This is a genomic window from Flavobacterium sp. NKUCC04_CG (assembly GCF_019345525.1).
In the GTDB taxonomy this organism is placed as follows: Bacteria; Bacteroidota; Bacteroidia; order Flavobacteriales; family Flavobacteriaceae; genus Flavobacterium.
Genome location: NZ_JAHKRA010000006.1, coordinates 1 through 57,671 on the forward strand (window position 1 = coordinate 1; position 57,671 = coordinate 57,671).

The following is a 57,671-nucleotide window of genomic DNA, read 5'->3' on the forward strand; positions in this document are numbered from 1 at the left end:
ACTTACAAAGTATAAACCCTCAGGATTACAAAATTTATAATTTCTACTCATTTTGATTGTTTTATTCCTCTGAATAAAAATAGAGAAAAATCTTTCATAAACACAAAACGCTCAATATAATTGAGCGTTTTTGTATTTAATAGAAGACTCGCACCTAGCATTCTTGTGTATATTTATCCGTACCACACGAAAGGATTCGTGCGGTAGCGGGGGAGAGGACGCGTGGTAGCTGGGCTCAAACAAAATTTTGCTTTCAAAGTTTGATGCTGCGAACAATCTATTCTCTTCATTTTGTCTTGACACAAAACGAAGCAAAAAGTCAAGACACTATAAAAAATTCCTAAAATCACTTTACTCCGCCTAAAAGATTTTAACTCCCTTCGGTCAAACACAAAATCTTTTTTCGGCTGCGTTGCAGTGATTTCTTAACGGATTTTTTATAAGGTCGAAAAGATTGTGCAAAATTCAAAATTAAAGTACAAAGTAAAAACTAGGATTATACTATTGCTGTAATTATTTAAAATATTTGTGCGGTAGCGGGGTAACTTATTCGGAAATTTTTAATACTCGCGCACCAGAAGGGGTATTATATATTACAAAATCTATTTAATATCTATAACTCTTTTTATTTCATCTACTCCCAATCTATTTTTTCTATAAATTACAATTTGATTCGAATTTGCTTTCTTTGTTATTATGTCGCCTTTCTCAATTTCTGAGGGAGCATAAAAAGTATAACTATTCAACAATAATTTATTACCTTCTTTATTGTAATAAGAGCACCGTAGAGCAGGGCTCTCCTCCACCTTCTCTACAATAAAATATATTTCTTGGGAAAATTCTTTTTTCTTATATTGATTAGTCAAGATAAATGTCACTAAAAGTAGAATAACCAAAAAACTTATCAAATACACTATGCTACGTTTTCGAACATTACTCATAATTTTTCGCTTCTTCTTAGTTAAGAATTAAACATAGGGGTAAACATTTTGCGTGTATCTGTGGAAGATTTACAAAAACAATACTAATTATCTTTCTATTGTTCCTTAAAAATAAATAACTAAAAGATAACAAGCAACTATGCTGCACACAATCCCCCAGCTGCCGCACGAAATCGAAGATTCGACGGAGTCAATCCCTTCGTGTGGCAAATTGAATAAACTAATATTTGAATCTTAAAACTCAAGTTTTATACAAAAACCCGGATTCCATTTTGTCTTAGTCAAAAGACTTATTCCCATTTTAAATAAACACCTTTATGCAAGCAGAAAACCTCAGCATGATGGAGTGTTCTTGTATCTAATACAGACCACGCGAGAGGACTCGCACGGTAGCCTAGTCGAATGTTTTTAATATTCGCGCACCAGCGGGGGGATTTGTTCGACAAAAGCTCATCCGCTTTTACCTCCTAAGTCATTGAATTTATAGACATTTTCAAAGATGTTGTTGGTACTTTGCTGTACCATGACTTCTCCGAAAGGCAAATACTCTAGATACTAATATCCTCTCTTAAAACGCAAGTAATATACAAAGAAACCTCATTATATTTTAACAAAGTTGGAAGACTACCTTTTTATTGATAAACTGCCATTGTAAAAAAAACTCCCAATAGGATTGAGCGTTTTTGTTTTTAATAGAGTACTCGCCCCAGAATTCTTGTGTTTATTAATCGTACCACACGAAAGGATTCGTGCGGTAGCGGGGGTTTCCTATAATTTATCCAACTCAAACACAACATCTTCTAATGCTACAACTCTATCTAGTCCAAAATTATCATCTGTAAGTAACACATATTTAAATTCTGGTTCAGATGTATAAAAACCGTTTTTAAATCCTACAAGCTTTTCAAAAGTTATATTTCCCAAATATACTTGTTCATTATTCAATATATCAAGAACCCTATCACCATTTCTTGATTTAGTTACGACTTTGAAATTTGGCAATACATCAGGATCGATTATTCTACTACTTGAGCCGTTATAATCCGCACCCTCACCATATACTTCTAAGTACTCATTAACTCTAAGAATCTTTCGCTCAACAAGCAGCTCCCAGTTAGCTTGCAACCAATCATTAATTGAATCTTCATTTGAGGTATAATCTCTATTAAACAACAATTGAGATACTATTATCCAACTACTATTTAAAAAGTCTGAAAATACTCTTATAGCTTTATCTATATTCATAATTTTTCTATAAACCATTAAGGAAATCCAACTCGCTTTGGGTTGGTGTACGCTTATAACCTTTCGAACCTGGCAAAGAGTTCTTAAACTTTACTTTTTGCAATGTCCCTGCAGGTGCATTAGAATGTGTATTTGGCGTCCATTGCTTTACACGGGCTGCATTAATATCAATTTTACTACCATCTTTAAATATTACTTCAACAGCTTTACCATTTCTTCCCATACGGCTTGTAGTCGTTACTACTTCTTCTCCAAATAACTTAACTCCCCCCTTAGCGACTACTACTTCCCTTACACTAAAAAACTTTTAGTCTAATTTTTTTCTGTAAGACCAAGTTCTTTTAAAATCTCCCTAATTGCAGATTCATCTGTAATCTCAACTTTTTTCAAAATCTCTATGACTCTTTCAATATCCTCTTCTTTAGCTGCTTTGTCAAAAGCGTCCATAAGACCACTTACGTAAAGTCGTTCATTTACTGTCATACCTTTATATTTAAAATCCATCATTTATAAAATTTATGGTTTGAGTATTTTAAAATCAGTTATTCTAACATTCTTTGGGTCTATTATAAGTTCCGGTAACCCTCCTTTATTCCCATCTAATGGCAATGCTGAACGAGATTTAATAATATTATTACTGTTCACCCTACCTTTAATCATAAAGTCAGCGGTGTTCGTTGCTCCACTCGCCCCTCCTGAAGGCAATCCTGCTGCATTTCTAAAGTCTTTAATAGAAGTAGGGTTTTTTGTTGTCCAAGAAAACCCTTGAGCTCTTGCATCCCCACCAAACACCCGATATACTGTAACCTCCCCCTTAGCAGCTTTCTAATAAATTCATTACAAAATTTCTTTTTCTTTCACCATCATTTATAATCTTCGCAATGAAATCACCCCATTTAAAATCGTCCTCATCAATATATTCAAATGGCAAAACATTTAATTTAGGATCTGGTATTGGAAATAAAAAACTAACAAGTACATCATTTCGGTTCATAAGACTAAATTCGTTTTCAGTGTTACTTTTCTCTTTAAGTAATACTCGATGAAATTCCGTTATTAAAAACTTTCTCTCACCATATAAGAAATAAAGGTTATTGTCTATTACTAATAAAGCAGAAAATACTTCATAAATAAACTTATACCATCCATTTACTTGAGGATTTGAAGTCATTTTAAGTTCAGTCTTTGATTTATAATCAAAGTATTTTGTAGCGTAATCAAAGTTTCGTAATAACATAATTTTAATTATTTCAAATTCTAAAACCCTAAATCCTTACCACCTGTTCTTGTTGCACTATTGATTATATCATCCCAAGATTTACCTTGCTGCCTTAAATAGTCAATTGTAGGACCTAGCTTATCTCCATACTTTTGAAGATTTCTTTGATATATCTGTTGTAGTACATTGTTAGGAGTAAGTGATTTATAATTCACCCCAAGTTCTCTTCTTAACCCGTATAAAGTCCTTGCAATTTCTTCGGACGAACTCCCTCCCGACCGCATTTTAGAAGCAATTGATGATAGACCTTCAACTTCCTTAACATAAGCCGCCCTAAGTGCAGGCACCCCCTTAGCGGCAATTCAAACAATCCTTAGATAAAATCACTTACCAATTCTTCATTATAAAATTTTTCACCCTTTTCTGTATTCCCAATTTTGATACACATTTCATTTATAGCCGGAGCATTCCAATATTTTTCATCTTTAAGAAACAGTATTGCTTCATTAGAAGACAATCCCTCAAGTTCATCATTTCCCCATTTATTCATATAAAAAGTTACAAGATTTTGTTCTAAAAAATACTTTAATATCTTCCTAACACTTTCCAAATTTTCTTTATGACTTTTTTCGGGCAATAAAGAATTTAATTCCCATAAAATTTCCCAAAGACCAACAAAGTCTTCTATTGTACTCCAAAGAATTTTATAAATAATGTTTTTCATGCTTACTTATTTTAATGTTGGATTGCCTGATAATGGAATTCGTGTTACTTGACCATTTCTACTTACTTTCATATAAGGGCCAGCGTGTAATGGATCTTTTGCTCCTTGCCAACCTTTTTCTAATAGTATTTGCTCTCCTTTTTTTGCAGGGTTTACAAATTTTATCCCTTCTCCCTTTTTCATAGCCCCTTTAATCCAATCCTTCGGAATCATACTTTCAGCTTCTTTCCATGTGGCTCCTCTCAATGAAGAAAGGTCATCTAAAGAGCGAGTTACCCCCTTAGCGGCATCTTTGGATTTACTAAACGCATTACTAAAATACTTAAACAAACGAGCCCCCCCTTCGATTAATGCTGCATCTCCTAATAAACTTCCGATTGCATGAGTTTTATTCTCATAGGTTCTTAAGTCCATCTTCTTACCGTCCAAGTAAAATATAGAATTACCATTGTCATCAATCGCCCTGGACATACGTTTATTATTAAGCCCCTCCCAAGCATCTTCTCCTATCATCGAAGCGGTGTTTTCTGCTTGTTGATAATAAGCCTGCCAATCTGCTTTAGTTTTACAACTATCGCAATCATTTTCAACTCCCCCAGCTGCCGCACGAAATCGAAGATTCGACGGAGTCAATCCCTTCGTGTGGCAAATTGAATAAACTAATATTTGAATCTTAAAACTCAAGTTTTATACAAAAACCCGGATTCCATTTTGTCTTAGTCAAAAGACTTATTCCCATTTTAAATAAACACCTTTATGCAAGCAGAAAACCTCAGCATGATGGAGTGTTCTTGTATCTAATACAGACCACGCGAGAGGACTCGCACGGTAGCCTAGTCGAATGTTTTTAATATTCGCGCACCAGCGGGGGGATTATATCGGGCTTTTGATTTATTCTTCATCCCTAATTCTTTGTCTTGCTTTAGAAAGAATTTCTTGATAATTACCATCAAAAGTAATCGAAACAACTTTTTCTAACTCAGCTTCCATATCCCATAAAACTCTTTGTTCTGCTTGGTCTTGAAACAAAGTAGGATGTTCTTCTTCATTGAAGTTGTGTAACCATTCAAGAAATACAAGGGCTTCATATTCACTTAAAGTTATTGCAATATTCTTTTTTTCGTTATTTGCTTTCATATCTATAACCCTCCATGTTTTAGAACATTTTGTAATTGTGCAGGATTCAACTTCCAACCACTCATAAATTGACCCGTTGGACTTGATATTACATTCAACCCTGTATTTGGATTGACATAGTGTATTACAGATTGACCTCTGTATGTTCCTTGAATAGTCTGAACACCTGCGGAATTAATATGCTGATTTATAGCAGAACTGAATTTGCCAGCATTTGCTTTATTATAATTTCCAATTACTCCAAAGTCGCCTGCGTGTTTAAACTTAGCCTGCAGCTGTTTCGAAGTGTTTAACAAAACGCTACTTCCCCCCTTAGCGACATCTTTGGATTTACTAAACGCATTACTAAAATACTTAAACAAACGAGCCCCCCCTTCGATTAATGCTGCATCTCCTAATAAACTTCCGATTGCATGAGTTTTATTCTCATAGGTTCTTAAGTCCATCTTCTTACCGTCCAAGTAAAATATAGAATTACCATTGTCATCAATCGCCCTGGACATACGTTTATTATTAAGCCCCTCCCAAGCATCTTCTCCTATCATCGAAGCGGTGTTTTCTGCTTGTTGATAATAAGCCTGCCAATCTGCTTTAGTTTTACAACTATCGCAATCATTTTCAACTCCCTCCTTACTCATCCCTGTAGGGTCAGTAAAGTTAATCGGGTTGTTTCCAACGTACGAATACGGTTCCATGGTTTGCTCCGCCAACGGGTCTACGTTGAACCATCGACCTAAAGCAGCATCGTAATTACGTGCACCATAGTCGTAAAAGTTAAGCCCCAGCTCGTCTTGGAGCTCTTTTGCGTTATACTTATACTTCTCTGCCGCAGGATTCGCTTGAGCAACCGCAGGATTATCTCCCTGATGTTGCAGTCCAAACGGATAATAATTGTTTTCGCTTAAAACTTCATCAGCAGTAATCAGTCCGTCGCCGTTGGTGTCGGAATAACTCAATCGGACGTTTCCGAGATGGTCTTTATATTGGTAAACGTATTTATTGGTTTGCACATTATAATATCCCTCCACCGTTGGAAAAAACTGTAATTGATTGTTCTCATACTGAAAAGCGCCCAAATAATCGGTTGTTGTTACCGCACCGTTTGTTGGAACAACCTTTTTCTGCAACTTGACACCCGCCGCATTGTAAATATAATTAATTTTCCCAGCAGTCATGGTAATTTCTGTCGGCAAATTCAAGTGGTTGTATTTGATTTGAGTAATGCCCTTGTTTTTGTCAATAATCAGGTTACCAAAGCTGTCATACGCATAATCGTTACCAGTATGGGTTCCCTTTTTAAATCCTTCTGCATTATTTGTAGCATCGGTTACTTTTTGCAATTGATTGCCGTCGTAAGTGTAGTCCAAATCGTCGATTTCAATAACGTTATTCGCCGTTGTGTTTCCGTTGCGTTTAAGCGTGAGTATATTGCCGTTTTTATCATAGGTCAGACTTTCATCATATGCACGGGTAATCGGATTAATTGTCTTGGGAAGGCTGTAAAAAGCCGATTTCAAACGATTTAAACCATCATAATTGTAATTATAGCTTTTGAGAACACCGTCGTTGCTTCTCCATAGTTGTTCGGCAATATTTCCATTATACATCGCTTTTTGAGTGAGCGAAAGTACTGGTCCAGAGCCAGGGCTTGAATAAGTATCAAATCTATTATAATTGAGTTTTAACGAAAACAAAGGATTATTACTAGCCTGAACACCGTCTTCATGAACATCATTAATTTCCGTAAGCCAACCGCGAATGTTGTACTTAAAACTCACCTTTTGAAGTGGAGGAGTTATTGCAGTACCTCCTAGTCCTCCCACTTCTTTGGAGGTTAAGACCCTCAAATTATCATAATCATTTTTAGTCAAAACCACCGCTTCTCCATTACCTACTTGATGGGTATGGGAAACGAGTTGCTCAGCATGGTTGTAGGCGAAATTCTCCTTTATTACCGTTGGCTGGTCCGCACTCGCTTGAGTAGCCGTATGTGTGGTCGTGGTCGATATCGGTAGTCCTCGGAAATTTAGTTGTAAATCGGTTTGGGTAAAACCGCCCAAATGATTTTTAAGATATGTACGAACCGCTCTGTTTTTAAAATCATACAAGGTATAAGACAGTTCTCCCAAGCTTTCGTTGGCCGTGGTGATTACTCGATTCCAATTTCCTGTAGGCAAACCTTTCACATTGGTTTTAACTACAACCCCTTCCACCGCAGGCAACTGAGCTAAACTTGTATCAAAACTGTAATTGTCAAAATAATTAACGCTTAAAATCTGAACCGCTGTTTTTGGAAAACAACGGTTGGTATATTGCATTGCAATACCGGAGATAGGAAGCTCATCTCTCTCACCTCTAAATTCAAAATCAAAGGCTTGATTTTGCAACTCCGTTTCAAACTGCTTTCGCCCAACAGCAGTAGTAGGTAATCCGGTATAAAACCCCGAATAAACCACCCGATTAAAAACATCATATTTGGTAAAAAGCCAACCTGTACTCTGGTCGCCAAAAGGACTCAATACCGGCCCAGTTGCAATTAATCGATCTGCTTTATCGTACACCAAATACTCCCAGTCTTTACCGGGCAACTTCTTGGCAACCATACGATTTTTATAATCGTATTTGTATTGGTAGCACAGTTTATTTAAAGTTTCTGTATCGGTTTTACCCGCTGCTAAAGGAGGTAAAACATACCGTAGATTACCGAAGTCGTCGTAAACATAATAGGTATAAAAGAGTACGGTTCCCAAAAGAAAATGTTCCTCATCTACAGGGCCAAAATCAACACCTTTCGAGGCAAATGGACCGATATTAACAGGTTCCATATACCTCGTTCTTTGAAGCACAACTTGCCCCTGTGCGTCCTTAAATTCTTCGTAAAACCCCTTACTTTCATCTTTAACCGTATTCCAATACAGACTGTTTTTAGCGTGATAACCCGAGTTAACCAAGTTGGTTTCAATTAAACCTGTACTATTATCAACAAAAATACTTTCTGTTGCCGTAAATTTCTTTACTTGATTGGTTGTGTTTAAAGCGTTTTTATATTCGATATTGCGGTTGTCGGATGCGGCCGAAATTTTCCAATCATTTCCTGGAGCAGCTGATTTTATTACTTGCTTTAAGGGCGACGCCTCCAAAACCACTTCACTATATGGATTAGTTGTGTTTTGGTATTTGGGAGTGTTGTAAAAATTCAATGTTGCCTGTTCAGCATCGCTAACATAAACGGGATTACTCGATCCAAATGCCCCGCCTATCCCACCATTAGGAGGGGCTCGTTGTGTGGAAAATGGCAGAAAGGTTTTTGTTTGTCCTAAGTTGACTTCATAGCCGATATGGGTAACGATATTGCCTGCGGCGCTGCTACTGCCTGCAATCACCTCTTGTTTGGGGCGGCCCAACCCATCAAAATAAACTACTTTGACTTGGGTTGGACCAAATCTCGGATTCAGGCTGATCCCTCCAGAAGCCAAGGAGACACGCATACTGTCTACCACTAAAGGCAAACTCGTCGGGTAGAGATATGTTGTGGTTTTGATGTAGTTTTGATTGATGCTTTGTGCCCAACAACTGGAGATAACTCCTAATAATAATATTAAAAAGTATATTTTTCTCATGTTTTTTCTTTTAGTTAACGGTAAAATAGAAAGTAACTTTTATATTATTTTCTGATGATTTTCACCGAGGCATCACCCTCATCGGTTCGTACTTTTATAAAGTACACCCCTTGTGGATAGGGAGCCAAATCAACCGCAATCGTCTGATACTCGATACCAGTTTGATAAAGGATCCGCCCTTTGACATCAATCAATTGTAAATCTCCTTTTTTATAGTCGAAACCGATAATGACGTTGGTATAACCAGCAGTAGGATTTGGAACAGCCTCAATTTTTAAACGTTCTTCTTCTTTTGATTCTTTTTTTACTTTAACAATCCAAAAATCATTTCGTCCCTTTTGCGCCGCTTTGTTTGCATTGGGCTTTCCGTCCGATGTACCGGCAAATACAAATCCGCCATCACGAGTTTGTACGGTTTTACGCAAAATGTCAATCCCCGTGCTTGATATGGACTTCTGCCACAGTTGTTCTCCGTCCGGATTGATTTGAATACCCATATACTGGTATTTTATTTTTCCTTTAACCTTACTGATGCCATATCCTCCTAATAGATAATTGCCTTTTTTATCGATTAAGACGCTCGTTAATAAATTCGTTTGGGCCTCGCCATAACTTTTTTGCCACAACACCGTCGCATTTTGATCTATTTTTAGCAACCAAAAGTCACTGGCCGTATTCGCTGAAACGGTTTTATTTCCAGAAATATCCGAATTCGAACTACCTCCTATCAAAATATTTCCGTCCTCCAATTCTTGGATTTGGGTAAGTGCATCGTCTTGACTACCTCCGAAAACGCGTTGCCATTTTTCCGCTCCCTTTCCGTCGAGTTTGATTAACCAAAAGTCACGCATACCAAAACCTGCTGCTCCTTTGTCTGTACTCATAGGGGAATTGGAATTGGCTCCGATTAAGAAACCTTTGTCTTGGGTTTCGATGATACTAACCATTTCTTCTTCGTAGCTGCCTCCATAACTTTTTTGCCACAAAAGGTGACCGTGTATATCTAAACGCAAAATCCAAAGATCTTTTCCGCCTTGAGTACTGCTTTTTTTATCTCCCGATGCACTAGATTGTGTCGTAGCGCCTATAATATATCCGCCGTCTTGAAGTTGTTTAACCAAAACCAAATCGTCGTTACCACTACCACCAAAACTGGACTGCCACTCTATCGCTCTAGCCGCATTGAGCTTTACAATCCACAGGTCTTGACCGCCGTTGGACTCGCTGCTCTTGTCTCCAGATTTTCCAGATGTAGAGGTCATTCCCAAAATAAATCCACCGTCATTGGTGCCGTCTATACTTTTAAGCAAATCGGTACCGTCTCCACCGAGTCGTAATTGCCATTCTGGGTCGGAATTTTCTTTCATTTTCCACAGCCATGCGTCCATATTACTGATTTTCTCAGCATTTAAATCTCCCGTTTTACCAGACAAACTCGATCCAGCCAACAGAAAACCATAGTCGGCTGTCGGTATCATATCAAATAAATATTCCGACTGTTTGCCACCCCATGTTTTTTCCCAAAGAATTTTTTGTGTAAAGCCGGTATTGCTCCAAAATAAAATCCCTAGTAGCAAGATTTTAACACTGCAATCACTAATTTTGTTTATAGTTGTACTCATACTTTATCGTCGTATTGTTATTAGCATCTTCCACTTGTTTTAAACGTCCACTTTCATCGTATTTGTAATATTCTATCAAGCCGCTGGCCGTTTTTTTATATATTAAACCGAGCATAGGGTCATATAAAAACTTACTTATAAAAGCGCGTTTTAAAAGCGCGTTTTGGTTCATCTTATTTTCTAATAATGACATTCTAATGGCATTCGGTTTACTTGAATTTGAGAATCCATTGATATCAGTTGCTCCTAAAGCATTGGAAATGGTTTGATAGGATACGTTTTCAATTTGCCAAATCGGCAAGGTTTTGTTATACCCGTAGATATAATTAGTGACTAATCCGGTTTTATTCCTAACACTCAATAGGTTACCCTTATCGTCGTATTCTAAAAATTCCATTTGCTTTTCCCAAGGACCATTGCGGTGCTGAATCTCTATTGAAGCGGGTTTCCACAATTGGAAATCTGGGGAAATTTGACGAAAATTGGTTTTTATCGTTGATGTTCGTACATTATTAAGATACTCTCGTTGTTCAATTACAGGGGCTACCAAATTTCTACTCGTCATATCTGCATAAACACCGCTAAAATCGTATGGATATTTGTAGGTGGTTCTATAGGTTTTATCAGCTGTTTTTACCGTTTTTCTAGTAATATTTTTATATTTATCATGGTATTGATAGGTAGTTTCTGAGTTAATTAAACCTAGGCTATTTCCATTTGGATAGTCTATGATGGTTTCTTTTTTTAGATAAGGAGTATAGGTATATATTTTACTAGCAATATAAGTATAAGCATGAACAAGCCCTCTCTGCTGAGAAAGCAGGTGGTTATCATATAGATTGATTGTTCTAATATACTCTTCAAATCGTGAACTAGAATCGTTATACTCGTATGTATATGCTTTGAGCAAATCCCCTTTTGACTGGTTTGAAGAAGCTTTAGCCTTAAAAAGTGTTTTACTCAAAAGCTGTCCCCTTTCCAAATCCATACTAATAAGATCATGCACATTCCAAATTTCCTTATTTCCCAAATACCTTATATCGTTTTCATGATGGGTTGCGTAATCTATATTTATTGAATCATGGAAACCGTTGTCAAAATTTTTGTATTTGTAAGTAGTAAAACTATGATCAACATCGTCAATTTCTGTTACTTCACTATAGGTTATATGATTTCCTCTTAACCGGCCTGCTGGATAAATATCGTTAGTACTCCAAGCAAAATACTCAATCCCGCGAAAATTTATTACGTTTGTGTTTCCACTAATAAAATCAAAATAGGTAGGAACATGCGCTAAGACTCCACTCGATTTTGTATTACCATTTTGATAATTATGTACATAAGCATAACTTTTTGAACTTAGTAATTTGTTGTCAGAATCAAAATTCCGAACTCTTTTGATTCTAACCCCACCAGCAATATTATCTGTGCCCTCATAAGGTTCTACTACAAATGCTGCGTTACGACTGTGTACTGTGTTATGACTGGCATTATAGTTCTTAGCAATACCACCATACCTGTTTGGCTCGTATTCGAATTTGGTATATCCCCCAGTGGGATAAACAATGTCGGTTAATATTTCCCAAGTATTGAAACGAGATACTTCCGGTTTTCTACTAGCCGTGTAAGCATTTCTCGCAGTTGCATTATTTTTAAACTCTTGTAGAATTTGGTCAAAACGTTCCTCTGGTATATTTTGGATATCGTCCCAATAGCCCAAATAACCACTTTTAGAATTATAGAAACCGTAATCATCTTTATTGTACGTGTGGTAATCTGGAGATTCCGATACCGGCATATCATATTTAAAAAAATAGTTCTGTGTTTGTCCAGCTACATCACCGGTATATCCTGTAATTCCCAAACTACTAAGCTTAGCGCGTTCGAAAGAGCTAGCTTTGTAATTCAAATCAATTGCTTTAAATAATTTTTTCTCTGAATTTAAGATTCTGATACGTTCTATTTTTTTTATAGGTCTTGTCAGTTCATAAAAAGAAGTTTTCTTAGGATTAACATCCGTCATAACAAATAAGATGTTTTTATCGGCCCTTTCTGCGAGATCGTAATCTGAGCTCCTATCATGTTGCATATTATCATAAACCATCCCTGAATATCTATGGTGATTTTCCGATATTTTATAGTCAAACTCTATAGTTTCTTTAGGAGTTACTATAGACGAAAGCAGAGCTGGAAGTATCATCGTTGCTTGTTCATCATTAATATATCTGGTTTTTTTTTCAAAAAGTTGCAAATCCGGTACATTATTGTCGCCAAGATCAATTTCACCAGTTTTCAGATGACTATATACACGACTGGAATATATAGGTTGTTGACGGATATAATCGAAAGTAATTCGCTCCCCATTTAAGAAATTAATACTCGTCAAATGCCAAGTCGTTGGAATTGTTTTTACAGCATTTTTCCAATCTTCATAGGCTGAAGGAACATTCCTTATTGCCGGAGTTAAACTTGGTAAATCATAATTATGCCCCAGAGTACTCAATTCAATGGCGGTATCATTAGTTCCAAAAACATACACAATGCCATTGCTATCTATTAAAATAAAACTATACACCTCATGGCGATATTCAATTCTTGCAGTTTCATTATCAAAAAGAGGCACCGTGATAAGTTTATTTGCAAAGTTTATTTTTACATCGAAATAGACTCCTTCTTTACTTCTAAATTTAGGTTTATTTTGATGATCGAAATATATTTCTCCAGAAAAGCCATTAAAATTGACCGAATACACCGCTCCTAGTAACGATTTCTCTTTTTTATTATTACTAGAAGTCATGTCATTTCCTGAGGTACCTCCCAATATCTGGGTTAAGTAACTTTTAGTATTCCAATAGTCATTATTAATCACGTGCTCTTGGTTCACTATGATTGGACCTGAAGACGGCACATCAATTCTCTTTTTACTTTCCAATAAAGTAATAGTTCCTCCACTGGTCAAATGCCATCCCAAGCCTGTTACTCCGGGTTGTGCTTCTACCTTATTTCCCATACCGTTATGATATTTTAGAGTTAGCGGAAACTCGAAATCTCGATGTGAAATCGTATATAGAGGAATCCCTACATCAGCAACACCTATAAAATTACTTGGAGGAAAGTCTCCAAAAACCCGAAAACTGGAAGCTGTTGGTGAATTTGGCAGCGTAACAGTTCCATGATTTTGACTCCCATTTATAGTTGCATGCAATTGCCCATATAAATGGTTCGTCGTTACCCAAGCTAAAAGCAAAAAATACAGATTTTTCATTAACAAAATTTTAAGCCAACGATTTATAAATAAAACAATAAAAACAAGTAAGTTGTAAAAATAAATATCATAAAAAATAAATAACACAACATTATAAATTTATTTTTAACTCAAATAACAGAATTACAATCATACAACATACTTAAAACCAATGTTCCTAACAATAAACACCCTTTGTTTTACAACTAGATATTAATACTAAAAACCTCTTAAAACTAGCCCTAACATTTTAGTACGGAAAACCGTACAAATAGTTCAACAACACATTGGAATCGCCTCTATAAAAACTACCATCCCAATCTGTACTAATGTTTATAAAAACAACCATTACTTAAGAATCCAGTTCCGACTTAGTTCCCAGCAACAGCATTTCAGAAACCACGACCTCAGCAATATATTTCTTAACCCCTTCTTTGGTCTCATAATCCCGATAGACCAATTTACCTCCAACACAAACTTCCTGTCCTTTTTTGACAAATTTTTCAGCGATTTCCGCCAATTTTCCCCAAGCCACTACTTGGTGCCATTGGGTTTGTTCAACGCGTTGACCGTGTTCGTCGTAATAAACCACCGAAGTGGCCAAACTAAAATTAGCGACCTTCTTTCCGCTCTCAAACTCTTTTACTTCTGGGTCTTTCCCCAATCTTCCTATCAGCCTTACGCTATTTCTTAATGTACTCATTTTTTAAAATTTTAGATTAAACTATTTGTTTTTCTCTGTACAAATCACTTCTTTTGATTTATAACTATCCTGATAAAAAACGTTTACAGTCGAATGTAAATGCTTGTAACCGTTTACAAATGGATTTTTATGTACCTTTAAAAGAAAAAAAAGTAATGGAAGCAGCTATTAATAAAGTAGAACTTCGAAATCTTCAAGTCGAAGATTATTTGGAATTAAAGAAATCCATGATGGAGTCCTACGAGGGTATGGAAGACTCCTACTGGATTAAAGATGAGATAGAAGCATTATTAGCTACCTTCCCAGAGGGACAATTGGTTGTTTTAGTCGATGATATCGTGGTCGGCTCCGCCTTATCACTTATTGTAGATGAACGCCAAGCGATGTCTGCCCATACTTATGAGTCGATTACTGGAAATTCCACCTTCTCTACACACAACCCCGATGGTGATGTGTTGTATGGTATTGATGTGTTTATACATCCCAAATACCGCGGTTTGCGTTTGGGACGTCGTTTATATGATGCGCGTAAAGAAATTTGTGAGCAACTGAATCTAAAGTCTATTGTATTTGCGGGACGTATTCCCAATTATTCCAAGTTTGCCAAAGAATTGACACCAAAACAGTATTTGGATAAAGTACGCGCCAAAGAAATACACGATCCTGTGATGTCTTTTCAATTGAGCAACGATTTTCACGTGGTTCGCTTGATGCGCAATTATCTCGAAGGCGATAAAGATTCGAAGGAATACGCGGTGTTATTGGAATGGAATAATATATTCTATGAAAAGACCCAACAACTGATTAATACTAAAAAAAGTGTTGTCCGCTTAGGGCTAATCCAATGGCAAATGCGTTTGTTTAACGAGCTCGACGAGTTTTTTGATCAAGCGGAGTTCTTTATCAATGCCGTAGCCGATTACGAAAGTGATTTTGCTATGTTTCCCGAATTATTCACCGCTCCCTTAATGGCGGATTACAATCACTTGTCCGAAGCCGAAGCCATTCGAGAATTGGCTCGTTTTACGGATGATATTCGAAAGAAGTTTCAGGAATTTGCCATTTCTTATAACATCAACATCATTACCGGAAGTATGCCGTATATGATTGATGGCAATCTCTATAACGTTGGTTTTCTTTGTAAAAGAGACGGTACTTATGAAATGTATTCCAAAATACATATTACCCCCAATGAAGTGCATTATTGGGGAATGCAAGGCGGATCTAAAATCCAAACTTTCGATACCGACTGTGGAAAAATTGGAATTATTATTTGTTATGACGTGGAGTTTCCCGAACTATCGCGATTATTGGCAGAGCAAGGTATGGACATTCTCTTTGTTCCCTTTCTTACCGATACGCAAAACGGCTATACCCGTGTGCGAAGTTGTGCCCAGGCCAGAGCTATTGAAAACGAGTGTTATGTGGCCATTGCAGGTTGTGTAGGAAACCTACCAAAGGTGAATAATATGGATATCCAATTTGCACAGGCAGCCGTATTAACCCCCTCTGACTTTGCTTTTCCGACCAACGGGATTAAGGCAGAAGCAACACCAAATACCGAGATGACCCTGATTGTCGATGTGGATGTCAATTTATTAAAAGAACTGCACGAACACGGAAGTGTTCAGATAAAAAAGGATCGTAGAACCGATTTATATGAGACGAAGAAATTGAAATAAAAAACAAATACCATGAAAACGTGCTTAGAATGTGGAACTAAACTAGTGGGCCGAGAGGATAAAAAATTTTGCGACGACAGCTGTCGGAATTCGTATAACAATAAGGTCAATAAAGATTTTAACAATTTGGTTCGCAATACCAACAATCAACTCCGGAAAAACTACCGCATTCTAAGATTTTTCAACAAAAGTGGTAAAACAAAAATTCCCATATCAAAGTTATTGCAACAAGGTTACGATTTTCAACTTTTTACCAGTATTTATCAAACCAAAACCGGTACTATTTATTATTTTGTGTACAATCAAGGTTATTTAAACATCGATACCGAATACTGCTTACTGGTGCAGAAAAAATAGTTCTACTCCCTGGATTTAAGCAGCTTAAGCTTTTTGTTTAAAATCCACCTCAACCTCCCCCCAACTTTTATTTAAGATTCGAAACAGTTGTTGTTTAACAATCTAATACCCGTATCTAATATTATCGTCGTTTTTATTAATAAAACAAACCGATCGCTAAAAATTACCTCATACTAGCGTATTTTTACCTAACCATTTAAGCTGGAATAACGGTGCTGCTATTAGTCGGTTGAAAAAGCATGGAATTGGTTTGTAAAACACTTTAACACATGATGAAATTAAAAATTATTTTCCTGAGTTGCTTCGTTTCCATATCCTTGGTTTCTTGTATTCAAGAAGAGGCCTTAAATGCCGAAGCCGATATACTTGAATGTATTGTCTCCAAAGACATTTTAAAGGCTGAACCGCTTGTTGAAAATGATCGTGTGAGTTTACGCGTGCATTCCGACATCGACTTAACGCAGCAAGCCCCCGAATTCATCCTAACAGCCGGAGCAAAAATAGTTCCAGCTAGTGGAACTGTCCGAGATTTTACCAATCCTCAAACCTATCAAGTCACTTCGCAAGACGGGAATTGGAAAAAGAATTATACGGTGTCTTATATTACTTCACAATTGAGCACCAATTACAATTTTGAAAACTATAGAATAGATAACAATGCTTTTTATGTATTTTATGAAATGGATCAAAATAACATTCACAACATGGATTGGGCTACTGGAAATATCGGATTTTCGTTTACAGGAGTAGCGAAATCGCCTGATGAATACCCGACAATCCCTTCTAAAAACGGCAAGACTGGAGGTTGTGTACAAATGCAAACCAAGTCAACCGGTAGTTTTGGTGTAATGGTTAAGAAACCCATAGCAGCCGGTACTATCTATATTGGTTCCTTAGATCTCACGGAGATTCAAAACAATCCGAGAAAAGCGATAAAGTTGGGATTTCCATTTGAGCACCAGCCTCTGCTTTTAAAAGGTTTTTATAAATATGAAGCCGGTCCGGTTTATACCGATATGGGACAAACCGTAGATCATGTAACGGATACTTGGGACGCCTATGCCATTTTCTATGAAACCGACAACGCAACCAAAGTGCTCGATGGAACGAATAAGTTTACGCATCCCAATATCGTTTCCATTGCTCAGATCGATATTAAAGGAAAGAAACCAACGGCCAACTGGACAGAATTTAATATTCCTTTTGTGGTAAGAAACGGTAAAACGGTCGATTTACAAAAGCTAAAAGAAGGCAAATACAACCTCAGCGTGTTGTTTACCTCAAGTATAGACGGCGATGATTTTAAAGGCGCCGTAGGCAGTACGCTTTATATCGACAACGTTGAAGTGATTTACGATTCCAACTAAACTTTACAATCCATGAAACATTTTTTCTATCTAGGCTCCCTATATTTACTTTGCACTGCTGCTTTCGCTCAAGAATTGCCTTCGGAAGAGAAGGTATACAGCGGCCGATTTTACTTGAATTTAGAATATCAACTAAAAGGGGGACTCAATTTGGGAGGTAGTACTCCTATTCCTTTTCCACAAGAGATTCGCGCGATAAAAAACTTTAATCCGACCTTAGCTTTTACAGTGGAAGCCAATGCGACGCACTGGTTAGAGCATCAACAAAATTGGGGTATTCGAAGTGGTTTACGTTATGAAATGAGAGGGATGAAATCCGATGCAGAGGTTAAAAATTACCGTACTGAAATTATTGGAGAGGGAGGCGAGCTCCTCAAAGGATATTTTACTGGAGAAACGAGTACAACTGTAAAAAACACTTACCTAACGATTCCGATTCTGGCTGTTTATCGTGTTTCTCCTAATTGGGATTTCAGTTTCGGCCCCTATTTTTCCCTTTTATTGTCCAAACGATTTGAAGGTACTGTAGGTGAAGGTCATCTAAGAGACCCAGACCCGACAGGAATCAAAACCTCTTTCACAAAAGAAAATGGCGCTACCTTCGATTTTTCAGACCAAATCAATCCTTTTCAATGGGGTGTTCAATTGGGTACCGCTTATCAGTTAACACCTAAAATTCAAATTTATTCCGACTTTAGTTGGGGATTTAACAACCTGTTTAAAAAAGATTTCGAAACCATTAGTTTTAAATTATATAGCCTCAATCTAAATTTAGGTGTTGCTTATCGTTTTTAAATAAAGCATCGAATTAAGAGTTAATTTATCTAAGCATGCTTTACAAAAGGATTTTGCTAAACAATTATTTTTCATACCGTTATTTCAGGTCAGAACAAACCCCGTAGGGGTAAAAGGATTGTGAAACCCCGTAGGGGTGAAAGGATTGTAGAACCCCGTAGCGGTGAAAGGATTGCAAAACCCCGTAGGGGTAAAAGGATTGCGAAACCCCGTAGCGGTGAAAGGATTGTGAAACCCCGTAGCGGTAAAATGATTGCGAAACCCCGTAGCGGTGAAAGGATTGTGAAACCCCGTAGGGGTAAAAGGATTATAGAACCCCGTAGCGGTGAAAGGATTGTGAAACCCCGTAGGGGTGAAAGGATTACGAAACCCCGTAGGGGTAAAAGGATTATAGAACCCCATAGGGGTGAAAGGATTGCGAAACCCCATAGGGGTGAAAGGATTGTGAAACCCCGTAGGGGTGAAAGGATTATAGAACCCCGTAGGGGTGAAATGATTGCGAAACCCCGTAGGGGTGAAAGGATTACGAAACCCCGTAGCGGTGAAAGGATTATAGAACCCCGTAGGGGTGAAATGATTGCGAAACCCCGTAGGGGTGAAAGGATTATAGAACCCCGTAAGGGGTGAAAGGATTTCAAAACCCCTCCAAAGGAGGGGGAATGTTGTAAAACCAAGAGGTAGCTCTTTTGTATGGGTATTAATTGTTTATGCCATATCTATTTCAACACCGATTTAACCATACGGTCATCGCCATCGATTTTATGGGTGTTTTCCAGGCCCAACAACTCAGTCATCAAGGGATATATATGGATGTTTTCAAACGCATCCACTTTGGTTTTTTGTTTGATTTGCGGTCCCCAAGCAATAAAAGTAGCCTTCATATCAGGATATTGATAAGGGTCGTAACCGTGTGCACCTGGGCTGGCTTTTTTGTTCGAAAAATAATACGGGCTGTCGGCAATTAACACGATATCACCAATTCGACCAAAATAATCATCCTTGGTGCTAAAGTGATATTTTTCTGGAACCTCATTCTTTAAAAATACCTGATAATGCGGTCCTTTTGCCGCTTTAACCGCACTGTAAACGCTTTCAACTTGCTGAGCATCCTTTACAAATAGACTTACATAAACACCGCTACTAACTACCGTAATTTCTTCAGGATTAATCGTGATAGGCAAGGTCAATAGCTCTTTTTGATCAATATTTGTCATTCCATGATCGGCCACAAACATATAGTTTACATCTAAATCACTTTTAGCAACTGCTTCAACGAGTTTTTTTACCGATTCATCTATAAACTGAACCGCTTGTTTGGTTTCCACTGCATCGGGTCCGTAGGTATGCCCCGCATGATCTACTTCTGGAAAATAAAAGGTAATTAAATGCGGTCTGGTTTCCTCCGGCATACGCAACCACTTCACCACTTCCTCTATTCGCTTGTCTATACTGATTTTCTCTGAATAAGGAAAGTAATACGACGGTAAAACACCTTGTATGGCGGCTTCTGATCCGGGCCAATAATAACAAGCAGTCAGCATTTTCTGTTGTTCTGCCAAAGACCAAATCGGCGTTCCTCCATACCAAGCTGGATCTAAAACCGCTTTGGGATTATTCAGTGAATACCGTTCTTCTATCTTCGGATCGTACATATAATTCCCAACCAAACCGTGATGAGCAGGATATAAGCCGGTAACTATAGTATAGTGATTTGGGAAAGTAACCGACGGGAAAGACGGAATTAATGCCTTGGCCCTAACCCCTTTTTTACCTAAACTACCCAAGTATTTTGCTTGGTGTTTTTCAATATAATCATGGCGAAATCCATCGGCCGAGATTAAAATCAAATAAGGTTTTTTTTGCTGTTCTTCGTCATTTTTACGATTTGGAACAACAATTTGCTCGTTGTCATGCTGTGCATAAAGTGTTGAAGCTCCCAGAGTGAAGCTGGCCCACAACAGCGATAAAACTAATCTTTTCATAAATCAAATTTACTTCATTTTTAATAATCCGGTATTAAGCAGAAGTTAAACTTCAAATTTCGTAGAAAAATTTTTTAGGCATACCCAAAATTATATTTACTTTTATAGCTTTGATATATATATGAAAACCCAATCTGAAAACCTGTTTATCCGCAAACTCGAACATAAAGATGTCGAAAGTTTTTTTTCCATTTATTCAGATATTCATGCGATGAAGTTTCGGGAAACACCCCCAACTTTATCTCTGGAAGAAGCGAGACAATCCATAGAAAAAGCACATAGAGAATTTGCTGAAAAAACCGCATTTCGCTTTGCTGTAATCGATAAAAAGACAGACGCGCTAATGGGTACTTTCGTCTATAGACCAAAGGATTTGGAAACGGTAGAAATTGGGTATTCACTGGGTAAGAATTATTGGAATAAAGGATATGCTTCTGAGTTGGTTTGTATTATGCTCACTTATTTACGGAAAAAGGGATTTCGTCAGATACAAGCTTGGACAGCACAAGACAACACGGCTTCACAGCGGGTTTTAATCAAGAATCATTTCGTTTTAGCCGATGAAAACGTTACAAATAACAAACTGTTGTTTCAACACTCCAACTTAAACGAATTCGAAAATACCGTGAACATACTCGGCTGTGGTTGGTTGGGATTTCCTCTTGCAGTACATTTTAAAAATTTAGGTATCTGCGTTAAAGCATCGACCACAACGGAAACGAAATTGGCCTTAATAGAAGAAGCGGGTATTAGCCCTTATTGCATCAATCTGGCAGAAGAAAACTTAAACGAATCTCTTATAAACGATTTCTTATGCGGCTGTGATACCCTAATTATCGCCATACCGCCGCGAGTAAAGGACGCCGCTATGCCCTATAGCCACCAACTGGAACGATTGATACCGCTGTTGTGCGATAGTGCCGTAAAACGGGTTATTTTTATGAGTTCTACTTCGGTTTACGGTTGCCAACCTAACCTGATAACTGAAAAAACAGCAACCGACCCCACAACAACTAGTGGTTGTGAAATTGTAGCGGCCGAAAATCTCTTTAGAACGGAGGGATTATGGAAAACGACCATATTGAGATTGGGCGGTTTATTTGGTCCTCTTCGCCATCCTGTAACTTTTTTAGCACAAAAATCCGAATTCGAAAATCCGGATTTAAGTGTCAATATGGTACATCTGAACGATGTCATTGCTTTTACTACACAACTCGTTTTTCAAAATCAGAAAGAAGCCGATGCTGTTTTTAATCTGGTTGCTCCCTATGAGCAAACACGAAAGGAATTCTACAGTCAAGCCGCAACCATTCGAGGATTAAAGCTACCTCCGGATGGCAGTACTAATTGGTCTTTAGAAAAAATGGTTTCCGGTGATTTTATCATCGAAAAAACAGGCATTCATTATTTGTTTTAGAAATCCGGATCTAAACTAAGAGTTGGAATCGGAAGGGTCGTCGTCCTTATGGTCGTCGGTATCCGTAGGTTTCTCCGGTGCCTTAAATATTTTAGTAATGGTTTTGTTAAACAGCGGAGACTCGTTGTCTTCTTCTCCAAGTAAGAAACCCCATGGACGTAGGCCTTCAACCCGATCAAATACGATTTTCATAATGGCCAATACAGGTATGGTCAACAACATGCCAGAAATACCCCAAGTCATTTCGCCAATCACCAATCCGAGGATTACCACTAAAGAGTTTAACTTCACTTTCGACCCCACTACCTTAGGCATTATTAAATTGCCGTCGATGGCATGGATTACGACCATAGCCAACACTACAAACAGGACATGACTGGCCGATGTGGTTGCAAAAGTGATGATCACACCAACAACCAAAGCGATAAAAATTCCGATATAAGGCAGAACATTAAGTACACCAGTCAGTATTGCCAACATAAAGTTGTATTTAACTCCAATGATGGTATAGGCAATAAAAGTCAAAACGGTTACGATTATCATTTGCAACAACAGCCCAATTAAATACCTCTTGACCATGACTTGAATCTGAATCACCACATCCAAAACTACATGTTGGTGTTTGTCTCTAAATACGATGACTAGAAATTTCACCAAATGGCGACGATACAGCAACAGAAATAAAGTATATAAAAACGTAAAGACAATTAACATAATTAGTCCGGAAATTGAACTTAGGGTTTTCCCGAGTATATCCGTACCTGCACTAAGAGATTTGGAAGCGGTCTCGGTTAAGTAGTTTAACTGACTGTTTTGTTCAATTCCAAAATGGTCTTGTACCCATAATTGCAGGCTGTAAAACGAGTCGATTAATTGTTGTTGAAAAGCCGGCCAATCATCGGCTAATTTAGTCATTTGCATGGCCAATAAATAAAGCACCAAAACAATGATACTGGTAAAAAGTATGGTAGCAACTATGGCTGCTAAAGCACGCGGAAAGTGTACTTTTCTCTCTAAAAAACTACAAAAAGGTACTAAAAGAGTAGAGAATAGCAGTCCTAAAATAATAGGAACTATCACATTTTGTCCCAGTACGCCTAAATAACCCATGATTACGATACTTATCAGTACACAAGATAATTTTAAGTAAAAGGGGAGCTCGAAATTTAATCGCATAAGGTATCTTAATTTAGGTATTTGTACAAATCTTTACCAGCAGGAACAATTCCTTGTTTAATTGTTAATTTCTCGTGTTATACTACTATTACATAAGATTTAACGCATAAAAGTGCTCCACTGCTTGTGGGTTTAAATTACAATAAAAAATTGTTATATCAACTTTTTTCTTAAAATATAAAAAAAGCCTTTTGAAAAATACAAAAGGCCATTACTATAAACAGAAAACATCGGTTTAGTTAATTTTCATTTCAGGTATATCACCTTCAATGATTAAATCGGCTTCTGTCGCTTTTACGATGTCTTCTACACTGACACCTGGAGCGCGTTCTAAGAGTTTAAAACCCTTGTCTGTTACTTCAAGAACGGCCAATTCAGTAACGATTTTCTTTACACAATTAACTCCTGTTAATGGCAAAGTACATTCTTTTAGAATTTTGGATTCCCCAGCTTTATTAACATGCATCATGGCTACAATAATGTTTTCAGCAGAAGCAACTAAATCCATAGCCCCACCCATTCCTTTAACCATTTTACCCGGTATTTTCCAGTTGGCGATATCGCCTCTTTCATTAACCTCCATGGCTCCAAGTATAGTTAAGTCTACGTGTTTCCCGCGAATCATTCCAAAACTCGTTGCAGAATCAAAAAAAGAGCCCCCAGCCAAAACGGTAATCGTTTGTTTTCCGGCATTGATTAAATCCGCATCTTCCTCTCCTTCAAAGGGAAAAGGTCCCATACCCAAAACGCCGTTTTCGCTTTGAAACTCTACATCCATTCCCTGTGGAACATAATTCGCCACCAAGGTCGGAATCCCTATTCCTAAATTGACGAAATAACCGTCTTTTAATTCTTGTGCAATTCGCTTTGCGATGCCTATTTTATCTAACATAATTTTTGATTCAATGGTTAACTATTCAAGCTTTAATCTTGTCTAATAAATGGATTTCGACAAGTGGTCTCCGCGGTTTACAAGCTTTTTATGACTTTGTACGTACGGTGCGTTGTTCGATGCGCTTTTCATATTTTTCACCTTGGAAGATGCGTTTTACAAAAATACCGGGAACATGGATATCATTAGGGTCTAATTGACCAGCAGGAACGATTTCTTCGACCTCTGCAATGGTAATTTTTCCCGCTCCAGCCATACACGCATTAAAATTACGCGCCGTTCCTTTAAAGATTAAGTTACCCGCTTCGTCACCTTTCCAAGCTTTTACAATCGCGAAATCAGCTTCAAATGCGTGTTCCAATATATGCGGTTTTCCGTTAAAGACACGGACTTCCTTACCCTCAGCAACCTCCGTACCATAACCGGCAGGAGTAAAAAAAGCTGGAATTCCCACTTGGGCAGCTCTGCATTTTTCTGCTAAGGTTCCCTGTGGCGTTAGTTCCACATCCAACTCTCCAGACAACATTTGTCTTTCAAATTCTGCGTTTTCGCCTACATAAGAGGAAATCATTTTTTTAATCTGTCTCTTTTTTAAAAGCAATCCCAATCCAAAATCATCCACCCCAGCATTGTTGGAGATGCAGGTTAATCCGCTTATATTTTTTCTCACCAATTCGTTTATACTATTTTCGGGAATTCCACATAATCCAAAGCCTCCCAGCATAATAGTAACGTTATCGGTAATGTCTTGCAAAGCTTCTTCCACATTTGCAACTCTTTTATTTATCATAACTAATTGGTTTAATTAATTTGGTTAAAAATATAAAAAAAACGCCTCTTAAAAAAGGCGTTTTGGTTATTTTAAAAATCGAATTCATCGGTACTTAACTCTATGGAATCGGTTTCTGTTTCTACAGCTTGTGCCTTCCAACAATCCACCTTAATAGAGAGGTTTGCCGGTCGTTCAAATTGTCCTTTTGATATTTTCAAATCGGGATCATCATAACATTTTTTCATAAAGATTCCCCATATAGGTAAAGCCATAGTCGCCCCTTGTCCGTATAAGGTATTTCTAAAGTGAGCAGCTCGGTCTTCATTACCTACCCAAATACCCGTTGCCAAGTTTGGCACCATTCCTATAAACCATCCATCACTGTTGTTTTGACTGGTTCCCGTTTTACCGGCAATAGGATTGGTAAATTTATAAGGATGTCCGGTTACTCGATTGTATCCAGAACCTCCACTACCCGTTCTCAAACGAATACCAGATCCCGATTCGGTTACACCTTCTAATAGTTTAATTACGGTATAGGCCACATCCTTACTCAATACATCTTTGGCCTCTGGAACAGCATTGTATAAAACAACACCATTTTTATCGGCTATTCTCATGACAAACTGCGGTTTGATATAAACTCCTTGATTGGCAAAAGTACTGTAGGCCGCAACCATATCACTTACTGTAATTTCAACGGCTCCTAATGCGATAGCGGGTTGTTGCGGAATGTCGGATTTTACTCCCAAATCTCTCGTCATATCCACTACTGCTTTTGGACCTACTTTATCCATCAATTTGGCCGTAACCGTGTTGACAGAATTGGCTAAGGCAGACTTTAAGGTCATAATACCTCTAAATTGTCGGTTGGAATTTTGAGGAGACCAATCGGCACTAATTCCATAGCGTCCTTTAGCCATGGTAAAAGGCGAATCTATAATCGAATCACAAGGCGAATAATGCAATTGCTCTATGGCTGTAGCATAAACAAAAGGTTTAAATGTAGAACCTACTTGTCTCGCTCCCTGAGCTACGTGATCGTATTGAAAATGTTTGTAATTGATACCACCAACCCAAGCTTTAATATTACCGGTTTGAGGCTCCATAGCCATCAAGCCCGTTTGTAAGAAGTGCTTGTAGTATATAATCGAATCTTTCGGTGTCATGATGGTATCGCGTTCGCCCTTCCAAGTAAAAATTCTCATTTCGGTTTTCACTTTAAACGACGCCAAGATATCGGAATCCGATTTACCTTGAGCTTTCATTTGTCTCCAACGCTCCGAATTTTTCATTGCACGATTTAGAATACTCTCAATTTCCTTTTCGTTTAATTTTAAAAAGGGTGCAGTTTTATTGGTTTTATTCTGAAGAAAGAATTCCTCTTGTAAATTGGATAAATGTTGAGTAACCGCCTCTTCTGCATAACGTTGCATCTTAGAATCTATAGAAGTATAAATCTTTAATCCATCGCGGTAAATATCATAAGTCGATCCATCCTTTTTAGGATTTTCCTTCACCCAGCGTCTCATAAAATCACGTAAGTACTCTCTAAAATAGGTTGCAATACCGTCTTTATGACTCTCTGGTGTAAAATGCAAGGCGATAGGTTTGTCTTGAAGTCGCAATTTTTCTTCTTCTGTAATAAAATTGCTCTTAGCCATCTGATGCAAAACCACGTTTCTTCTTTTTTGCACCAACTCCGGTCGTTTTACCGGATTGAAATACGATGGATTCTGAAGCATCCCTACAAACATGGCCGCTTCATCTATGGTTAAATCTTTCGGCTCTTTACCAACATATACGCGTGTTGCAGAACGAATTCCCACGGCATTGTTTACAAAATCGGCCTTATTCAAATACATCGTAATGATTTCTTCTTTAGTATATTGACGCTCTAATTTTACAGCAATAACCCATTCTTTAGCTTTTTGAGCCAATCGTTCAAATATATTACGCGAGCCCTCTCCGTGAAACAACAATTTTGCCAACTGTTGTGTAATTGTACTGGCACCGCCATTACTACCCACTGACGTTAAGGCTCTTAAAGTTCCACGAGCATCAATTCCCGAGTGCTCATAAAAGCGCTCATCTTCTGTAGCCACTAAGGCCTTTACTAAGTAATCTGGTAAATCGGCAAATTTTACAGGCACTCGATTTTCAAGATAGAATTTCCCTAAGGTTTTCCCATCTGAGGAGATAATTTCTGTGGCGACATTACTAGCGGGATTCTCTAGCTCATCAAAAGTAGGCATAGCTCCAAAAACACCCCAAGAGGCGAATAGGAAAAACAGAACGATTGCCGTCATTCCACCTGCAAATAACATCCAAAACCATTTAATATAAACCGCAAATTCACCGGGTTTTGTCACTTGTTGTTTTTTCATATATCTAATTATTCTGCTGTTTCAATTCTCAGTCCTATTTCCGAAATACCCTCCAAAGCCTCAACTCCTTCTGTTTTACCCGATTGACGTACGGCCTGTTGGATTTCGAACTGATAAGTTCCTGCTTGTTTAAAGGTAAACCCTTCTTTTAACCACAATTTATTTTCTTTGACATCGGTAAAACCCGTCCCCAAAAGTGACCCATCTGCACGCGCCATCTGAAACTCCAAAGTATCAATGAAAACCTGCTTATCGGGCTGTTGTGTTTTTAAAATTACAAACAGATTATTAAACGGGTATTTGTTGTTGTTTCTAATGTTTAAAAACAAATTATACGACCCCAGACTGTCTTGCTGTTCTACTGTAAAGGTTTTGATATCAGCTTTACTCCAAGCTGTACCAACCGTTTGGTATTCGTCGTAAAAGCGCTTTTTATCACATGAAGCGAAAATAAAGGCCAACGAGAATCCTGCTAAAAGAATTTTATTTCTTAGGAGCATTTTTTCGATGTGTTGAATTGTTATTAGTCTGATTTTTATGAGCCTGACTATTATTAGTAGTCGGTGCCGGAGCAGCCGCATTGGTATTGGTTTTATTAGGAATTCTCTTTTTAGCCGGTCTTTTTTTCTTTTTAGGCTGATCAAAACGCGTTACACTATCTTGTCCTACAGCATTTTGGAAGTTTTTCTCTTCTCCTGCCTCCGGTTCAATGGCATAACTTTCCAATTCTTTAGCTTTCTCCCCGCTTTTATTCAAAGCCATGATTTCTTTAATTTGCTCTACACCTAAAACATACCAATTGGCAGAGTTGTTAGCATAGGCAAACCACATCATTCCTTTAAAAATATCTATTTTCTGACAATAAGCATCACCTTTAACCGTACTGATTTTCGTGTCGGAATCCGGCATGCCTTTTAAAGCGTCTAAATACGTATCCAGCTCGTAGTTTAAACAACATTTTAGTTTACCGCATTGTCCAGCTAACTTCTGTGGGTTTAAGGATAATTGTTGGTAACGTGCAGCAGAAGTATTTACACTTCTAAAATCGGTTAACCATGTAGAACAACACAATTCTCTACCACAAGAACCTATCCCACCTAAACGAGCCGCCTCTTGTCGGAATCCCACTTGCTTCATCTCGATACGCGTACTAAACTCTCTGGCAAAATCTTTAATCAATTGTCTAAAATCGACACGATCGTTGGCCGTATAGTAAAAGGTAGCTTTAGAACCGTCTCCTTGAAACTCAATATCGGATATTTTCATTTCCAAATTGAGTTTAATAGCCAATTCTCTAGCTCTAACCTTCATCGGATCTTCTTTACTTCTAGCATCTTGCCAAATATCAATATCCTTCTGCGTTGCTTTTCTGTAGATTTTTAAAAGGGTGCCTTTTGCATCGACCTTTTTCTTCTTCATCTGTACCTTAACCAATTCTCCTGTCAAGGTAATAATACCTACATCATGTCCTGGAGATGCTTCTGTGGCGATAATATCGCCTATACTCAAGGTTAATTTTTCCGTATTTCTATAAAAATCTTTTCTACCGTTTTTAAACCGTACCTCTACGGCATCAAACGGTTCGTCCCCATTGGGGTACGACATATTGGACAACCAATCGAATACCGTTAGTTTATTACAACTATCCGTACCACATGTTCCATTATTTTTACACCCCTTAGGGGTTCCCGAACTATCTTTTCCTGTTGAACAATTTGTACAAGCCATTCTATATTTTATATATTTTCAACCCAAGGTTGTTATAAATCATTTTTGTTTAATCGTGTGTAAAGATAGTATTTTTTGTAGGTTAGTCCATTTATTTTTACGATAGATTCCGTTTCCTAAATACCTAAAGTTGAGTGCTTCTGCAAAACACACTCCGCTGCTTTAATTCTATTCATACAAAAAAACAACCAACAGTAAGCCTTATATTTTACAATCTTCGAAAAGAAAACACTAGCTTTGATTGCATTTAAAAAAACAAGCATGAAAGCAGAAACTACCCCAAGCGGAAGAATTTATCAAGATAGTAATTTTGTTGTATCTGAATTTGCCGATGCCATTTTAGAAGGGCTTATAGGAATGGAAGATCAAATCGACCGGGAACCACTCATCGTATTTGTCAAAATAAAAGACAAAAACTGGAACCGTTATTTTCTCAATGGGGCAATAGGTTTTTGGGAAAACTGGCAAGAAACCGAAGTTGATCAGTCCGAAGCTCATATCGACGAGGTGGTCTATGTAGATTATATGGATAAATATGCTTTACACGACAAAACAATCAAAACCGTCGAATGCAAAAACGCTCAAATCAGCCTAACATTCACAGACGGCAGTCAATTTATATTAAAAGAAGTAGCACCGGAAAATCCGGATTCTGCTTCAGAAGTGCTCTATATAGCTCCATAAAATTTCACACTAAAAAAAGGCCTAATTTCCAATCATCGAGAAAGCAAATCTTATGAAAAAAACAATCGTATTGAGAATCAGTATAAAACCGGAATGTATTGCCCGAGTATTAGAAGCTTCCAAAGATTTAGTCGCTCAGACCAGACAAGAACCCGGTTGTATTTTTTACAACTTTTACCAATCAACGGAAAATCCTTCTGATTTTATTTTCTATGAGAAATTCCAGAATCAAGAAGCCATTCAAAAGCATAACGAGACCGATTATGTTAAAAAATTCTTACTCACCGTTAAGGAGTCGTCTCAAATAGATGTCGAAATGGAGCTTTTCGACTAAGCCTAAGCGTACTTTCGACAAACTAGAGTCCGAACAATAAACTCTTGTTTTTAAAAGTATTACAACCGAACTAATATCAGTAAACAAAAAAACCATCGACTTCGATCGATGGTTTTTTAATTTGTTTTAGCGCCGGTTAATTAACTTGTTTAATCAAATAAACATAAACCGGAAAGTGATCGCTATACCCGACTTCTCCATTGCTGTTTCGCAAAGGGTATCCTGTAAAAGCTCCGGTTTTTTGCACCATAAAGGGTTTTTTATAAACCCGAGCTTTCCAATAGGTAAAAGAACTGTAATCCGAGCCTAATAACGGCTCTGAAAGTACAATTTGATCAAAGATATCCCAAGCGTCTCTATAGGCCAAAGTACCGATTCCGTCCTTAGACATTTGTTCCATCGGATTGAATAAACCTTTCTTATCTACCAGTTCTCTTTTGCCTTTGGCTCCCAATACCTCCTTAATACTTTTATTATAAGGACCGTCATTAAGATCTCCCATAGTGATGATTTTGGCATTTGGGTTAATCATATAAAGCGAATCGATAATCTTTTTATTTAAAGTGGCAGCGGCCTCTCTAAACGGGCTACTTTTCTTTTCCCCTCCTGATCTTGATGGCCAGTGGTTCACGATAAAGTTTATTTCCTCTCCATCCAATAATCCCGTTACTAATAACTGATCACGAGTATAAACGCGTTTATTTTTGGTTCCCTCTTCTTTAGACTTCTCATTTGGAGCATAAATATAAAGTGGAATATTTGCCGTATGGGTAGGTGTAAAATGTTTCTTTTGATAGATTAATCCCACGTCAATACCTCGTTTGTCAGGAGAATCATAATGAACAATTCCGTAATCTCCAGCTAATAATTGGGGAGCTTTTACTAAATCTTCCAACACAGCTCGGTTTTCGACTTCCGCCACACCTAATACGGTAGGCATGTTTTTATTTTCGTCTGTTCCAATTTGAGAAATCACTTCGGCTAGGTTTTTTATCTTTTTGTTGTATTTTGTACCAACCCAAGCTTGCGCTCCCTTAGGAGTCCATTCTTCATCGAATATCTTCGGATCCCTAATGGTGTCGAATAAGTTTTCAACATTGTAAAAAGCTACGGTATGTACCATAAATTTTTTCTCCTGTGCCCACGACACATTTAAAACAAACAATCCTAGTATTACTAGGTAGTGTATTTTCATCCTCATTGTCAAATAATTTAATGTAAAGTTTACAATTAACTTGCCTGCAAAAATAGCGAATTATAGCAAAAGATGTAACTTTGCCAAAATTAAGTTATCATTAAGACTTAGTTCATAGCATTTTTAACTTTTAATTTATTTATGAAAAAACTATTATTTAGTCTTTTTCTTGTTCTGCAAGTCTTAAACACCTGGGCGCAGCCGAACCAAGAAATCAAAGGAAGAATTGTTGATTCAAAATCGCAACAACCCATCAAAGCAGTAGTTGCAAACATCATCGGCACCAATCAAACGGAGCGTACAAATGATGAAGGGGATTTTACTTTTAATAATGCTCCTGCAGGAAGCCAGACACTAGTACTGACTTATCCAGGATATTTATCAAAGAGACTTCCATTAGAATTAACAATTGGTCAAAACATGGATTTGGGTGTAATTGTACTTGAAGAAGACATTACAGCTGACATCCAATTGAATTTAATCACTTTAACAGACAATGATTTGGGTGACGACAATTCTGGATCTGAAACCACCTCCGGCTTATTGCAAGCTTCTAGAGATGCTTTTCAACAAGCCGCTGCATTTAACTGGGGACAGGCTAGATTCAAGATTCGTGGATTAGACAACGAATTTGGAAAAACCATGATTAATGGTATTGTAATGAACAAAGTTTACGATGGTCGTCCGCAATGGAGTAACTGGGGCGGATTAAACGATGTGACTAGAAACCAAGAGTTTTCTATGGGATCAGCACCTTCTGACTATACGTTCGGTGGTATTTTAGGTACTCAAGCCATTAATACCCGTGCTTCTTATATGCGAAAAGGAACGCGTTTGACTTTTTCTGGTGGAAACACAAATTACACATGGAGACCGGTAGTTACTCATTCATCTGGAATGAATGCTAAAGGTTGGGCCTATACGTTTTCCGCTTCATATAGAGGTGCTGATGAGGCTTATTTTGACGGAACTAATTACGATGCAAAATCGTTATTCGTTGCCATTGAGAAAAGATTTAACGATTCACACAGTTTAAACTTTACCGGTATTTACGCTCAAAATAAGCGAGCTAAAAACGCTCCTTTAACAGATGAAGCAGCTGATTTAAAAGGCTTTAAATACAACTCTTATTGGGGTTGGCAAGGAGATGACAAACGCAACTCCAGATATAAAGAGGTTGAAGAGCCTATTTTTATGCTAACGCATTATTGGACTATTAATGAGAACAACAGATTAACGACTAGTGCGTCTTACCAATTTGGTAAAATCGGAAACAGTCGTTTGGGATATAACGGCGCCAATAATCCTGACCCTACATATTACAGAAATATGCCTAGCTATTTCTCTGGATATCATGATAGAGACGGTAATTTCCTTGGAAACCAGGAGCCTTATTTGACTAATGCCGCTACTGCTAAGGAATATTTCCTAAACAACAGCCAAATCAATTGGGATGAAATCTACCGCGACAATATGGTCAACGGCACGAGCCGTGTGATTCAGTATGAAGATCGTACCGATGATAAATCGTTGTCTTTTAACAGTAATTTAAACTCTACGATATCGGATCATTTGACCCTTAACGCAGGAGTGAATTACAGAAGATTACATTCTGAAAACTTTAGTATCGTTACCGACCTATTAGGTGGAAGTGGTTATAAAGATGTGGACAACTTTTTTACAGGGGATAAATCGCAGCCAAACATGGACCAACAGAACAGAATTGTTGGAGAAGGCGATCGTTTTGGATACAACTATGATTTACAAGCTAATGTAATCGATGTTTTCACTCAATTTAAATTCAATTACGAAAGAGTTAGTTTTTACTTAGCTCAAAATATTTCTTATACAGACTACCAAAGAGATGGTTTATACAAAAACGGTATATATCCTACCAACTCTTACGGGAAAAGTGACAAAGTAAATTACAACAATTTTGGATTTAAAGGAGGCGCTACAGTGCACCTTTCAGGGCGTCATATATTAAATGCCAATGTGGCTTATATGAATCAAGCACCTAGTTTGAGAAACGTTTTTTCAAATGCTCGTTTAAACAATAACATTACACCCGATCTAAAAAGTGAAGACATTTTTAGTATTGACGGAAGTTATATTCTAAGAACACCTAAATTAAAAGCAAGAGCTACGGCTTATCTTTCTGAAGTTAAAAACTCTAGCGATCTTTCTTTTTACTATGCAGAGGGAATTGGAGTTCTTAACGACCAAGGGAATCTAATCGACGACAAAGGAGATGCTTTTGTTTCTGAAATTCTAACTGGAATCAACAAGAGAAACTTAGGAGTTGAATTGGGTGCTGAATACCAAATAATTCCTACTGTAAAAGCAACAGCTACTGTAGCTTTAGGTCAGTCTTTTTACACAAACAATCCAAACATCAAATTAAATATCGACAATGTGGGTAGAACGGTTGATTACGGAACGGCTTATTTAAAGAACTACCGAGTAGCTTCAGGGCCTCAAACGGCTGCTTCTTTAGGTTTGGAGTACCGCGACCCTAAGTTTTGGTGGATTGGAGCTAATGCCAACTATTTAGATAATAATTATATCGATATCTCACCGATTTTGAGAACGGATAATTTTGTTATCAACCCACAAGATCCAAATCGCGGACCTTTTGTTGATATGACAAAAGATGATGTAAGAGATATCTTAAAACAAGAAAAACTACAAAGTCTTATGTTGGTAAATCTTACGGGAGGTAAATCTTGGAGAATCAACAGAAATACTTTAGGTTTCTTTGCCAGTATCAACAACATTTTTGATGTTACCTATAAAACAGGTGGTTTCGAACAAGCGAGAAATGCCAATTATAAAGAACTTTCAGAAGATAAAGCCGCGGGTACACCGTCTTTCGGAAATAAATATTTCTATGGATATGGCCGTAATTTCTTCGTTAACGTTTATTACAATTTCTAAAAAAAAACAATTAATAAAAAATATCACATTATGAAGTTATTTTTAAAACCCTTTTTATTTTTAGCACTAATATTAGTAATCCTCTCGGGTTGTGCAAAAAATGATGATTTTACGATTCCAAACATCGACTGTAAAGACCCCGGCTTAGAAGACACTAAAACAGTCCTAGAAATTTATGCAGAGGCTACAGAAAAACCTGTTAAATATACAGGAAATGATATCATCTCTGGTTATGTAGTTTCGAGCGACAAAGAAAAACACTTTTATCAAACTATTTATTTGGTTACAAAAGACAATTCTTTAGCTTTTAAAGTAGCTGCAGAATCTACTGGTTTGGGTCATTATACCACATCTAGTGTAGGTAAACACGTTTTTATTAAACTGGAAAACCTGTATATCCAAAAAAGAGACGGTATTCTTCAAATTGGTGAGTTGTATAACGGAAACGTTGGAAACATCGGTAAAGCTTTAATTAAAAACCATATAGTACCTTCATGTAATGTAGTTGGTGAAAATCTATTAGTTAACGACATCAGCTTAGAAGAGGCAATCAGTTCTGATAAATACGTTGGTAAATTAGTTGAATTTAGTAATGTGCAGTTTGCAGACAATGCTGTTGGTAAACCATATAATGACGAGAGCGCCAATGCAACAAATAGAGATATTGTTGACAAAACAGGTAAAACGATCATTTTCAGAACAAACAAACAAGCACCTTTTTCTTCGAATCTTATCAGTAAGCAAAGTGGAAAAATCAGAGGTATTGTTACTAAATTCGGAACTACTTTCCAATTTGTGGCGCGTTATGAATCTGATGTTCAATTAACTGAGAATCGTTTTACTATAGGAGAACCGGGTGAGCCAGGAGAACCAGGAGAAGAACCAGAAGTTACTGGTGTAGTGGCTTTTCCAGGAGCTGACTTTGAAAACTGGGAAACATTTTTAGGTTCCCTTCAAGAATTCAACGGTGAAAAAATTAAAAAAGACTATATGTCTCAAGCCATGGGTCTAGGTATGAAAACCTCGAATGCCCTTGCTGTTAAAGGAACACCTGTTGGAAATGACTTTATGTTTACAGCAGAAAACATCAAAAACGTTCCTACTGGAGCTTCAAAAATTTCGTTCTATGTAAAAGGATCTTCTGCAAAATCTATTTCAGTAAATGTTTTTAAAGCAGACGGTACCTATGCTCCTTTTAACGTAGAGGGACTTAATAGTACAAAAACTTTAGACAAAGCAGAAAACAATCAGTACAACGGTACCATTAACACAAACAACAATTGGGTTAAAGTATCTCTTAATTTAACTGGTGTTGATTATAACACGTCGGCTAAAGGAAAACTTATTGCTTTCAAAGTAGGAAAAGAAGCGGCTTATGATTTGTTAATTGACAACATCATGATTGAAGGTGGTACAAATGGAGGAAATCCAGACCCAGAACCGGAACCGGAACCAGGAAATGGTAATATTGCTTTCCCAGGTGGAGATTTTGAAAACTGGACGGCTTTTGAAAATGGACTTTTAAGTTTAAATGGAGCAGCTAAATTGAAAGATTATGCTACACAACAAAACGGTAAAGGAATTGATGGTTCTGCTGCTTTAGGTCTTATTGGAACTCCAGCGGGTAACGACTATGTTTTCACTACAGAAAAAGTACTTAATGTACCTGCAGGTGCAACAAAATTGAGCTTTTTCGTAAAAGGTACTTCAGCTAAATCATTATCTTTTAACGTTTATAAATCAGACGGAACAGCCTTTACCGCTTTTAATGTTGGAGATCTTGGAGCTGCTGCTGTAACTATTAGTTCTGCTGCAAATAACCAATATGTTGGTGTAATTAACACCAATAACCAATGGGTAAAAGTAACTTTAAACATCGCTGGTTTGGATTATAACAAAACGGGATTAAAGAGTTTCTTAGCTTTAAAAGTTGGTAAAGAAGCTGCTTACAACTTATATTTAGACAACTTTATCATAGAATAAATCAAATGGTTTGGTGTTTGTTATTAAACAAAATCGTGAAGTAACCTATACCGAAAACCTACTAAAAAAGTCCTCATCATTTATTTGATGGGGATTTTTTTTTTGCGATTTGACCATTTTTGAGTTCAATCAGTGATTAAGAAACCCCTAAATACCAGCGAAGCGGAGATGCGCCGTCTTAAGCGGTATAATTGCTATTGATTTAAGCTAAGTGATTGGGTCTACCTTAGCTTTAATTCTAGGTATGCTAATGAAGTTTTAGTTGCGACTTTAATTCCTAGGCATTTCATAATCACTTATGAATTCTAAGAAACTATCATTCTCATGCGAGCTTAAGAGAAGCAACAACAACCCAATTAAAGGCCATTTAGTCGCTTATTAAGCATTAATTCGCCCTAGACGAGATTGGTGTTGGAGTTGAGAAAAAAACTCTTAAAACTACGTATAAACAAAAAAACCTCCATAAGGAGGTTTTTATATATTGAATCGTAAAGAAGATTTATTTTAAAGCTTCCGCTCCACCAACAATTTCCAAAATTTCATTGGTAATCGATGCCTGACGCGCTTTGTTATAAGTCAATTTTAACTGATCTCTTAATTCTTGTGCGTTGTCCGTTGCTTTGTGCATGGCAGTCATACGCGCTCCATGTTCCGATGCGAAAGAATCCAAAATCGATTTAAACAATTGTGTTTTTAACGACGTTGGGATCAAGCTTTCAAGAATTTCTTCTTTAGACGGTTCATAAAGGTAATCTGATGTTGTATTAGAAGTACTTACTTCTGGCAACATCAACGGTAAAAATTGTTCGGTAATCACAAATTGTGTTGCCGCATTTTTAAACTGGTTGTACACCAATTGAATGGTATCATATTGTTCTTTTGCAAAAACATCCATCAAATGCTCTGCAATTTTAGCAGTAGCATCAAAAGATAAATGATCAAAAAGATCACTATCGTTTTGGATAACGTGAATATTTTTATGCAAAGCATCATAACCCTTTTTTCCAATAGTCAACAAATCTACTTTTTTCCCTTGATAAACCGTAGTTCTCAATAGGTTAACTTGTTTGATTACGTTGGCGTTAAAACCCCCACACAATCCTCTATTAGAAGTAACAGCTACAATTAAAACCTTGTTTACCTCTCTAGTTTGAGAAAAAACACCTGAATGATCACCTTCTAAAGTTGCACTAATATTCTGGATTAATTCCGTCAGCTTTTCAGCATAAGGACGCATCGCAGTAATAGAATCTTGAGCTTTTTTTAATTTAGCCGCAGAAACCATTTTCATCGCAGAAGTGATCTGCATTGTAGATGAAATGGAGGTAATTCTATTACGAATTTCTTTAAGATTTGCCATTTTTAAATAGTGTAAGTAATTAGAGAAAAGCAATTGAGTATATCAATTGCTTTTCTACAACCTAATTATTAATATTTAGAAGATACTTCTTTAGCTACTTGCTCTAGAGCTGCTGTAACTTCGTCAGTTAATTTTCCTGCTTTTAAAGCATTTAAAACCTCTTTGTGTTTTAAGTTCAAGATTTCAAGATAATCTTTTTCAAATTCCTTCACTTTATTTACAGGAACTTTTCTCAATAAGTTTTTAGAACCTGCATAGATAATAGCTACTTGGTCTTCCACTTTATAAGGATCGTTAACTGCTTGTTTAAGGATTTCAACGTTTCTTCTACCTTTTTCAATTACGTTTAAAGTAGCTGAATCCAAATCAGAACCAAACTTAGCGAAAGCTTCTAATTCACGGAATTGCGCTTGATCCAATTTTAAAGTTCCAGAAACTTTCTTCATCGATTTAATCTGAGCATTTCCTCCAACACGAGATACCGAAATACCTACGTTAATAGCTGGACGAACCCCTGAGTTAAACAAATCCGATTCTAAGAAGATCTGACCATCAGTAATCGAAATTACGTTGGTTGGAATATATGCAGAAACGTCACCAGCTTGAGTTTCGATAATAGGAAGTGCCGTTAAAGAACCACCACCTTTTACCAAATGTTTGATTGAATCTGGAAGATCGTTCATGTTTTTAGCAATCGTATCGTCAGCAATAACCTTAGCTGCACGCTCTAATAATCTAGAGTGAAGGTAAAAAACGTCACCTGGATAGGCTTCACGTCCTGGTGGACGACGAAGAATCAACGACATCTCACGGTATGCAACAGCTTGTTTAGACAAATCATCATAAATGATTAAGGCTGGACGACCTGTATCACGGAAATACTCCCCGATAGCAGCTCCTGCCATTGGAGCATAAACTTGCATTGGAGCAGGGTCAGAAGCATTTGCTGCTACGATAATCGTATAAGCCATAGCTCCTTTATCTTCCAATGTTTTTGCAATACCTGCTACAGTAGAAGCTTTTTGCCCTATTGCAACATATATACAGAATACCGGTTGCCCAGCATCATAAAATTCTTTTTGATTTAAAATAGTATCGATACAAACGGTAGTTTTACCTGTTTGACGGTCACCGATAACCAACTCACGTTGACCACGTCCTACTGGAATCATGGCATCGATAGACTTAATACCGGTTTGCAAAGGTTCCGTTACCGGTTGACGGTAGATAACTCCTGGTGCTTTACGCTCCAAAGGCATCTCGTACAACTCTCCTCCGATTGGACCTTTACCATCGATTGGAATACCTAAAGTATCAACAACACGACCTACCATTTGCTCACCTACTTTAAGGGAAGCAATACGACGTGTTCTCTTAACGATAGAACCCTCTTTAACTCCTGTTGAAGGACCTAACAATACAACACCAACATTATCTTCTTCAAGATTAAGTACCATTGCTTCTAATCCATTTTCAAATTGAACTAGTTCTCCATACTCAGCATGAGATAAGCCGTAAACACGAGCCACACCATCTCCTACTGCAAGAACGGTTCCTATCTCTTCTAAAGAAGCGTCAGATTCAAAACCAGATAACTGTTTTTTTAATATTGCTGAAATTTCAGCAGGTTTAATTTCTGCCATTTTGATTTATGGTTTATACACGTAATACGTGCGGTGATTTTAATTAGTTAATTGTCTCTTTAAGTCTTGCAACTTATTTGCTAAAGAAGCATTGAATTGCTGATCGCCTATACGAAGGATAAAACCTCCTAATATACTTGGATCAATAATGTTTTCAATGGTTACCTTTTTGTTTGAAATCTGTTTGATTTTATCCAAAACCTTTGCTTCCATTTCTCCATCCATTGCAATTGCAGTAGTTACCTTTGCTTTTTGTATCCCCAATTCCAGGTCGTACAACTCTTGAAATTTAGAAGCAATCGCCTCTAAAATATCAAAACGTTTGTTGTGCATAAGTAATTTAAACAATTCAATCGTTTGTGCCGATGTACTGGCAAAAACCTCGGATAAAGCATCTAATTTCACATTTCCTTTTATGGTCGGATTTGAAAGAAAACTCTTTAAATCTTCACTTTGAGAAATGGATCCTGAAATAAGAAGCATGTCCTTATTAATCGTCTCCAAAGTTCCTTTTTCCAAGGAAATCTCCAGCATTGCTTTTGCATATCTTGCAGCTGCTCTCGTGCCTATCATAAGGATGAATTAATTTAGTTTTACTTCGTCTAACATTTTTTCAACCAATTTCACTTGGGCTTCTTTGTTAGATAATTGATCTTTCAATAACTTCTCTGCGATTTCGATAGAAAGGCTAGAAATGTGATTTTTCAATTCACTCATAGCAGCATTCTTCTCACTTTCGATTGTAGCTTTGGCTTGAGCAATTATTTTATCACCTTGCTTTTGAGCTTCCAATTTGGCCTCAGCAAGCATTGTATCTTTAATATCACGGGCATCTTTAATCATTGCATCTCTTTCGATACGCGCTTCTTGTAAGATACGTTCATTATCTGCTTTAAGATTCTGCATTTCATTACGCGCTGCTTCCGCAGAGGCTAATGCAGTATTAATTGATTCTTCTCTACCTTTAACAGCAGCCAAAATTGGTTTCCATGCAAATTTCTTTAGCAAGAAAAAGAAGATAATAAAAATAGCTGTTGTCCAAAAAATTAAACTCTCAGGTGCTACAAAATTCATAGTATATTAGCTTTAATTTGTTTTAATGTAAAAATAGCATCCTAAAACCAACCGTTTCAGGATGCCTTTTTTTTTCAAAAATTATTTTGCAATTAATGCAACAACCACTGCGAACAATGCAACACCTTCGATAAGTGCAGCAGAGATAATCATTGCAGTTTGAATTTTTGAAGCTGCCTCAGGTTGACGAGCAATAGCATCCATTGCAGATCCACCAATTTTTCCGATACCTATTCCTGCCGCTAAAGCAGCAATTCCAGCACCAATTCCAGCTAAAATCATAGTTAAAAATTTATATAGTTAATATTTAATAAAACTCTAATTAATTAATGGTTGTCTTCCACCGCTTGACCGATGAATAATGCAGACAACAAGGTAAACACATACGCTTGCAAAGCGGCAACTAATATTTCCAATGCACTCATAAACAATACAAATGCTCCTGAAACCGGCGCAATAAATACCGATTGGAAAATAAAAATCAAAGAAACTAAACTCAAGATAATAATGTGACCAGCAGTGATGTTAGCAAACAAACGAATCATCAAAGCAACAGGCTTGGTAAACATACCCATAATCTCTACAGGAACCATAATTGGCGCTAACCATAACGGCACTCCCGGTGTATTGAAAATGTGTCCCCAATAATTTTTATTACCACTAAAAATAGTGATTAAGAAAGTAAACATAGCCATTACAAAAGTAAAGGCAATATTTCCGGTAAGGTTAGAACTAAAAGGGAAGAAAGGAATCAATCCAAAAAGGTTATTCACCCAGATTATAAAAAACACCGTCAATAAATACGGCATGAATTTTTCATATTTTTTTGCACCAATGTTAGGTATCGCTATTTCATCTCTAACAAAAACAATTAACGGTTCTAAGAAACCGGCTATCCCTTTTGGAGCTGCACTGTTTTTCTTGTAAGAACGCGCTACAGCACTAAACACAACAAGGATTAACAACACAGAGAAAATCAAAGAAAACACATGTTTTGTAATCGAGAAATTCATTGGTCTTTTAGAGAAATCCGTAATAGCAGGAGCTTCTATATGTGATCCGTCTGTTGCGGCTTCAAAAGCAGCTGCATAATAAATATTTCCGTGGTATCTAACAAAGGCTTGACCATTCTTTTCAACTACTACTGTAGCGTCGTCGTTATGATCAAATTCGCTAGACATAAAAGTAACTAAACCATTGTTTGTCCAAAGAATTACTGGCAATGGCATGGAATAGGAATGACCGTTATAATCGAAGAGATGAAATTCATGCGAGTCGGCAATATGGTGCTGAATTAACTCCGTTGCATCAAACTCTTCAGCTTCTTTGTCGTGACTTTGACTTGCGTCGGCTGCTGTGGATACGAACGGCATCAAAATCAGCAATAGGGCAGATAAATACTTCGTGAATTTTTTTGCGGTCATCATTTTTACTTAAAAATTGAAATTTATGGTCTGTAAAATTTGATGCAAAGATAAAATTTTTAATTTATAAATAACTGTTAATGATGAAAAAAAAATCAAGAGCCATCTTGCTATAAATCAAACGGTTTCCTCTTTTTTGTCTTTTAATAAGTCCACAACAAAAAAGGTTTCGAAAAATAAATATAAAAAGTATGGAACAAAAAATGCCACAACATCAGCTATATAAGAACGATCGTCGCTTCGAATTATAGGCAATAAGAAGAGCACAGACAGCATCATTTTAAAAAAACTGCTCGCCATAAACGCATATCCTGTGTATTCAGAAAAAACCGAATTGATATATAAAATAGCTCCGAACAACAACAATGTAATTAAAAATAGAAAACCATAAATTGCAAATGTATTGTAGTAATAAGGCTGAGGCGACAAAATAAATTCAATAAAAAGATATTGAGCACCACCAATTACTATCGTAAAAAGCACTAAGTATTTTATAAAATTCCCTAATTTTTGTTTCATTATAATTGTTGTTTTATGAGTTTTATTTATTTTTATTAAGTTGTTGTACTTGTTTAATCACCAGAAACATCGATAAAAAAACTGCCAATAAAGAGCAGCCTACGGTAAATCCGGAGAAATTATTCGGGTATTTCTCATCCAACCAAACCCCTAAATAGGTTCCGGCTGCGATAACCACTCCCATTTGCAGGGCCATACCCGAAAATCGAATGTATTGATTGACGGATTTTTTATCGTCTGGGCGCATTTATTTTTTTGTTTTTGACTGTTCTTCAGCTGGCATAATTCCCGTCATTTTACAGGTTACTTTAAAAACAGCTCCCGGTTCTACGGACAATTGACCTACACTTATTTCACCCGAAACTACCGCCGAAGCTTTGAGAATTAGAGCTTTTGAAACCGTCATTTTACCATCAACCTCGCCTTCAATATCTGCATTTTCGCAAATAACATCTCCTTTTATAACGGCACTTGGCCCCAAAACCAACCTTCCCTGAGAGGTAAAATTACCCAATAAAACACCGTCTAGTCGGAAATCAGCTACAGTCTCTATGGAGCCTGTTATCGTCGTTCCTTCAACAATTCTATTGGTTTTCCCTAATAAGTCCGTGTACGTTTTCTTTTTAGGTTTATCAAACATATTTATTTATTTTTCATTTCTAAAAACAACTCCCAATTCTTTTTAACTTGTATAACGGTATAGTTTTCAGTAGATACAATCGTGGCTGCTTCATCAATTTTATATGCTGATGCACTTTTTAAATAGGCCACTGCCGCCTCAGCGCTACGCTCATTTTCAAAACCGTGAAGTACAAAAAACACTTGGTTTACGGTGTAGTAATCCTGTGAAAATTTCACTTTTCCGTCATTTCTATCCAAAACATATCGTTCTAACTTTCTTGCCACCAACAATGATTTTTCCAAAGACTCGGCTGGAATACTGTAAACTACCTTCCAACTACGAGACGCATCATCACTTAATTTCAGAGCATTTAGTTTTGGCAAATCCCTATTGATAATACGGTCTGCCTCTTTGGCTTCCGCCTTACCTGCATAGGTCAAAGCTACGTAATTCAATGCCTTTTTGTATGCATCAATCCCTTCAAGCCTTCCTATGATATTGGCCTTTAGCAATTCGTATTTAGGCAAGAAATCGCTCTCTACAAACTGAGAAATTGCTTGATTGGCATTGGCCAAGGCTAGCACGTAATTTCCTTTCTCATATTCTTGATACAGTTTTCCATACACTTGCTCTGGAGAGCCTTCAACCTCAGATGAAATATTTTTATTCAGCAACAATTCTGCATATCGAGAATCGCTATGTTGTGATAAAATATTTTGCTTCCAATATTCGGCCTTAACCGGATCAATACTCAAATATATTTTATACAGATTGTATTTAGCCGGCAAAATCAATCGCTCTTCAGGCTCAAAGAGTAATAACGCCTCGAATTTTTCTACAGCCAATTCAAATTCTGCAAACTTATCACTGTAAATCGATCCCAATTGGAAGTATGCAAAATCCCTATCCTTTTTAATGGCCGCTAACTCTTTTGGATCGGTAGGAATTTGCCCTTTGTAAAAGGCTACAGAATACCTTAAGTTTTCTTCAGACCCCTCCTCTACTTCGCCTGCCGCTGCTTTACCGTCGGTATTCAAATCCGATTCTGTATTAGAAATGGATGAAGAACCCGCCCAACGCCAATCGTCTTTTAAGCTTCTATTTCCCCAACGTTTTTTAAATTCCAATTTACCGAAAGAAACAGCATTAGAAGAATAAAAATAAAAATTAGAACCGCCAGATTTAGAACCCGAACCGGCTGTATTTGACAATGCTTTCTGAGCCATTCCTATGGGGTCAATACTTCCACCTGTTAGTGGATTCGTAATTGTTGCAAAAGGAGACTGACCATTGGACTGAGCCCCTTTGTTCGCCAAAGCTTCCTTACGCTTATCATCTAATTTCATCTTGTTTATCAATGAATTAAAATAAGCGTCTTGCTCGGTCGAACTCATAGCTACCAATCTCAAAATACTATCACTTTCTTTAGCCGTACGTTCATACATGACCACGTCGTGTAGGTTGTCGCGTTTTTTGTTGATTTGATAAAACTCTTTTGTTTTTGGAGGCAATAACACCAAAGTACTGTCGTAATACTGTCCTGCCCATTCGTATTTGGCTTGATTAAAATAAATTTCGGCCAAGCTCTTGTAATTGGAGGCTTTTAAATATAAATCACCCTTGCTTTCTTTAAGCGAGGTTTTAAAATAATTGATGGCAGTAGGGTGTTTTTCTTGCTGCAAATAAAACAATCCTACCTGTCGATTAAGCAAGTCCAAATAAGGTCTGTTTTCCCTGTCTTTTAGCAAGCTTTTATATTTATCTAAGAAGGCGACGCTATCCACCTTTTTAAGATCTCCATACAACAATTGATTGGCATGTGATTGTATCATATATGGGCGAGGAGCTCGACGATTCATATCGATAACCTCTTGAAACGACGCCAAGGCCAATTCTTTTTTATCCGTTCGTCCATATAGTTGCCCTAATATAAAACTATAACGCGCTGTTTCCTCTATACGTTCCGTCAACATCTTTGCATCGACTAAAGGACTGATGGCACTATCCATATGTCCGGCATTCAAATAAGCCTGCGCCATTGTTGCCAAGGCATCAGCGCGATTTTGACCTTTTAAACCAGGCTCTTTCAGCATCTTTTTTATATTCTGAATCGCCAGCTCATCATACATCAATCGCAAGTTGGTTTTCTCTCTCCACACTTTCGCTTCGCTGATTTTATCGCTGTTTGGATATTTGTACAGTATATAATTAAAGGATTCCAAGGCTGGAATAAATCGATTGTCGTAATACCTGGATTTCCCCAATAACAAATAAGCTTCATCCATTTGCGGGTTTTTCTCCCGACCTCCAATATACATCGAGCGCTTTTGAATGGCTTTGGTAGCCTTGTCTTCCGCTAAGCGAAAATCTGGATTTTTAGGCTTGTCATCCAATAATGCACGCTCTTCAGGTTGCATTCTTTCGATGGGTAGTACTTCCCAAAAATTATCATGATATTGTTCCCTTAAATCCTTTAGCCCTTTATCAAAAGCAATATTCCCGTTGTACAAGACATTAAATTTGGTATTCAACGACTGAAACTGCCGATTGACCAAAGCATCCTTTTTAGTAGAACACGCCCATATAAAAGCGCCAACCACCAAGACTAAAATATATTTAGAGATATTCGTTTTCAATATTCGAAGTTTAAATACTTAACTTTTAAAACACTAATTTAGTATGACTAATGGGTAAAAATACGGCACTTTTATCGAAAAAAATTACTTTTAGGCAAAAATAAGAAATTCGCTTATCCAAAAAGGGATAAGCGAATTCTAAGAATGAATAATAATTAAATGTAGATCCGTGATAATTAAACGGAAAAAAAGCTTTCCAGTTCTTGTAATGTCGTTTCGGAAGTCTGTACATCTTTAACGATGCGTCCTTTTTCCAATGCCACTATACGCGTTGAAACCTCAACAGTATGTTGTAAATCATGGCTGGAAACCAACATCGTTATCTCTTTGGATTCCGATTTTTGTTTGATAATATTTTTTAATCGAATTTGGGTTGTTGGATCTAAGTTAGCAAACGGCTCATCCAATATAACCAGTTGTGGATTACCAATAAATGCGGCAACGATTCCCACTTTCTTCTGATTTCCCTTTGAGAGGTCTCTCAAGTACTTTTTTATATTTAAAATCTCTCCATTAAAAAAATCTTCATATTCTAGCAAAAAACTCTGAACGGCACTTTTATTCATCCCCCTCAGTTCTCCTATAAAATAAAAATATTCTTCCGGTGTCAAATACCCTATCAGAAAACTCTCATCGATGAATGCCGCTGTAAAAGGCTTCCATTGCTCCGTAATCTTGACCTCAAAACCCCCATTTAAAATAGTGCCTTTAGTAGGAGTAATCAAGTCGAGAAGCAAACTAAAGAAAGTGGTTTTTCCCGCTCCATTATTTCCGACTAAACCGAAACTCTCCCCTTTTTGAATATCCAAAGAGTCAATGTCCAAAACCGTGGTACCGTTATATGTTTTAGATAAATTTCGTACTTGTATCATCATATCGTTAATTTCTATCGATTTAATTTTTTTGTTTATATGCCTTTAATGCCTCGTATTTCTCACTTTTATAGAGGCGTTCTATGATATCGAAAACCCTATTCCTAAAAACCAAACCACTTGCACCTATAACCGTCAATGCGATAAGGGCAGCCTCCAAATTCCAAAACGTTTTAAAGCCAATATAAATCATAATTGGAACAAATACCTTTGGCATTGAAACCAGCATAGCTTTTAAATTAAATGCTTGTTTTTCGCCAAATACATTTTTGTTTTTTTCCAAATCTACGGGTGTTTTTATATAAGCTCCTCCCCACAAAACCAAATAACCATTCACCCCAATATTAAAAACACCAATCGCTAAAATCAACGCATATACCTCCCAACCAAAAAACAGATAAAAAGAACTGAGCACCATTGAAACCAAGGTTCCCAAAACCATTAACCACCATTTCGCCATTAAATAATCTCTGTATTTAATATTCTGACACATCATTAAAGGATAATAGGAAGAGTCCCAACTCGGAACAAATTGCCCGAAGTTTAAAAGAAAGCCTCCAGTAATCATGATTCCAAAAGCCACATGCATAAAGTCGTTATTATATTCTGGCATTATGTCACCGAAAGACAACAAACCAAAAAGCAAGAAAACCAAGCTCATCACAACCGTTGTACGGGGTCTTTTATTCCTTTTGATCATTCTAAGGTCGTTTTTTAGAAAGGGACTTATCGTACCAAAACGATCTAACCAACTAAAATCCTCAGTTTCCACTTCTTCCTGAGCTTTAGAAAGCGCTGAATCTAAATATAAATTTTTCGAATAAAATGAAAAAGCCCATTTATACAATAGGACTAAAAGCCCTAAAGGCACGACCACCAAAAAGGGATAATCATAGAAGGATTTAAAAAACAGCTCTGTAAAAATGGTCAGGTCAGCGACTTCAAAATAATGCAAAACTCCAATTACAGCAATAATACCGACTGTTACATAGAAAAAAACTGGACGGTTATTGATTAGCAAGTTTAGAAAATTGAAACAGTATATCCATAACAACAAACTCAAACCCCAAAAAACAACGTGCACTACCGGCATTCCCTCATAGATCATGATTCCACATAAGGGAATAAAAAAGAAAAGATGTACCGTATTAAAAACGGCAACAATCGTTTTTTCCAAGAAATATTTAACCAAGCGACTGCGCTTGATATTTAGTATTAATAAGGGTCGGATATTTGCCGTGGGTAGTTTTTGAAAGAAGAAACGCAGTGATAGGTCTGCTGCAAAATAATAAATCAAGTATTTGTTAATAGTTTCAAAGGGTGGTAAACCATTTTCCTCTAAAAGGAAATAACTTAAAACTCCAACTGCCATAAAAACTCCTAGTAAATATAAAGCGCCCAGCAGAAATAAGATTTTTACGAAAAGATTGAACTTAAAAGAAGCAGCTCTTGAAAAAGCTTTCCACTCTAAAGGAACAAGATATTTTAACATAGCGATATGCAGTTTTATATAATAAGTACACTTTAGCCACCAGTTGTTACACTTTTGCTCCTGTTTATTTTGAAAAAACATAATATTTATATCAAATCAAAGGAATTATAGAGAAAATCGCGCTTTTAAAAACCACCTGTTTTGATGTTTAATTCCATACAAATGCAGCTTAAGTGTTTCCTAAAAAAAACCACTACTTATGAACTACTCCAAGATCAACTGCTTTTTAATAATTATATTTGCACCATAAAAATCACATGGAATTGGATTTATGCGACAGCTACTAACATAGAATTGAAAACCACCAACTATGTACAGCAAGCAACATCATACATCCTTAAACACAAAACACAATCTGCATGAAAAAAGATATTATTATTCCAGTAGTCAAAGATGTTTTTATGGCTGCCGTATATGAATGGAATGAGGAGTTTGCCAGCCATGCTTGGTATGCCTATATAATCAATAAGAGCGAATTGCCTTTAGAAGCCATTATGATCATCTCTCAAGCAGAAGGAATGATTGACGCGGAGTTGAGAAAAAGCACCCTATTTAGACATGCCTTTCCTAGGTTAGAAGCAGGCGCATCGATAAAAGTAGAGCTATTAGACGAGAATATTTTTCAACTTGACAATCGCTTTATGGTCACTTTCTTTTCAGAGGGCACCCTATTTGACAAAAACTATATTTTCCCCGCAAATACGATTAGCGTTGACAACGTGATTGATTTGGACAACAACAAACATCAAGGAATTTTATCTCAATAAAAAATGCCCCTAAAACCAAAAAGGATTTAGGGGCATTATATTTAAAATATATTTTTTTTATTGCTCGTGCTTTGGTGGAAACAACAGCGACAATACAATAGATAGGGTTAATACACTTCCGATTACAGTAAGTGATATCCAAGACTCCATATGGTAAAATGGAGATATAATCATTTTCACACCTATAAAGGCCAAGATGATTGCCAATCCATATTTTAGTTTGCTAAAACTATCCATAAAATTCGCCAATAGGAAATAAAGTGATCTCAATCCTAAAATCGCAAAAATATTGGAAGTATATAAGATAAACGGGTCATCTGGCGCAATAGCGAAAATGGCCGGAATACTATCTACTGCAAAAAGCAAATCGGTAAATTCAATAACCACTAATGCAACAAATAGCGGTGTTGCCATTTTTACACCGTTTTGAACGGTAAAGAATTTATCACCATCGTAGTTCTCACTTACTTTAAAAAATTTGTGAACCAGTCTAACGGCAGGGTTTTTAGATAAATCGGCATTAGCATCATTTTCTTCTTTACTAAACCAGGATTTAATTCCCGAATACAATAAGAAAACACCAAAAATAGTCAAGACAGCATTAATTCGTACCGTTTGTCCAAACAGTTCCATATCTGGCAAATAGGTATGATTAATCATTTCCACACCGGCGAAGATGAATATCGCTCTAAATACTAATGCGCCTATAATTCCCCAAAACAATACCCTATGGTGTAAATGTTTTGGAACCTTAAAGAAGGTAAATACTAAGATAAACACAAATAGATTGTCAACGGAAAGTGCCTTTTCAATCCAATAGGCCGATTGAAAACGAGCAAAGTTTTCAAAATCCATATAGAAGTAGATGACTCCACTAAATACCATAGACAATGAAATCCAAACAATAGACCAGGTCAAGGCTTCCTTAGTAGAAACTTCATGGCTTTTTTTATTGAAAATTCCCAAATCCAATAATAACATAATAAATACGGCAATACCGAATACGGCTAAAATTCCCGGATGATTAATCAGATGATCCATAATTTAATTTTTATTTTACTCGGCAAAAATAATTCTTAAAAACTAGCCCAAGAGAAAGCTTATAATTTATTTAAAATCAACAACTTACAAAGTTAAAAAAACAACAAATGCAATGAAAACAAAAAAGCAACGCATTGAAATTCAATGCGTTGCTTTTTTAAACGTATGATTTGACCTTATGATGCCGTATTTTAAAAATTAATCCAATTTATCGGTTAATTTTTTAAATACTTTTTTCGGGTCTTTTCCTTCGTATAAAATATCGTAAACCGCATCGATAATTGGCGTTTTTGCACCGTATCTTTTGTTGAGTTCAAAAGCACTTTTGGCAGCATAATACCCCTCTGCAATCATGTTCATTTCCATTTGCGCAGATTTCACGGTATATCCTTTACCAATCATATTTCCGAACATTCTATTACGCGAGAAAAGCGAATAGCCTGTAACCAACAAGTCACCTAAATAGGCGGAATCGTTTATATTCCTTTTCATCTTATGTACTTTCTGAATAAACTTTTTCATCTCGCGGATAGCATTACTCATCAATAGGGCTTGAAAATTATCTCCATATCCCAATCCGTGCGCCATTCCACAAGCAATGGCATAGATGTTTTTAAGCATGGCCGCATATTCCGTACCGATAATATCGTCGGATATTTTTACTTTAATATAATGGCTGCTTAGACAAGCTGCCAGTATTTCTGCATTTTCCGTATTTGAACAAGCGATTGTCAAATAAGACAGGCGCTCCAAGGCTACCTCTTCAGCATGGCATGGTCCCGTTAAAACACCTATATTTTCATAAGGAATATTGTAAACTTGATGGAAATGCTCACCAACAATCAGACTGGTCTCTGGTATGATTCCTTTAATTGCTGAAAAAATCACCTTATCGTCCAAACTTTCCTTTAAATTTTGAAGTTCCGCATTTAAAAAGGCTGACGGAATAGCGAAAATAATATAGTCCGCATAAGCAACTGCCTCATTGATGTCGTTCGTTAACCGCAATTGGTCGGTATCAAATTCAACAGCACTTAAATAATTTGGATTGTGTTTATTAACTTTTAGTGCTTCTACCGCTGCTTCACTTCGCATATACCAAGCAATTTCAGATAGATTTTCGCAAAGCATTTTGGCAATGGCCGTGGCCCAGCTTCCTCCTCCTATAACTGCAAACTTTGGACTTTCCTTCATATAACACATATTGTTCAACCACCAAAAGTAGTTAAAAAACTAATTTCAAACAATTAACTATTCACAAGTATTAAAATAATTAAATAAACATCATTCTAAATATAGTAAATTTTTCAATTAAAAACTCAATATTTTAAAAATAAATATTAGAATTATCAATGTTATTAATCAAAACAATCCATTAAATCTAAGCAAATAGGATAAGTGGAAGTTTCTACACAAACTGACAAGATGAAAAACTTTAACACTAACTTAATATTGCCAAACACAATTCTACTACAATTAGTGCCGTTATCATAAGCAGTTGGACGAATTAATAGAAAAGCAATCTTAAAAAACTGCTTTTAAAACAGTTGTCTAGTGTTTTTTATTTTGGTATAAAAGCGTTCGTCTGGATTCGAACGCTTTTTGTTTTTTAGCTGCAAACACCAATTTCAAGCGTATCAAATCCGTAGATTTAGTGTTTTATAAACAGAGCTCTAGGAAAACTTAAATAATAGAAATCGGACAGGTAGTTTAGCCAAGCTGACTGCAGTACTCCAATGTACAAAACACAAGGCAACTCTAGCGAATTTACACAGGGTGTATTTAGCTTATTCGATGTATTATTTCTTGTAAAATAGGTTGTGATTAATATACTTCCAGACTTCACCATCCAATAAGGGGCGTACGTCTTTATGATCCATAATACCCTGTCGAATTGCCGTCGAAGAGATTTCGATAATAGGAGCCTCGACCAACTTTATGTTAGAAATATCGGTTGTATGTGGTAAATCCGATACCTCATCAGAAATTCTCGGATATACATAAATCGGATAGTGTTCCACAATTAAATCGTAGTTTTTCCACTTAGTAAGGGATTTCAGATTGTCTTCACCCATGATAAGCGCAAACTGATTTTTGGGAAATTTTTCTTGCAGATACGCTAAGGTGTTGACTGTATAATTGGGTTGTGGCAGATTAAATTCGATATCCGAAGGGCGGATTCTCGGATAATCTCGTGTAGCCAAATGAACCATTTGAAGACGGTGATAGTCTTCTAACAAGCCGCTCTTTTTCTTGAGCGGATTATGAGGAGTTACCACCATCCATATTTCATCTAAATCACTGTATTGAGCCAAGTGATTGGCAATGATAAGATGCCCAACATGGATGGGATTAAAAGTACCGAAATACAATCCAATCTTCATGCTAAATTAATTTTGTTTAATAAATTCTTTGACTAATTCGTAGGCTTCTTTTTGAGCTACTTCCAAATCATAGTTTTTAATAATCGTATCAAACTGAGGCGCTGTAGCTAATTCAACCGAAGCTTTAGCAATTCTCATATTGATTTTGTCATCACTTTCAGTAGAGCGTTTTTTCAATCGAATTTTTAATTCGTCTATACTCGGTGGTTTTACGAAAACCGCCAAAGTTTCTTCTGGAAATTTGCTTTTAATACGCAAGCCGCCGGCCACGTCAATATCAAAGATTACATTTTTTCCAAGACTCCAGATTCGCTCCACTTCACTTTTTAAAGTTCCGTAAAAATTATCGCGATATACTTCTTCCCATTCTAAAAAATCTTCGGCTTTGATGTGCTGTTTGAAATCGTGCAACGACATAAAATAATAATCTGTTCCGTCGATTTCCGTACCGCGTGGTTCTCTCGAAGTAGCCGAAATAGAAAAGGCTAAATTAAGATCTTCTTGTTGAAGCAAATACTTTACAATAGTGGTTTTTCCCGATCCAGAAGGTGCTGAAAATACGATGAGTTTGCCTTTTTTCATAAAAATTCGTTATGCGTGACTATTATAAAACGTTGAGTACTTGCTCTTTTATTTTTTCCAATTCATCTTTCATCAAAACCACTAGTTTTTGCATTTCTGAATGGTTGGATTTAGATCCCATGGTGTTGATTTCACGTCCCATTTCCTGAGCGATAAAGCCTAATTTACGCCCATTTGCCTCAGAACCGGATAAGGTTTCGATAAAGTAATCCAAATGATTCGTCAAACGAACTTGCTCTTCGGTGATATCCATTTTTTCAAGATAGTAAATCAATTCCTGTTCAAATCGGTTTTCGTCGACGTTAACTTGAAGTTCTGCCAAATTATTTTTTAAACGATCCTTCACCGTCTGAATTCGCTGTCCATCTAAAGCTGCTGCCAACTCCATACTGTTGCGAATATTAGCTATACGCAATCTGAAATCCGTTTCCAGTGTATTCCCCTCGCTATTTCTAAAAGATTTAATATTCGCCAAAGCTTGTATAATAACTTTTTGAATTTCAATCCACTCGTTCTCATCAAGTTCAACACGTTCTACCTTTAATGAATCGGGCATTCTCACAGCCATTTTCATCAACTCAGTCTCATCGGCCTCAGGTAGAATAGCTTTCATTTGATTGATATAAGCCATCACAATTGGAGCGTTTATCTTGTTTGATGTTTCCTCCGCTGTAACTTCTACGTACAAAGAAAAATCAACTTTTCCGCGCTCTAATTCATGTGCTATCTGATTTCTCAAAGGCAATTCTTTCTCTCTATATGTCAAAGGAAGTCGTACGTTTAGGTCTAAACCCTTACTGTTTAACGATTTCACCTCTACAGTAATCTTTTTGGTTGGCAATTGCATACTTGCTTTCCCAAATCCAGTCATGGAATGTATCATATTCAAAATAATAATAGCTACAAAGGTACTAAAAAAGTATCTAGCTAAATTCAGTTTCAGTTATTTATAATATTTCTGCTCTAATAGCAAAAGATTCGAAACCCTTTCGAGTTTAAAATAAAAAAACCTAATCGATTTAAGATTAGGTTTTTTTATTTTAGTCTTGCTTAGCGTCTTTTTGCAACAAGAATTTATATATCAAGCCTCCCACAACAGCCCCAGCAATTGGAGCTATCCAAAACAGCCATAATTGAGAAATATACGCTCCTCCCACAAAAACAGCTTGAGAAGTAGCACGTGCTGGATTTACCGAAGTATTGGTAATGGGAATAGAAATCAAATGAATCAAAGTCAAGGCTAAACCTATTGCTATTCCCGCAAATCGACCGTTGGCATATTTATCAGTTGCACCTAAAATTACAATCAAAAAAAATGCCGTGAGTACAAACTCCGCGATAAAGGCGGCATTCATGCCATAACCCTGAGGAGAAAGGGAACCGTATCCATTGGCAGCAAACGCTCCTGCCGAGCTAGCATCAATTCCATTAGCAGCATTACCGGTATATATACAATATAAAACGCTAGCTGCAGCCACACCTCCCAATACTTGTGAGACGATGTAAGGTGCTAATTCTTTGCCTGGAAATCGACCTCCGGCATACAATCCAAAAGATACTGCTGGATTAAAATGTCCTCCCGAAATATGACCTACTGCATAAGCCATGGTTAATACTGTCAATCCAAATGCGAGAGCCACCCCTAAATAACCTATGCCTACACCTGGAACACCAGCTGCAAACAAGGCACTACCACATCCACCGAAAACCAACCAGAAGGTTCCGAAAAATTCTGCAAAATAACTTTTCATAAATTAAAATTTAAGATTCTGTTAAATTTACAAAACTAAAATTATCTATTATTACACTCTATTAACTTTTTTACATGAAATTAACTCCCCTACTGTTTTCGAAGAATTCCCAATAAAAATGCGCCCTTCAACAATAGCAACCGGTCTACTCAGAAAGGTATAATGCTCTAAAATTAGATTTTTATAATCCTGCTCCGTTAATTTTGTGTCTTTTAAACCTCTTTCCTTGTATAATTTCGCTCTTTTACTAAAAAGAGACTCATAACTACCCGATAAGTTTTTCATCTCCTCCAATTGCGATGCTGTAATTGGATTTGATTTAATATCCTGCAACTCAAATTGGTCTAAATCCGGAATTTGGTTTAGAATTTTCCTACAGGTATCACAGGTTTTTAAATGGTATATTTTTTTCATAATCTTTTCTAGTATATTCTCAAGCCTTTTAAACTCCCATTAAATTTTACACCAGAAACTCCCGAGTAAAAATGGGTGTGACGATTCGGATTTTATCCTAACAAACAAGGCTTGAGTATTATTAAATATTTTTGACTTTAATGATGTGAACAGGACATATTTTCTCTGCTTGCTCACAACCTTCCAAAATGGTGTAGTCCACAGTTTTTACCGTATGAAAACCCTTATTGTCTTGCGCTTTCAGCAATACGGTTTTACCGTCTTTCTTTGACATCTGAAATTGCCCCGGAGCTACCTCCACACAATAGTTACAACCGATGCATTTTTCGCGTTGCAAAGTAATGATAATCATTAATTTTCTACGATTTTATAAAGCTTATCGGCCATTCGTACTCTAAAGGGCAACTTAATGGTACAGTCATCACCCCTAAGCGCTTTAGTTGCCAGCTGCTCATTGACATACATTTCTTCAATTGTCAATTCTTCTACCCCAGTTGTAGGTCCCGTAATCAATATACGATCCCCTTTTTTAATATCGTAAGCCTCAATTTTAAATTCACCAATAGCAGCCTTTTGGAAAAAATGAGTTGCCTTTCCAACATATACCTTTTTCTGAGTGGCATTGGATCCGGAATTATCACTCCATTCTCCTAATTTCTGACCCAAATAATAGCCACTCCAAAAACCGCGATTATAGACCGTTTCCAGATCTTTCATCCATTGATTTACTTTGTCAGTTGTAAATGTTCCCGCTGCCTGTGCATCAATTGCCTCTCTATATGTTTTGACAACGGTAGCAACATATTCTGGAGCACGTCCACGCCCCTCTAATTTTAACACCTTAATACCCGAATCAATCACTTGATCCAAGAAGTCTAAGGTACACAAATCTTTGGGCGACATCATGTATTCGTTATCAATCTCAATCTCTAAACCCGAATCCTGATCAATCACGGTGTACTTCTTGCGACAATTTTGCTTACAGGCCCCGCGATTGGCTGAAGAATTATGGGAATGTAAACTCAGATAACACTTGCCAGAAACCGCCATACACAAGGCACCATGTCCAAAAATTTCAATCTCCACTAAATTGCCCGATGGTCCTTTTATACCTTCTTTTTCAATCTGCGCAGTTATGCTTTTTACTTGGCGCAAACTCAACTCTCTCGACAAAACTATGGTATCCGCGAAAAGGCTGTAAAACTTTACGGTTTCGATATTAGTAACGTTTTGTTGTGTCGAAATATGAACTTCAAAATCAATAGCTCTTGCCGAAGCGATTACCGCTTGATCTGAAGCAATTACAGCGGTTAAACCCGCCTCTTTCGCCTTGTTCAATAGGGTTTTTACCACCGACAAATCATGGTCGTAGATGATGGTATTTAGAGTCAGGTAGGTTCTGACTTTTTTCTCAGCACAACGCCTTGCAATTTCGGGCAAGTCATCCACTGAAAAATTAACCGTTGAACGCGCGCGCATGTTCAATTGATCTACACCAAAATAAACCGAATCCGCACCGTTATCTAACGCTGCTTGTAAAGATTCAAAATTACCTGCAGGAGCCATCAACTCCACCTTTCCCGAAACCGTCATCTTTTATGCTTGTATTTTATATAATAAATCAGATTTTCGCACTCTAAAATCCAAACTCAAGGTCATTTTATCACCAACTTGAGCTTGTTGAACTACAACTCCATTAACCATCATTTGCTGTAAGTCGTCCAATCGCTGTTCTCCCGTAGTCGGTCCAACAACAACAAGAATATCACCTAGTGCTATTGCTTCATTTTCAATCGAGAATTGTCCGACACCCGCTTTGGTAAAATAGTGCTCTACTCTACCTATCAATTTCTTTTTCTCAATGCGTTTTTTTCTGATTTTCGTAACAGCGCTTACTTTGACAGGAACAATCTCATCAAAAACGTTGCGTTCATTCTTAAATTTTAAGGCGTCTGACTTCCCTTTTTTGAAAATCAAATTCCCCTTTTGAACACCACGACGCATGGCACGTTGTTCCTCCTCCGGCAATTGAATTACGGCGACACATTCATCGGAACAACAGTGGTGCATTTTCTCTGCACAATCATCACACTGAATAAACAACAAATGACAAGCTTCGTTGGCACAATTCACGTGAGTATCGCAAGGCTGTCCACATTGGTGACAATTTGCAATAATATCATCGGTAATTCGCTCGCCTAAACGGTGATCAAACACAAAATTCTTTCCGATAAATTTACTTTTTAAGCCTTCCTCTTTTATTTGGCGGGTGTATTCTATAATACCACCTTCCAACTGATATACATTTTGGAAGCCTTTGTGCTTAAAGAATGCACTGGCCTTTTCACAACGTATTCCACCCGTGCAATACATCAATAGATTCTTATCCTCTTTGTGTTCGGCAAGTTGCGCCTCAATAATAGGTAGTGACTCTCTAAAGGTATCTACATCAGGAGTTATGGCTCCTTCAAAATGCCCTATCTCACTTTCATAATGATTTCTCATGTCGATAACCACCGTATTGGGATCGCTCAACATCTCATTAAATTCTTTGGCTTTTAAATGTATACCGATATCTGTTGCATCAAAACTGCTGTCTTTTAATCCGTCTGCAACGATTTTACTTCTAACCTTTACCGTTAGCTTAAGGAAAGACATATCGTCTTGTTCTACTGCGACATTTAAACGAATGCCCTTCATAAAATCATAAGCCTCTAAGGTTGCTCTCAGTGCTTCAAATCCTTCGGCAGGAACAGACATTTGTGCATTGATTCCCTCTTGGGCAACGTAGATTCTTCCCAAAGCATTTAAGTGGCTCCAAGCTAAGAAAAGGTCGTCTCTAAATTGTTGTGGGTTTTCGATTTTTGCGTAAGCATAAAAAGATAGGGTCAAACGGTTTTGCCCGGCTTGCTCGATGAGCAAAGCTCTTTCTTCCGCGCTTAAAGTG

The 57,671-nt window shown here is 37.0% G+C and carries 54 protein-coding genes (1 of these 54 running past the window's edge); 11 read left to right on the forward strand and 43 right to left on the reverse strand.

Annotated features, from left to right (window positions below; translation table 11 throughout):
* Positions 1–1,709 precede the first annotated feature (1,709 nt).
* The 13 genes from KO524_RS06150 to KO524_RS06210 all read right to left on the reverse strand — a co-directional run bounded on the left by KO524_RS06150 (position 1,710) and on the right by KO524_RS06210 (position 14,455).
* Positions 1,710–2,186, reverse strand: a complete 477-nt coding sequence (locus KO524_RS06150; protein ID WP_219291826.1) for a hypothetical protein — start codon at positions 2,184–2,186, stop codon at positions 1,710–1,712.
* Between the two features lie 7 nt (positions 2,187–2,193).
* Positions 2,194–2,409, reverse strand: a complete 216-nt coding sequence (locus KO524_RS06155; protein WP_219291827.1) for a hypothetical protein — start codon at positions 2,407–2,409, stop codon at positions 2,194–2,196.
* 89 nt (positions 2,410–2,498) lie between these two features.
* Complete coding sequence (locus KO524_RS06160; protein ID WP_255555164.1) at positions 2,499–2,693, reverse strand: hypothetical protein; 195 nt, start codon at positions 2,691–2,693, stop codon at positions 2,499–2,501.
* A 9-nt stretch (positions 2,694–2,702) separates the two neighbouring features.
* A complete protein-coding gene (locus KO524_RS06165; protein WP_219291830.1) occupies positions 2,703–2,978 on the reverse strand; it encodes a hypothetical protein in 276 nt (91 codons plus the stop codon).
* 22 nt (positions 2,979–3,000) lie between these two features.
* Positions 3,001–3,423 carry a hypothetical protein gene (locus KO524_RS06170; RefSeq protein ID WP_219291833.1) on the reverse strand — a complete coding sequence of 141 codons (423 nt, stop codon included), beginning with the start codon at positions 3,421–3,423 and terminating at the stop codon, positions 3,001–3,003.
* A 20-nt stretch (positions 3,424–3,443) separates the two neighbouring features.
* Complete coding sequence (locus KO524_RS06175; protein ID WP_219291840.1) at positions 3,444–3,752, reverse strand: hypothetical protein; 309 nt, start codon at positions 3,750–3,752, stop codon at positions 3,444–3,446.
* Positions 3,753–3,778: 26 nt separating this feature from the next.
* A complete protein-coding gene (locus KO524_RS06180) occupies positions 3,779–4,129 on the reverse strand; it encodes a hypothetical protein (RefSeq protein ID WP_219291843.1) in 351 nt (116 codons plus the stop codon).
* A gap of 6 nt (positions 4,130–4,135) precedes the next feature.
* Positions 4,136–4,813 (reverse strand): hypothetical protein, encoded by a 678-nt coding sequence (locus KO524_RS06185; RefSeq protein WP_219291846.1) that lies wholly within the window; start codon positions 4,811–4,813, stop codon positions 4,136–4,138.
* A gap of 207 nt (positions 4,814–5,020) precedes the next feature.
* Positions 5,021–5,266, reverse strand: a complete 246-nt coding sequence (locus KO524_RS06190) for a hypothetical protein (RefSeq protein WP_219291857.1) — start codon at positions 5,264–5,266, stop codon at positions 5,021–5,023.
* A 2-nt stretch (positions 5,267–5,268) separates the two neighbouring features.
* Positions 5,269–8,886 (reverse strand): colicin D domain-containing protein, encoded by a 3,618-nt coding sequence (locus KO524_RS06195; RefSeq protein WP_219291858.1) that lies wholly within the window; start codon positions 8,884–8,886, stop codon positions 5,269–5,271.
* A 44-nt stretch (positions 8,887–8,930) separates the two neighbouring features.
* Complete coding sequence (locus KO524_RS06200; RefSeq protein WP_219291861.1) at positions 8,931–10,508, reverse strand: T9SS type A sorting domain-containing protein; 1,578 nt, start codon at positions 10,506–10,508, stop codon at positions 8,931–8,933.
* Complete coding sequence (locus KO524_RS06205; protein WP_219291864.1) at positions 10,483–13,773, reverse strand: sugar-binding protein; 3,291 nt, start codon at positions 13,771–13,773, stop codon at positions 10,483–10,485. Before KO524_RS06205 ends, KO524_RS06200 begins: the two co-directional genes overlap by 26 nt.
* Before the next feature lie 331 nt (positions 13,774–14,104).
* Positions 14,105–14,455, reverse strand: coding sequence for a single-stranded DNA-binding protein (locus KO524_RS06210; RefSeq protein WP_219291867.1), 351 nt, complete (start codon positions 14,453–14,455; stop codon positions 14,105–14,107).
* Between the two features lie 155 nt (positions 14,456–14,610).
* Here KO524_RS06210 and KO524_RS06215 point away from each other — a divergent pair, with 155 nt between their 5' ends.
* The 5 genes from KO524_RS06215 (at position 14,611) to KO524_RS15515 (ending at position 19,283) form a co-directional block, all read left to right on the forward strand.
* Positions 14,611–16,137: a carbon-nitrogen hydrolase family protein gene (locus KO524_RS06215; protein WP_219292285.1), complete on the forward strand. Its 1,527-nt coding sequence runs from the start codon at positions 14,611–14,613 to the stop codon at positions 16,135–16,137.
* 12 nt (positions 16,138–16,149) lie between these two features.
* Entirely contained in the window at positions 16,150–16,494 is a 345-nt protein-coding gene (locus KO524_RS06220) for a hypothetical protein (protein WP_219291870.1), read from the forward strand.
* Positions 16,495–16,763: 269 nt separating this feature from the next.
* Entirely contained in the window at positions 16,764–17,861 is a 1,098-nt protein-coding gene (locus tag KO524_RS06225) for a PCMD domain-containing protein (protein ID WP_219291873.1), read from the forward strand.
* A 12-nt stretch (positions 17,862–17,873) separates the two neighbouring features.
* Complete coding sequence (locus KO524_RS06230) at positions 17,874–18,656, forward strand: porin family protein (protein ID WP_219291877.1); 783 nt, start codon at positions 17,874–17,876, stop codon at positions 18,654–18,656.
* 249 nt (positions 18,657–18,905) lie between these two features.
* Entirely contained in the window at positions 18,906–19,283 is a 378-nt protein-coding gene (locus tag KO524_RS15515) for a DUF4573 domain-containing protein (protein WP_219291880.1), read from the forward strand.
* A gap of 89 nt (positions 19,284–19,372) precedes the next feature.
* On the opposite strand, the gene KO524_RS06240 is transcribed toward KO524_RS15515, so the two are convergent.
* Positions 19,373–20,638 carry an ectonucleotide pyrophosphatase/phosphodiesterase gene (locus tag KO524_RS06240; RefSeq protein WP_219291882.1) on the reverse strand — a complete coding sequence of 422 codons (1,266 nt, stop codon included), beginning with the start codon at positions 20,636–20,638 and terminating at the stop codon, positions 19,373–19,375.
* Between the two features lie 121 nt (positions 20,639–20,759).
* Here KO524_RS06240 and KO524_RS06245 point away from each other — a divergent pair, with 121 nt between their 5' ends.
* Positions 20,760–22,055 carry a GNAT family N-acetyltransferase gene (locus KO524_RS06245; protein ID WP_219291885.1) on the forward strand — a complete coding sequence of 432 codons (1,296 nt, stop codon included), beginning with the start codon at positions 20,760–20,762 and terminating at the stop codon, positions 22,053–22,055.
* 15 nt (positions 22,056–22,070) lie between these two features.
* Here the strand turns inward: KO524_RS06245 and KO524_RS06250 are convergent, their stop codons facing one another.
* From KO524_RS06250 to KO524_RS06275, 6 genes are all read right to left on the reverse strand, one after another.
* Complete coding sequence (locus tag KO524_RS06250; RefSeq protein WP_219291887.1) at positions 22,071–23,231, reverse strand: AI-2E family transporter; 1,161 nt, start codon at positions 23,229–23,231, stop codon at positions 22,071–22,073.
* Between the two features lie 235 nt (positions 23,232–23,466).
* Positions 23,467–24,123 (reverse strand): CoA transferase subunit B, encoded by a 657-nt coding sequence (locus tag KO524_RS06255; RefSeq protein ID WP_219291890.1) that lies wholly within the window; start codon positions 24,121–24,123, stop codon positions 23,467–23,469.
* An 88-nt stretch (positions 24,124–24,211) separates the two neighbouring features.
* Positions 24,212–24,913 (reverse strand): CoA transferase subunit A, encoded by a 702-nt coding sequence (locus tag KO524_RS06260; RefSeq protein WP_219291892.1) that lies wholly within the window; start codon positions 24,911–24,913, stop codon positions 24,212–24,214.
* A 71-nt stretch (positions 24,914–24,984) separates the two neighbouring features.
* A complete protein-coding gene (locus tag KO524_RS06265; RefSeq protein ID WP_219291895.1) occupies positions 24,985–27,282 on the reverse strand; it encodes a transglycosylase domain-containing protein in 2,298 nt (765 codons plus the stop codon).
* A gap of 8 nt (positions 27,283–27,290) precedes the next feature.
* Positions 27,291–27,782, reverse strand: a complete 492-nt coding sequence (locus KO524_RS06270) for a gliding motility lipoprotein GldH (RefSeq protein ID WP_219291898.1) — start codon at positions 27,780–27,782, stop codon at positions 27,291–27,293.
* Complete coding sequence (locus KO524_RS06275) at positions 27,766–29,010, reverse strand: regulatory iron-sulfur-containing complex subunit RicT (RefSeq protein WP_219291901.1); 1,245 nt, start codon at positions 29,008–29,010, stop codon at positions 27,766–27,768. The genes KO524_RS06270 and KO524_RS06275 overlap by 17 nt, the downstream gene beginning before the upstream one ends.
* 261 nt (positions 29,011–29,271) lie before the next feature.
* On the opposite strand from KO524_RS06275, the gene KO524_RS06280 reads away from it, so the two are divergent.
* Together KO524_RS06280 and KO524_RS06285 are read left to right on the forward strand one after the other, a co-directional pair.
* Complete coding sequence (locus KO524_RS06280) at positions 29,272–29,694, forward strand: hypothetical protein (protein WP_219291904.1); 423 nt, start codon at positions 29,272–29,274, stop codon at positions 29,692–29,694.
* Between the two features lie 52 nt (positions 29,695–29,746).
* A complete protein-coding gene (locus tag KO524_RS06285; RefSeq protein WP_219291907.1) occupies positions 29,747–30,028 on the forward strand; it encodes a putative quinol monooxygenase in 282 nt (93 codons plus the stop codon).
* A 136-nt stretch (positions 30,029–30,164) separates the two neighbouring features.
* On the opposite strand, the gene KO524_RS06290 is transcribed toward KO524_RS06285, so the two are convergent.
* Entirely contained in the window at positions 30,165–31,223 is a 1,059-nt protein-coding gene (locus KO524_RS06290; protein ID WP_370629721.1) for an endonuclease/exonuclease/phosphatase family protein, read from the reverse strand.
* Positions 31,224–31,364: 141 nt separating this feature from the next.
* On the opposite strand from KO524_RS06290, the gene KO524_RS06295 reads away from it, so the two are divergent.
* Together KO524_RS06295 and KO524_RS06300 are read left to right on the forward strand one after the other, a co-directional pair.
* Positions 31,365–34,160, forward strand: a complete 2,796-nt coding sequence (locus KO524_RS06295; RefSeq protein WP_219291913.1) for a carboxypeptidase regulatory-like domain-containing protein — start codon at positions 31,365–31,367, stop codon at positions 34,158–34,160.
* A 30-nt stretch (positions 34,161–34,190) separates the two neighbouring features.
* Positions 34,191–36,143 (forward strand): DUF5689 domain-containing protein, encoded by a 1,953-nt coding sequence (locus KO524_RS06300; RefSeq protein WP_219291916.1) that lies wholly within the window; start codon positions 34,191–34,193, stop codon positions 36,141–36,143.
* Positions 36,144–36,642: 499 nt separating this feature from the next.
* On the opposite strand, the gene atpG is transcribed toward KO524_RS06300, so the two are convergent.
* The 12 genes from atpG to KO524_RS06360 all read right to left on the reverse strand — a co-directional run bounded on the left by atpG (position 36,643) and on the right by KO524_RS06360 (position 47,785).
* On the reverse strand, positions 36,643–37,503 hold the full coding sequence (atpG, locus tag KO524_RS06305) for an ATP synthase F1 subunit gamma (protein ID WP_219291919.1): 861 nt from the start codon (positions 37,501–37,503) through the stop codon (positions 36,643–36,645).
* Positions 37,504–37,571: 68 nt separating this feature from the next.
* Positions 37,572–39,146: a F0F1 ATP synthase subunit alpha gene (gene atpA, locus KO524_RS06310; protein ID WP_219291922.1), complete on the reverse strand. Its 1,575-nt coding sequence runs from the start codon at positions 39,144–39,146 to the stop codon at positions 37,572–37,574.
* 39 nt (positions 39,147–39,185) lie between these two features.
* Positions 39,186–39,719 (reverse strand): ATP synthase F1 subunit delta, encoded by a 534-nt coding sequence (gene atpH, locus KO524_RS06315; RefSeq protein WP_219291925.1) that lies wholly within the window; start codon positions 39,717–39,719, stop codon positions 39,186–39,188.
* A gap of 9 nt (positions 39,720–39,728) precedes the next feature.
* Entirely contained in the window at positions 39,729–40,220 is a 492-nt protein-coding gene (locus KO524_RS06320) for a F0F1 ATP synthase subunit B (protein ID WP_219291926.1), read from the reverse strand.
* Positions 40,221–40,301: 81 nt separating this feature from the next.
* On the reverse strand, positions 40,302–40,502 hold the full coding sequence (atpE, locus tag KO524_RS06325) for an ATP synthase F0 subunit C (RefSeq protein ID WP_133712667.1): 201 nt from the start codon (positions 40,500–40,502) through the stop codon (positions 40,302–40,304).
* A 44-nt stretch (positions 40,503–40,546) separates the two neighbouring features.
* Positions 40,547–41,644 carry a F0F1 ATP synthase subunit A gene (gene atpB / locus KO524_RS06330; protein WP_219292287.1) on the reverse strand — a complete coding sequence of 366 codons (1,098 nt, stop codon included), beginning with the start codon at positions 41,642–41,644 and terminating at the stop codon, positions 40,547–40,549.
* Between the two features lie 117 nt (positions 41,645–41,761).
* Positions 41,762–42,163: a hypothetical protein gene (locus KO524_RS06335; RefSeq protein ID WP_219291929.1), complete on the reverse strand. Its 402-nt coding sequence runs from the start codon at positions 42,161–42,163 to the stop codon at positions 41,762–41,764.
* Between the two features lie 22 nt (positions 42,164–42,185).
* The gene (locus tag KO524_RS06340) at positions 42,186–42,410 is read right to left on the reverse strand and encodes an AtpZ/AtpI family protein (RefSeq protein WP_219291932.1); all 225 of its coding nucleotides are present in this window, start codon (positions 42,408–42,410) and stop codon (positions 42,186–42,188) included.
* Complete coding sequence (locus KO524_RS06345) at positions 42,411–42,803, reverse strand: polymer-forming cytoskeletal protein (protein WP_219291935.1); 393 nt, start codon at positions 42,801–42,803, stop codon at positions 42,411–42,413.
* 2 nt (positions 42,804–42,805) lie between these two features.
* Positions 42,806–45,421, reverse strand: a complete 2,616-nt coding sequence (locus KO524_RS06350; protein ID WP_219291938.1) for a lipopolysaccharide assembly protein LapB — start codon at positions 45,419–45,421, stop codon at positions 42,806–42,808.
* A 176-nt stretch (positions 45,422–45,597) separates the two neighbouring features.
* Complete coding sequence (locus KO524_RS06355) at positions 45,598–46,293, reverse strand: ABC transporter ATP-binding protein (RefSeq protein ID WP_219292290.1); 696 nt, start codon at positions 46,291–46,293, stop codon at positions 45,598–45,600.
* A 22-nt stretch (positions 46,294–46,315) separates the two neighbouring features.
* Entirely contained in the window at positions 46,316–47,785 is a 1,470-nt protein-coding gene (locus KO524_RS06360; RefSeq protein WP_219291941.1) for a DUF5687 family protein, read from the reverse strand.
* 359 nt (positions 47,786–48,144) lie between these two features.
* Between KO524_RS06360 and KO524_RS06365 the strand changes: the two genes are divergently transcribed.
* A complete protein-coding gene (locus KO524_RS06365; RefSeq protein ID WP_219291944.1) occupies positions 48,145–48,552 on the forward strand; it encodes a hypothetical protein in 408 nt (135 codons plus the stop codon).
* Between the two features lie 57 nt (positions 48,553–48,609).
* Here KO524_RS06365 and KO524_RS06370 read toward each other — a convergent pair whose 3' ends face one another.
* From KO524_RS06370 to KO524_RS06415, 10 genes are all read right to left on the reverse strand, one after another.
* Positions 48,610–49,593: a TerC family protein gene (locus KO524_RS06370; protein WP_219291947.1), complete on the reverse strand. Its 984-nt coding sequence runs from the start codon at positions 49,591–49,593 to the stop codon at positions 48,610–48,612.
* Positions 49,594–49,791: 198 nt separating this feature from the next.
* Positions 49,792–50,787 (reverse strand): NAD(P)H-dependent glycerol-3-phosphate dehydrogenase, encoded by a 996-nt coding sequence (locus KO524_RS06375; protein ID WP_219291950.1) that lies wholly within the window; start codon positions 50,785–50,787, stop codon positions 49,792–49,794.
* Between the two features lie 605 nt (positions 50,788–51,392).
* Positions 51,393–51,977 (reverse strand): nicotinate (nicotinamide) nucleotide adenylyltransferase, encoded by a 585-nt coding sequence (gene nadD, locus KO524_RS06380; RefSeq protein WP_219291953.1) that lies wholly within the window; start codon positions 51,975–51,977, stop codon positions 51,393–51,395.
* 6 nt (positions 51,978–51,983) lie between these two features.
* Positions 51,984–52,559: a guanylate kinase gene (gene gmk / locus KO524_RS06385; protein WP_219291956.1), complete on the reverse strand. Its 576-nt coding sequence runs from the start codon at positions 52,557–52,559 to the stop codon at positions 51,984–51,986.
* 22 nt (positions 52,560–52,581) lie between these two features.
* On the reverse strand, positions 52,582–53,430 hold the full coding sequence (locus tag KO524_RS06390) for a YicC/YloC family endoribonuclease (RefSeq protein ID WP_219292293.1): 849 nt from the start codon (positions 53,428–53,430) through the stop codon (positions 52,582–52,584).
* Positions 53,431–53,599: 169 nt separating this feature from the next.
* The gene (aqpZ, locus tag KO524_RS06395) at positions 53,600–54,310 is read right to left on the reverse strand and encodes an aquaporin Z (RefSeq protein WP_219291959.1); all 711 of its coding nucleotides are present in this window, start codon (positions 54,308–54,310) and stop codon (positions 53,600–53,602) included.
* Between the two features lie 51 nt (positions 54,311–54,361).
* Positions 54,362–54,724, reverse strand: coding sequence for an arsenate reductase family protein (locus tag KO524_RS06400; protein WP_219291964.1), 363 nt, complete (start codon positions 54,722–54,724; stop codon positions 54,362–54,364).
* Positions 54,725–54,845: 121 nt separating this feature from the next.
* Positions 54,846–55,076 (reverse strand): ferredoxin, encoded by a 231-nt coding sequence (locus KO524_RS06405; protein ID WP_219291967.1) that lies wholly within the window; start codon positions 55,074–55,076, stop codon positions 54,846–54,848.
* On the reverse strand, positions 55,076–56,317 hold the full coding sequence (locus KO524_RS06410; RefSeq protein ID WP_219291971.1) for a peptidase U32 family protein: 1,242 nt from the start codon (positions 56,315–56,317) through the stop codon (positions 55,076–55,078). Before KO524_RS06410 ends, KO524_RS06405 begins: the two co-directional genes overlap by 1 nt.
* 3 nt (positions 56,318–56,320) lie before the next feature.
* Positions 56,321–57,671, reverse strand: the 3' portion of a protein-coding gene (locus KO524_RS06415; RefSeq protein WP_219291974.1) for a rhodanese-related sulfurtransferase. Its footprint extends 14 nt past the window's final position; the window shows 1,351 of its 1,365 coding nt (coding positions 15–1,365); the start codon falls outside the window, past its right edge; its stop codon occupies positions 56,321–56,323.

Coding starts and splice junctions, on each gene's coding strand:
- KO524_RS06410 (WP_219291971.1), bottom strand. CDS start 56,317: ATGACGGTTTCGGGAAAGGTGGAGTTGATGGCTCCTGCAGGTAATTTT.
- KO524_RS06345 (WP_219291935.1), bottom strand. CDS start 42,803: ATGTTTGATAAACCTAAAAAGAAAACGTACACGGACTTATTAGGGAAA.
- KO524_RS06365 (WP_219291944.1), top strand. CDS start 48,145: ATGAAAAAAGATATTATTATTCCAGTAGTCAAAGATGTTTTTATGGCT.
- KO524_RS06245 (WP_219291885.1), top strand. CDS start 20,760: ATGAAAACCCAATCTGAAAACCTGTTTATCCGCAAACTCGAACATAAA.
- KO524_RS06290 (WP_370629721.1), bottom strand. CDS start 31,223: ATGAAAATACACTACCTAGTAATACTAGGATTGTTTGTTTTAAATGTG.
- KO524_RS06405 (WP_219291967.1), bottom strand. CDS start 55,076: ATGATTATCATTACTTTGCAACGCGAAAAATGCATCGGTTGTAACTAT.
- KO524_RS06280 (WP_219291904.1), top strand. CDS start 29,272: ATGAAAGCAGAAACTACCCCAAGCGGAAGAATTTATCAAGATAGTAAT.
- KO524_RS06335 (WP_219291929.1), bottom strand. CDS start 42,163: ATGAAACAAAAATTAGGGAATTTTATAAAATACTTAGTGCTTTTTACG.
- KO524_RS06360 (WP_219291941.1), bottom strand. CDS start 47,785: ATGTTAAAATATCTTGTTCCTTTAGAGTGGAAAGCTTTTTCAAGAGCT.
- KO524_RS15515 (WP_219291880.1), top strand. CDS start 18,906: ATGATTGCGAAACCCCGTAGCGGTGAAAGGATTGTGAAACCCCGTAGG.
- KO524_RS06275 (WP_219291901.1), bottom strand. CDS start 29,010: ATGGCTTGTACAAATTGTTCAACAGGAAAAGATAGTTCGGGAACCCCT.
- KO524_RS06240 (WP_219291882.1), bottom strand. CDS start 20,638: ATGAAAAGATTAGTTTTATCGCTGTTGTGGGCCAGCTTCACTCTGGGA.
- KO524_RS06200 (WP_219291861.1), bottom strand. CDS start 10,508: ATGAGTACAACTATAAACAAAATTAGTGATTGCAGTGTTAAAATCTTG.
- atpH (WP_219291925.1), bottom strand. CDS start 39,719: ATGATAGGCACGAGAGCAGCTGCAAGATATGCAAAAGCAATGCTGGAG.
- KO524_RS06150 (WP_219291826.1), bottom strand. CDS start 2,186: ATGAATATAGATAAAGCTATAAGAGTATTTTCAGACTTTTTAAATAGT.
- KO524_RS06285 (WP_219291907.1), top strand. CDS start 29,747: ATGAAAAAAACAATCGTATTGAGAATCAGTATAAAACCGGAATGTATT.
- KO524_RS06215 (WP_219292285.1), top strand. CDS start 14,611: ATGGAAGCAGCTATTAATAAAGTAGAACTTCGAAATCTTCAAGTCGAA.
- nadD (WP_219291953.1), bottom strand. CDS start 51,977: ATGAAGATTGGATTGTATTTCGGTACTTTTAATCCCATCCATGTTGGG.
- KO524_RS06295 (WP_219291913.1), top strand. CDS start 31,365: ATGAAAAAACTATTATTTAGTCTTTTTCTTGTTCTGCAAGTCTTAAAC.
- atpA (WP_219291922.1), bottom strand. CDS start 39,146: ATGGCAGAAATTAAACCTGCTGAAATTTCAGCAATATTAAAAAAACAG.
- KO524_RS06260 (WP_219291892.1), bottom strand. CDS start 24,913: ATGATAAATAAAAGAGTTGCAAATGTGGAAGAAGCTTTGCAAGACATT.
- KO524_RS06225 (WP_219291873.1), top strand. CDS start 16,764: ATGATGAAATTAAAAATTATTTTCCTGAGTTGCTTCGTTTCCATATCC.
- KO524_RS06230 (WP_219291877.1), top strand. CDS start 17,874: ATGAAACATTTTTTCTATCTAGGCTCCCTATATTTACTTTGCACTGCT.
- KO524_RS06320 (WP_219291926.1), bottom strand. CDS start 40,220: ATGAATTTTGTAGCACCTGAGAGTTTAATTTTTTGGACAACAGCTATT.
- KO524_RS06195 (WP_219291858.1), bottom strand. CDS start 8,886: ATGAGAAAAATATACTTTTTAATATTATTATTAGGAGTTATCTCCAGT.
- atpE (WP_133712667.1), bottom strand. CDS start 40,502: ATGATTTTAGCTGGAATTGGTGCTGGAATTGCTGCTTTAGCGGCAGGA.
- KO524_RS06355 (WP_219292290.1), bottom strand. CDS start 46,293: ATGATACAAGTACGAAATTTATCTAAAACATATAACGGTACCACGGTT.
- KO524_RS06210 (WP_219291867.1), bottom strand. CDS start 14,455: ATGAGTACATTAAGAAATAGCGTAAGGCTGATAGGAAGATTGGGGAAA.
- KO524_RS06370 (WP_219291947.1), bottom strand. CDS start 49,593: ATGGATCATCTGATTAATCATCCGGGAATTTTAGCCGTATTCGGTATT.
- KO524_RS06400 (WP_219291964.1), bottom strand. CDS start 54,724: ATGAAAAAAATATACCATTTAAAAACCTGTGATACCTGTAGGAAAATT.
- aqpZ (WP_219291959.1), bottom strand. CDS start 54,310: ATGAAAAGTTATTTTGCAGAATTTTTCGGAACCTTCTGGTTGGTTTTC.
- atpG (WP_219291919.1), bottom strand. CDS start 37,503: ATGGCAAATCTTAAAGAAATTCGTAATAGAATTACCTCCATTTCATCT.
- KO524_RS06205 (WP_219291864.1), bottom strand. CDS start 13,773: ATGAAAAATCTGTATTTTTTGCTTTTAGCTTGGGTAACGACGAACCAT.
- KO524_RS06220 (WP_219291870.1), top strand. CDS start 16,150: ATGAAAACGTGCTTAGAATGTGGAACTAAACTAGTGGGCCGAGAGGAT.
- KO524_RS06300 (WP_219291916.1), top strand. CDS start 34,191: ATGAAGTTATTTTTAAAACCCTTTTTATTTTTAGCACTAATATTAGTA.
- KO524_RS06155 (WP_219291827.1), bottom strand. CDS start 2,409: ATGGGAAGAAATGGTAAAGCTGTTGAAGTAATATTTAAAGATGGTAGT.
- KO524_RS06160 (WP_255555164.1), bottom strand. CDS start 2,693: ATGATGGATTTTAAATATAAAGGTATGACAGTAAATGAACGACTTTAC.
- atpB (WP_219292287.1), bottom strand. CDS start 41,644: ATGACCGCAAAAAAATTCACGAAGTATTTATCTGCCCTATTGCTGATT.
- KO524_RS06180 (WP_219291843.1), bottom strand. CDS start 4,129: ATGAAAAACATTATTTATAAAATTCTTTGGAGTACAATAGAAGACTTT.
- KO524_RS06340 (WP_219291932.1), bottom strand. CDS start 42,410: ATGCGCCCAGACGATAAAAAATCCGTCAATCAATACATTCGATTTTCG.
- KO524_RS06265 (WP_219291895.1), bottom strand. CDS start 27,282: ATGAAAAAACAACAAGTGACAAAACCCGGTGAATTTGCGGTTTATATT.
- KO524_RS06190 (WP_219291857.1), bottom strand. CDS start 5,266: ATGAAAGCAAATAACGAAAAAAAGAATATTGCAATAACTTTAAGTGAA.
- KO524_RS06390 (WP_219292293.1), bottom strand. CDS start 53,430: ATGACTGGATTTGGGAAAGCAAGTATGCAATTGCCAACCAAAAAGATT.
- KO524_RS06170 (WP_219291833.1), bottom strand. CDS start 3,423: ATGTTATTACGAAACTTTGATTACGCTACAAAATACTTTGATTATAAA.
- KO524_RS06250 (WP_219291887.1), bottom strand. CDS start 23,231: ATGCGATTAAATTTCGAGCTCCCCTTTTACTTAAAATTATCTTGTGTA.
- KO524_RS06375 (WP_219291950.1), bottom strand. CDS start 50,787: ATGAAGGAAAGTCCAAAGTTTGCAGTTATAGGAGGAGGAAGCTGGGCC.
- gmk (WP_219291956.1), bottom strand. CDS start 52,559: ATGAAAAAAGGCAAACTCATCGTATTTTCAGCACCTTCTGGATCGGGA.
- KO524_RS06270 (WP_219291898.1), bottom strand. CDS start 27,782: ATGCTCCTAAGAAATAAAATTCTTTTAGCAGGATTCTCGTTGGCCTTT.
- KO524_RS06255 (WP_219291890.1), bottom strand. CDS start 24,123: ATGTTAGATAAAATAGGCATCGCAAAGCGAATTGCACAAGAATTAAAA.